The organism is Rossellomorea orangium, from assembly GCF_019334305.1.
Taxonomy (GTDB): domain Bacteria; phylum Bacillota; class Bacilli; order Bacillales; family Bacillaceae_B; genus Rossellomorea.
In genome coordinates this window covers 1-57,671 of sequence record NZ_JAHWGH010000018.1, presented here as the reverse complement: position 1 = coordinate 57,671, position 57,671 = coordinate 1, and the positions used below count along the sequence as shown (strand labels likewise).

Here is a 57,671-nt window from a genome sequence, read left to right as displayed (position 1 = left end):
ACGATACGTGGTGGAATCCCGCCGTAGAAGAACAGGCAGCGGATCGTGCACACCGGATGGGACAGAAAAATACGGTGCAGGTGATCAAGCTCATTGCCAAAGGAACAATCGAGGAGAAGATGAACGAGCTTCAGGATAAAAAACGCCATTTGATCCAGGAAGTCATGAGTCCGAATGAAAACGTCGTACAAACCTTAACCGAGGATGAATTAAAGGAAATATTATCTATAGATGAGCAAAGAGTGGAATAGTAGTAGAATTTATACATGCTTTAGGAGATACTATCAGGGGGAAGCTACTCCATCGGGTATCTCCCTATTGCGCACATTAAAGAGAAATCATCATAAGGAGTAAGCATATGACATTAGCCATTACGGAAAATGAAATCACTCTTGCCATTATCCAAAGCTTGAAAGATGGTAAGAAAGACGTTTTCTTAAATATCATTGAAGAGCTGCAGCCTTATGATATAGCTCATCAATATTTACATATTCCATCCAAGCATCGTAATAAATTTCTATTGTATTTACCACTGGAACAATTGACGGAATTCATCCAGGAGATTGGAAGGGAAGATCAGTTAATCGTATTGGAAAAATTGGGGATCGAAAAGTCTACTAAAGTCCTCGATTTGATGGAAAATGACAATCTGGCCACGTTACTGACAGACTTGGAACCTGAGAAGATAGAGGAACTCTTGTCTGAGATGAACCAGGCAGAATCACAGGTAGTCCAGAATCTCATGACCTATCAGCCGGAAACGGCCGGTCGTATCATGAACAACCGCTATGTCTGGATTCCTAAACATTACAGTGTTCGCGAAGCGGTGGATAAGCTCAAGCATTTTGCTGAATTGGCCGAATATCTAAACTATCTGTATGTCATTGACGAAGATAAAAAACTGATTGGGGTCATTTCCTATAAGGATTTATTACTTAGTGAGTTATTCGATAAAATAGAAGATATCATGTACAGCCGGGTTGTAAAAGTGGATGTGCACACCGACCAGGAAGAAGTGGCAAAATTGATCAGCCGTTACGACTTCATCACGCTGCCTGTCATTGAAGAAGATGGCAGACTCGTTGGAGTCATAACCGTGGATGATATCATTGATGTCGTCATTCAAGAAGCAAATGAAGATATCGAGAAACTGTCTGCGTCGGGGAAGTCCATCGACTTTACGACCAAACCATTCGTGGCTGCCTATCGCCGTCTCCCTTGGCTCATTTTGTTATTATTCATTGGTCTTGTTTCAGGAAGTATCATAGACAGATTCTCTGCAACGCTGGAACAAGTGGTGGCCCTCGCCTTTTTCATGCCCATGATTGCGGGTATGACAGGAAATACAGGCACTCAATCACTGGCTGTGGTCGTCAGGGGTCTTGTTTCCCACGACCTTGATGCAAAACAAGTCGTGAAGCTGATCTTCCGTGAATTATGGGTTGGTATCATCATCGGAGTCACTTGTGCGGTCATGATTGCTCTGATCGCATATATATGGTTGGGAAATATGGTCCTGGGATTTGTGGTGGGAAGTTCTTTACTGATCACATTGATCATCGGGACATTGGCAGGAACAATCATCCCGCTTATTCTGTATAAGTTCAACGTCGATCCTGCGGTAGCTTCTGGTCCCTTGATTACCACGATCAATGATATTCTTTCCCTCCTTATCTATTTTGGGATTGCCACAATGTTTATAACCAAATTAATGTAAGATAATTGGCGTGAAATACGCTAATTGCGCAACAAGTTTGCTTTTCTACTATAAAGTAGATGGCTTCTACTGATGCATTCGTATAGGCGGGAGTCTCTTTCATTAACAATAAGATCTTATGAGGTGGAAACATGGTTTACATATTCGTTGGGGCTGCCGGAATGGTGGGGGCTTTGTTACGATACTATATAGGAATATTTACCGGGGATTGGTGGAACCATACGTTCCCGTTGGGGACTTTTTTGGCAAATATGATCGGGAGCTTTACATTGGGGTTGTTGACCACCTATTTATTTCGGATAAAGAAGCTTCAACCGATGTTAGCAACTGCCATTGGAACGGGGTTGATCGGATCTTTCACTACGTTCTCCTCATTCAGTGTGGAAACCGTTAATCTTCTTTCCCATTCACACTTTTTTATGGCACTCCTTTATTTAGTCGGTAGTGCGTCCGGTGGCTTGATCATGTCATGGGCGGGCTATAAAATAGGAACGGATAAATTCACCCAGTACAAGCAGAAGGGGGCTTAAAGATGATCGTAAATGGAATGTTGGTGGCATTCGGTGCATTCTTTGGAGCCATTGCCCGCTTCTGGATCAGCCGTATATTTAAAAAGTACAGTATGTCTGATTTTCCATATGCCACATTAAGTGTAAATCTGCTTGGATCATTTCTACTGGGTTATGTAATGGGAGTCGGTATCAGCGAAAATGGTGTTTTGTTACTGGGAACAGGATTCCTAGGTTCTTTCACAACATTTTCGACTTTTAAACTGGAAAACATCCAACTTTTTGTTCAAAAAAGATGGAAACCTCTTATTTCTTATCTTGTAATGAGTTATACATTTGGCATTTTATTCGCTTTTTTCGGAATGATAGCAGGTAGATAATAATAATTCATAAGCATTAGTTGCAACCGCAATCAAATAGAACATACATAAAAGCTCAGGGCGAACCTGAGCTTTTATCATTCATCTATCTTCACTTGGATTATTGCGGTTTGTTTCATTAAGGAGAATGAATATGATGGAGTTTTGTTCAGCATAGTATCAAGAACCATTATAGAAAAATAATATTGACCATAGTGGTCAAAAAGAGTAGAATGAAGTTGACCATGTTGGTCAATGAAATCCTTATTATAGGAGAGTGTAAAAGTTTGTTTAAAATGTTAAACATTGATTCTGAGAAGGAAGATCGAATCATTAACGCAGCAACACGGGTATTTTCCGAGAACGGTTATGAGAAAGCTTCTACGAATGCCATCGTGAAGGAAGCAAAAATATCCAAGGGAATCCTTTTTCATTATTTTAAGAGTAAGAAGGAATTGTACATCTCTCTGTACGAATACCTTTCAGAATTATTCACAGACAAAATTTACGATAAGGTCGACTGGAATGAGCATGATATATTCGTTACGATCCGCTCAGTTACATTGATAAAATTTGAACTATTTTCTGTATATCCTGATTTGATCAATTTCCTTACCAGTGCCTTTTCAGAAGAAGCACCAGAGGTAAAAGACGATATTGAGAAATATAAAGAAAAGATGGTTCAGAGTAGTTTTGCGACATTATTTTCTAATATCGATACATCAAAATTCAAAGATGGAATCGATGTAAAAAAATCGATTCAAATCATTTATTGGACTTTTGAAGGCATCGCCAACCAACAACAGAAAAAAGCGAAGTCACTCTCGGTAGATAAAATCAATCAGCAGGAAGTTCTGGATGAGATCGACGCTTATATCCAATTGTTGAAGATCTCATTTTACAAATAGAAAAAGGGAGGATAAACGATGAATGTGATTGAAATTCATTCACTGACTAAAACGTATGGGAAATCGAGGGGGATTGCTGATATCAGTTTTCACGTCGAAAAAGGGGAGATCTTTGGTTTTATCGGACCCAATGGAGCCGGTAAGTCAACGACAATCCGCACACTTCTATCACTCATTCATCCGACAAGCGGGAGTGCGACCATTTTTGGAAAAGACTGTATCGAATATGCGCCTGAAATTGCGAAGGAAGTTGGATACCTGCCATCTGAAGTATTTTACTATGACAATATGAAAGTAATGGATCTCCTGAAGTATTCTGCAAGCTTCTATAAAAAGGATTGCTCGAAAAGGATCAACGAATTGGCTGAAGTGTTAAACCTGGATTTAACGAAGAGGATTGACGATCTCTCACTTGGTAATAAAAAGAAGGTGGGAATCATTCAAGGACTATTGCATGAGCCGAAACTGATTATTTTGGATGAACCTACATCAGGACTTGATCCCCTAATGCAGCAAAAATTCTTTGAACTACTTAAAGCTGAAAACGAAAAAGGAGCGACCATCCTATTTTCATCTCATATTCTGAGTGAAGTTCAGCGTCTATGTGATAGAGTCGCGATTATTAAAGAAGGAAAGATCGTTCAGGTTGAGAAGATCAGCACACTAAAAGAAAACAATCATAAAAAGTTCAAAATAGAAATCAACGTTGAAATAGATCCTTCTTATTTTGAACTTGAGGGTGTAAATAACCTGGAAATGAAAGACAATCACGTAAGCTTCCTCTTTAGGGGAGATATTAACACTGTCATGAAGAAGATTGCCAATATTGATATTACGAATCTCTGGATCGAGGAGCCTGACTTAGAAGAAATCTTTATGCATTATTATGAAAAGGAGGCTTGATTCTTTATGAATATCTTCCTTTATGAACTGAAGGCTTATCGGAAATCCACTTTGATATGGACCTTAGCACTCATCGCCTTGTTGATTTTATTCATGTCCATGTTCCCGTCCATATCTAAAGAAATAGACCAATTTAAAAAGCTTTTGGAAGGATTCCCGGAAGGTGTTCGAAAAGCATTGGGAATTCAAGTCGACACGATTGGGTCTCTTAACGGCTTTTATTCTTATATCTTTCTGTACATTACATTATGCGGTGCCATTCAGGCCATGAATCTTGGGATTTCGATCGGTTCGAAAGAAATCAGGGAAAAGACTGCTGATTTTCTTTTTACCAAGCCCGTCACACGCATGAGAATCCTTTCTTCTAAAGTGCTGGCAGCTCTGACTTCAATACTGCTCACGAATATCGTTTATATGACTTCGGCCATCACTATTGCCAATATTGTTAAGGTGGAGGAGTTCAGTCTGGATGTTTTCTTCTTGATTTCTCTTACACTCTTTTTCACTCAATTGATCATGTTTGCAATTGGCATGATCATTGCGGTCGTATTTTCAAAAGTGAAATCGGTCATTTCGGTTTCTTTAGGTGTGGTATTCACTTTCTTTTTAGTGGGGATGGTGGGAGCTTCGGAAGAAACCACTCGTTATTTCACCCCCTTTAAGTACTTCGATTACACGTATATTATGGATCACCAGAGTTATGAATGGACATTCCTAATCCTGGGACTGGTCTTAATTGTTGTTTCCTTGATTACGAGTCTCGTTATTTATAATAAGAAGGATATTCATACGGTGTAGGAGGGGAAAATATGAACGTATATGTGAGAGAATTAAAGGCACATCGAAAGTCCCTCATCATATGGTGCATAGGGATGATCGCTTTGATTGGATCAGGCATGGGGAAATATGCAGGCTATTCTTCTTCTGGTCAATCCATGAATGATTTGATGGCTGGAATGCCTAAATCTTTGCAAGCATTTCTAGGGTTCGGTACGCTGGACCTGTCAACGGCCAGCGGATATTATGGGGTGCTCTTTCTTTATATTTTGTTAATGGCAACCATACATGCAGCCATGATTGGTGCAACGATTATCTCCAAGGAAGAGAGGGATAAAACCGTTGAGTTTCTATTCGTCAAACCACTTAAGAGAAAGAATATAATAGGAATCAAGCTATTGGCTGCCCTGACTCAGGTCGGGATACTAACCCTGATTGCCGGGATATCCTCCCTGTTGATTGTGGGTCATTACAGTGAGACCCCTATAGTTGGGGATATAGGAATCACCATGGTAGGAATGTTCATTTTGCAAGTACTCTTCTTAGTGATCGGAACAGCTATAGCCGCTTACAGTAAACAACCAGCTAAAGCAGCGTCATTCTCGACGGGAGTTTTGTTATTCACCTTTATCCTTTCATTTGCCATCGACTTGAGTGAAAAAATCGAGGGCTTGAAATACTTCACTCCATTCAAATATTTTGAAGCAAAGAATGTAATGTATGGGGGAGGATTAGAGTTCTTGTTTCTAGGCATTTCACTTGTACTGATTGCAATTTTGGCATTTTCTACATTTGTTTTTTATGATAAACGTGATTTGAATATATAGAAGGATGCTCGTCCATTGTTATGTGGATGGGCTTTTTATTTAAGATTTCAATTTCATATTTGCGAATTTGTATAAATATTTTTATGGCAACATGAAAAATAACTAATTTGTTTTATAGTTGTTGCGGGATTACAATAGATTTCGTAAGGCACACAATACACATTCTTAAGGAGGAATAATTAATGAGTAAACATATATTAATGGTCGTGACCACGGCTGACAAAATGAATGAGGACCATAAAACAGGTCTTTGGTTATCAGAGTTTGGAGAAGCGTTTGTTGAGTTTTCCCGTTTAGGGTATAACATTACAGTTGCAAGTCCTCTCGGAGGTAAGGCGCCTGTCGATGATCGCAGTTTAGAAGGTGACACTCCTCAAGAAATCTTAGACACTGCGAAATATCTTGAAAACACTTTGAAGCTTGATGAAATTAAAGATGCTTCATCCTTTGATGCGATTTTCCTTCCTGGAGGGCACGGAACGATGTTTGACTTACCGGATAACGGTAAACTTCAAGAAATCGTCCGCGATGTATATGAAGCGGATAAAGTGGTAGCGGCAGTATGTCACGGTCCTGCAGGTCTGGTTGGTGTGAAGTTGACTGACGGATCTAATTTGGTAGCAGGTAAAGCTGTAACGGCCTTTACAGATGAAGAAGAAAGAGAAACAACATTAGATCAATACATGCCTTTCTTGTTGGAATCTCGCATGCGTGAGCTTGGAGCTGATTTCGTTGCTAAATCGAACTGGACGGATCATATTCAAGTGGCTGGAAACCTCATTACTGGCCAGAATCCTCAATCTACTGTTAGTGTGGCAAAGGAAGTTATAAAAAAATTAAGCTGAAGATCTAATAAGAAAAACATTGGAGGGTTTAAGGTGTCAAGCATCACAATTAATGCGATTCTGACAGCAAAGCCTGGTTGTGAAGAAAAGCTTTATGAAGAATTGCTTCATGTGATCGGACCATCACAAGCTGAAGAAGGATGTATCGTTTATACCCTTCATCGATCCTTAGAAAATAAAGCAGTCTTTGTTTTCTATGAAAGGTGGGAAAGTGAAGCTGCTCTATACGCTCATATCGAATCAGAGCATTACAAGCGATATCGCTCAAACACTGAATCCCTGATTGAAAAGCGAGAGGTTCATCGATTACAGAAAGTGTAAAGTTAATGCAAGCACCGTTCCTAAGTGAGCGGTGCTTTTAAATGATGCCCCATACAGATATACTGAAAAATAGTCATAGGTTCAGATAAAAAGTGAAAGGAAGTTTAATGTTACATGATCGATTTTGAATGGTATCGAAGCTTCGTCAGTATATACAGGCACCGATCCGTTTCGGCAGCGGCAAAAGCGAGAATCTTGACTCAGCCGGCCATGAGTCAGCATCTCTCGGCATTGGAATCTGAAGTAGGCGAACCATTATTCATTCGTGCACCCCGAAAAATGATTCCGACAGATAAAGGGAAGGAACTATATACAAAAATCGTTCCTTTAATTGAAAACCTGGAAAAGACGACCCTGGAAATTAGGCACGCTTCTTCGAGAGCCTCTCTTGCACCGATTGTCCGTCTGGGCAGCCCGGTAGAATACTTTACCCATAAAGCCATTGCGAATTTAAAAACATTGGATGTTCGGTTCGCGATTACCTTTGGAATCGCCGGTACATTACATGACAAATTGGAAAAGGATGAGCTGGAAGTGATCGTCACCACCCAGAAGCTCAATACGTCCTCAATTGAATTTATCAAGTTGGTGGAAGAAGAATTTGTCGTTGTCAGTCCGATGGGCTACCAGTCAGATGCAACTGAGCTTTCGGACATTGAAGAGTGGCTCAAGGAACAGAAGTGGTTAAGTTATGGAGTAGAGCTGCCTATTGTACGAAGATATTGGCGGGAACATTTTGGGAAAAGACCGGATGTACCCCCAACCCATATTGTCCCGGATCTCAGAACGATTTTGGAAGGGATCGAGCAGGGGATGGGGGTAAGTGTTCTCCCGACTTATTTAGTAAAGGAAAGTATAGATTCAAATAAAGCACAGGTTATGTTTTCACATCTTTCAGTCAAAAATACGATTTATGCTGCCTATAAAATTGAGAATCGAAGTAATCCCGTAATTGGAGAAATCATCACGAGATTAAAAGAAGGATCTTAAGGAAGGATCTGTTTCCATGGGAACAGATCCTTCCTTGAGTGATACTATAATTTTTTCTTCAAATCTTCAATTTGCTCTAGATGTCTTTTTTCATGATACCCGATAAATGGAATCCATTCATCTAACCGTATATGACCGAAGATGGGATGAGGATATGCTTTTCGTTGCAATTCTTCCTTGCTGGTTGTTTCCAGAAATGCAAGAAGATCATTACGTGAAGCTGCCAGTTTATCTTTCATTTCTTGCAGGGTCAGCTTCTCTTCTGTTGGAACGACAAACGGGGGAGCGTCTACTTTGGTAGACCGATCGACCGTAAAGTGAACCGGCTTTGATTCCACCTCTTGCTCTTCACCTTTTTCTAACGTCAATTGAATCGTTTTCGTAAGGGATCTTTCCATCAAATAAAGATGATCCAACACTTGCAAGATCGACCAACGACCGGCTTCCAATTCTTCATTTAATTGCTCATCGGTTAAATGGTTTACACTATTCAGTACTTCAGAACGAATATCTTCTATGGTTTTAATCTCTTTCTCCATTAAAAGTCCTCCTCTAATTTTCTCTAAAGACCATTCTACTCCTGGGAAAGAGGGACGTACAGCAATAGCCCTTTAGAGTCCGTTTTTTTTGTGAAAAAAAACGGAAAGCTCAAGTGTGCACTTAGCTTTCCGTTCAATAAATGTATTTGGTTAATTCTCCAGTTCGGTCTTTTCAAAATCCGGTGCAATCGCTTTACGAATGAATAATGAAATGAAGAATGCGATCGCCGCCAAGACAAGTGCAAACCAATAGGCATGATGAACCCCATAGGTCATGGCGTTATGAAAAATTCGTTCAGTTATCACACCTGACTGCCCTTCGATATACCCTGCCTGACTTTGAGTCATGATGCTGACAAAGATGGAGACACCGAGGGCACCTGCAACGGGCTGTAACGTATTGGCAATGGCGGTCCCGTGTGGGTAGAGGTGTTTCGGCAGCTCATTTAAACCGTTTGTCTGGGCAGGCATCATGATGGCTGAGATAGATAGCATGAGAATGATGTAGACGAGAACAAAAAGCCAAATAGGTGTTTCAGGATTGATGAAACTAAAGAATATCATGACTCCCACCAAAGTCAATGTTCCTGGGATGATCAGTTTTCTTGGTCCATATTTATCAAATAGTGAACCCATTGTTGGAGACATAAGGCCATTCAATAGTGCACCGGGGAGTAACAGCAGCCCAGCTGCTTTTGCTGAATATCCCAGAGGTCCCTGAAGATACATCGGCATCACGATTTCCGAAGCGAACATGGCCATGATGACGATGACGAAAATCGTCACACCTCTTGTATAGCTTTTATATTGGAATACGCGAACATCAAGGAGAGGTTCTTTAAGCTTTAATTGGCGCAGTACAAAGAGAACGACGCTTATGACAGAAACGGCAATGATCACAATGATCTTAACAGAAGTGAATCCTGCTTCTTCTTCACCTGCAGCACTGAATCCGTAAACGATTCCTCCAATTCCTATGGATGAAAGGATGATCGAATACACATCGACACCAGGTCGAGTCACTTCGCCAACGTTTTGTAGATATTTCAGTGCAAATAAAATAGAAAACACAGCAAATGGAAGGACGGTGATGAACAACCATCTCCACCCAAGGAAATCAACGATAACGCCAGATAGAGTGGGTCCGATAGCCGGAGCGAACATGATGACCAATCCGAATGTACCCATGATTTTACCGCGCACTTCCGGTCGGTAGAGAAGCAGCAGGGCATTCATGATAACTGGGATCAGTAATCCTGTACCTACTGCCTGTATCATTCTTCCAGTAAGGAGCATGGGGAAATTTATGGCGCATGCTGCGATGATGGTCCCAAGAAGAAATACGCTCATGACCCCGATGAACATTTGTCGTGTAGTGAACCACTGGATCAACAGGGCAGAGATGGGCATCAACACACCCATAACCAGCATGAATCCTGTCGCAAGCCATTGAACTGTAGGAGCATCTACGTTAAATACCTGCATTAATTCCGTCAGGGCGATATTTAACAGAGTCTCATTTAATATAGCGAAAAAAGCACCTATCATAAAGGTTATGAGGATCGCTTTTGAATTAATAGTAGTCATGAAGTCCCTCCAAAAATATAAAAAATCTAGCACGTATCTATCATGCTTGATGCAGGAAAATATCACAAGAACAAAATTCATCTGTCACTTGATACTTAGTGACAAAAGTAAGGATTCCTATAATTTTTCCATTATAGGATTTGTTTAATCATTAAAATAAGGGGAGACCATGTCTCCCCTCGGGCTAATTCGTTTTAAGCTTCAACATTTCTTCTTCTGAATCGGTTAAAGACAAGATACATCATCGGGACAATGATCAGCGTTAATATAGCTGAAAAAAGAATACCCGATATTATCGTTACGGCTAGCGGAGTAAATAAGGCATCACCGCTTACTGCAACTGGAATAAGTGCCACAATAGAGGTGAGGGCTGTGAGAAGAATAGGACGCAATCGTGTACGGCCAGATTCAATAACCGCTTCTTTCACACTCATGCCATTCTTAAGTCCTTGCTCAATAAATTCAATTAACACAACGGAATTCCTTACGACGATTCCAGTCAGAGAGACCATCCCCATCACGGCTAGGAAGCTGATAGGTGTCTGGGTTACAAACAATCCAAGGATTGCACCTGCTATCGCCAGATATACAGCAACAAGGACAAGGAATGGAAGAGATAAAGAATTGAATTGCAGGGCAATCAATAGATACACCAAGAATATGACAATGATAAACAATATGGTGATTTCTGCAAAGAAATCATTCTGCGCTTCGTTTTCCCCACCTAACGTGATGGAATAGTCTTGGTCATCAAGGTCATCCCGGACATCTTTTACAATTTCCTTTACATTTTCTTTATAATTCTCCTCATCCCCTGGGAAGGCACGAATCGTAATGGCCCGTTCTCCATCCTTGTGAGGGATAAGTTGAAGTTCTTCTTTCTTCTCAGGAGTCACCAACTCATCAAGGGAGATCAGTTTAGGCGGACCTGCAGGACTTGTTGTTTGTGCAGGAACTTCCAATGATTGAAGATCGACTTCTCCATCTTTACTTTCTAAAAGGAAAGTCATATCGCGCTTTGTTACTCCATTGTCAAATGCCTTCATTGGTATGCCTTCTGTAGCTAATCGGAGCTGTTGGCTAACATCATTAACGGTTATTCCATATTCTTCTAGTTTTTCGCGGTTTGGAACATATTCTATCGTTGGTTCCATATCTCCTACATTATCAACGACCAAATCAGTATCCAAAGCATCTATTTTAGTCGAAATGACATCTCTAAGCTGTATTAATTGAGTAATATCAGGACCTGACACAGTAACCGTTACAGGAGCTCCTGCAGGTGGGCCTTGCTGGATTGTTTCCATGAATATTTTTGCTTCAGGGTATTTTTTTCGTAATTTGTCCGTCCAATCATCTATCAACCCTTGGGCAGTCTGGTTCTTACGATCGACTCTTGCTACCAGTTGTCCTGTGTTCTGTCCGGAATTAGATAGAGAACTATTGAATAGATTCGGGAGTCCTGTACCTGCGAACGCTGAAGTTTCATAGACGCCATCATCCGTTTTTAAGAGCTCTTCTATTTCATGAAGAGTGGTGGATGTTTCTTCAATTGTTGTTCCAATTGGAAGGGTGACATCCACTGTTACTTCTTGCCGATCGGCTGATGGGAAGAATTCAAATGGTGTCAGGGCTATCAATCCAAATATGGCAGTCGTAAATACAAGGCCGATGGCGGATACGACAAAAGGCCTTTTTGAAAACTTCGTTAAAATAGTATCTGCATAAAAATCGGCCATTTTATTCAATGGTTTACCCAGTAATCCTGGAGCATCAGATACCTTTTTCTTCGTCTTACTATATAGTGAGTATCTCATAATCGGAACGAAGATCAGGGCAACGAGTGTAGAAGCAATGATCGTTGTAATCAAGACAGTCGGTAATGCTCTGATGAATGCACCGTTTCCACCTGACAAGAAAATGAGAGGCAGGAATGTAAACACAATGGCAAGAGAGGAAGTGACAATTGACACCCAGATCTCTTTCACTCCGGTTATGGCACCCATCAATGCTCCATCACCAAGTTTATATCGGCGTTGAATATTGTCGTTCACCACAATCGAGTCATCAACCAGGATACCGAGAGCAATGATGGCCCCTATAACGGAAATCTGATTTAAATCCACTCCTGCAAATGGTAGGGGAATCAATCCCATAAGCACGGAGATCGGAACAGCAAGTGCGACAACAAATGCACCAGAAACCGTCAGTCCAAGGGCTGTAGTCAAAATGACCGCAACAACGGAAATGGCAAGGGACTTAAATAATCCATCAAATATATTGGTTACGGTGGAAGCTTGGGAATAGTAGGGTACAAGCTTCACATCAGACGGAAGGGATTCTGACAGTTCCTCCACTTTATCACTCACTCTTTCATCAACCGATGGAATGTCTTCGCCCGGCTGGACGAATGCAGTGAATGAAACAGAAGGTTTGCCTTCAAAGGTTACAATGTCTTTAATTTCTTCGGGAGCTACCTTTATATTGGCAATGTCTTTAAGGAAAATCGATTCCCCCTGAAGGTTCTTTCCAACGAAGAGTTCGTTCATTTCATCTATAGTTGTAAAGTGGTCGACAGTTAGTTGCACCACTTCATTATCCATATCCTGCTTTCCAAGAGGTGTTGGATAATATTCATCATTAATGGCACTCATGATGGCTGAAGGATTGAGGCCAGAGGTTTTCAGTTCTTCCTGCTTAAGTTCGATTACGATTTCTTCTTCAGGAAGGCCTTTCACTGTAACGCTTGAGACCCCTGATAAATCCTCGACTTCTTCTTTCCATCTGGTAACTTCATCATCCATTTTGAGAAGTGATTCCTTATTATCACTGGTTAAGTTGTACGAAACGATAGGCATTTTGACGGTGGATTCATTTACTTCAGGATCAAACGCCTCTTCAGGGAAGGATGTTGAAGCATCTGAGACGGCTTGGCGCACATCGCCGAACACTTCCTTTTTGTCTTTGCCGTCTTCAACCTCTACAATGATGGTAGAGAAACCTGCTGCTGAAGAGGAGTTGATCTCCTTTATGCCGTCAATTGATTGTAGAGATGACTCAATGGGGTTGGTTATGCTCCTCTCAACTGAGTCAACCGTTGCACCAGGGTAGACGGTCGTTACTGTGCCGATGTTGACACTTGTTTCGGGAATCTCCCTTTGGGGTAATTGGATAAATGTGAATATCCCGATGATGACAAATAATATGACGAATATTAACACGATTTTCGAACGGTTTAGAATGGCTTTTAACATGGATGAATCCTCCTTAAAAAGATTTGACTTGTGGGTCATTCAATTTATTTGTAGAACAACAAAGTATTGATATGACAGTTATTTTAATAGTTGACTCAATAGTCATTTTACCTAAAATTTTTATGTAGTCAAGAATGAATGCTCTTCTATTTTTTGCTTTGTATGGTTAAAATGGGAGTGTGGATGTTTTTCTTCGGATATAGAGGTGTAGGAAATGGATAAAAGAAACGCAATACTCGAATCAGCGGTGGACCTTTTTGCTCAACATGGATACAATCAGACGTCCATGCAGCAGATTGCCGATAGTGTAGGTATATCAAAGGGATCCCTTTACACAATTTTTCAATCAAAAGAAGATCTAATCATATCGATATATGAACATTATCAGCAACTCGTATTTGAGCGGGCATTCGTTGTGGGGCTGGAAGGGAACTTGCCTCCATTGAAACGATTCGCCAAACAATTTCAAGTGCAATTTGAAGGAATATTGGAGTACAAATCCTATATGAAAATGCACATGAGAGGTGAGACTGCCAAGAATAGTGAAAAACTGGCGGCCATGGAGCACAGGATGAGAGGGAGGCTGTTCAGTTGGCTCGAAAGTAATCTGTTGGAAGTGTATGGTGAAGGCATCACGCCTTACAAATGGGACCTGATGTGGATGACTCAATCAATCTATTCTTCTTATATGATGTTGATGATTTCACAGGATGATTCCCTCGAGCCGGAAATCCTCGGTAGACATATCGTCAGACAGATTACCCTCCTCGCCGGTGATTTTCTAGATGGGGAAAGTGCTCCATTATTGGATGATGAGATGATGAAACCCTTTGCTGTCAGTATGGACAAAGAAGGAGCCTTCATCTCATTTGAAAAAAGGGAAGAGGCATGGAAATCACTTTATGACAAAATCAAGGGGTTGAGCGATGCTACCTCAACGTATTTTATGAACATAGCAAATCGGATTTCCGAGGAATGTCGAAAATCGAATCCCGACGAGTTGATCATAGCAGGGTTATTCCGGTTGTTAAGAGATGAAGATGATTTAAAAGTTGCAATTGAAGAGTTGGAGGAACAGCTCCTTCCCTTAAAATAGGGAAGGGGTTTTTTTTGTTTTAATATAAATCCTGTTAATAAATTTACTATATTAGAAGTTTACTAGACGTTTGGTAAGACAACATTCCTTTATTCTAAATATCATAATAAAGACAATATCATTTAAAGGAGGTTTTTTCTGTGGCATTTCCCAGTAATGCACAGTACACCCCGGTATTAGTAGGGGGGACACCCTTATTTGACGTCTTAGGCGATGAAAGTCCCGCATCAACGGATATTGTGGGGAATTCAACTTTCCCTGCAGGATTCTTCGCATACGATGGGACGAATATTTATTTTCGATTAAGATTGAATGGGGATCCTAGAAACAATCAATTAACAGGCTTTAGGAATTTTGCATGGGGGGTTTTAATTAACACAACAGGTGTTGCAGGAACGTATGATTGGTTATTCAACGTTGATGGGTTGAATAATCGAGTGAGTTTAATTCAAAATACGGTTAAATTGGTCAACTCCTGGAATGACCCTGCTGAAGGGACGGGAGGGGGAAACCCGAACTTTGCCCAGCCGATTACCAATTTTGACTTTGCCAGGGTAACACCTGCCGATTCCAGCATCGGAGGAGATCAGGATTTTTTCCTGGATTGGTTCCTCCCGGCGAGCACCGTTTTCTCTTTCTTGGGTATCAATGCATCATCAGCCATTCGTGCCATTTACTTTTCGTCTGCAAATGCAAACAATTACAACAAGGATTCATTAAGGACAAGTGAAGGGTTTTCTTTCGCTAACGCCTTTACTGATCCCGTCACTCCAGATCAAGCGGATATCAGGGCGAGGCTGGCAACGGACAAAGTCCGGAATTCAGGACCGTCAACAGTTGTCCTTGGACAGCAGTCAACTTGGACCGGTACGGTAACCGTAACAAATACCGGAAAATCACAAGCTACCTCAGTCTTTCTTGATGACATCATTGGTCCTGATCAAGTCAATTCATTTGTCGTCAACACAACTTCACAAGGTTTAACCTCGTATAATCCAGCCACTAAATTGTTGACATGGAACGTTGGAAACCTGAATCCTGGAAGTGCCGCAACCTTAACTTTCACTTTGAATGGTGCATTTACTACCAGTGGTTCACGTAATTTAGACAGAGTACAAGCTACAGGGTTTGATTCTTCCTCTGGTAACGCCATTCAGTCCAACACGTCCGTTGTCACCATCAACGTCCAACAAACCGCCGCTATCAATGGAACGATCACTGATCAATCCACCGGGCTGGTCCTTCCGAATACAACGGTATCACTCTTCCAGGGCATGAGCTTAATTGCAACCACCCAATCGAATGCAAGTGGATTTTATACGTTTACGAATGTAGTGCCAGGCAACTATACTGTACAGTCTGTCAGAACGAACTATGTGACAGGAACAGCTAATGTAACAGCTGTAGGGGGGACATCCACTACTTCGAATATTGCACTCGTTCCTCAGCCGAGTACCATTTCTGGAAATGTATCAAATGGAGGCGCCATAAACAATGCCACCGTACAACTTCTAAATAACTCCGGTACTTTAGTAGCTACTACAACCACAAATGTTGCCGGAAATTATTCTTTCGCTAATGTTACTCCTGGTCTTTACAATATCACTGTTATAGCATCCGGTTTTCAATCGCAAACCAAATCCGTCATGACAGAGCCGAATCAGGCATCTGTGGTCAATTTCACACTCGTCGCAAATCCCGGTTCGATTTCAGGTATGGTTCGGAATTCCACCAATAATGCGGCCATCCCACTTGCAACTGTTGAATTATTGGATTCGAATGGGGTACCCATTACGAGCACTTCTGCTAATGGAAGCGGGCAATACAGCTTCAATAATTTAGCCCCTGGAAATTATCAGGTGAGGTCATTTGCCACCAACTTTAGTACAACGGCCGTAGCTTCAACCGTCACTGCAGGAAATACAACCATCACGAACATCTTCCTTGAGCCGAACCCAGGTTCTATTCAAGGTACGGTAAGAGACAGTGAAACCATGCTGGTTATTTCAGGTGCTTCTGTTCAAGCTGTAAATAGCCAAAATATTGTTGTGGCGAGCACGACGACGAATGGAAGCGGTCAATACTCATTTAGCAGTCTACTGCCGGGATCGTATTCACTTATCTTTACAGCAAATGGCTATGGGAGTCAAACCCTCGGGGGTGTTGTGACATCCAATGCTATTACAACGGTAGATGCGTCGTTAAACAGACTAGCTGGTGCCCTGGCAGGTATCGTTCAGGATCCAAATGCTGTCGCCATTGCCGGAGCAACGGTGACGATTTTCCAGAATAATATTCAAATCGGATCAGTCATCACCGATTCAACTGGGAACTACATGGTGTCAGGACTGCCTCCAGGAAGCTATACAGTTGTGGTCAGTGCGCCAAACTATACAACGGAATCTGTCGCAGCAATGATCGTAAATGGTCAAACAACCACTGTTAACGTAACCCTAAATGAAGATCCGGGTACCCTGACCGGGTTTGTAAGGGACACGAATAATGTTCCGATACCTGGGGGAAGTGTAACGGTACAAATCAGTACTGGTACGGGAATCATTGTAGCTACAGCGGTCACGGCACCGGACGGATCCTATACGGTTCCTAATTTAGCTCCGGGAAATTATTCAGTAGTAGCAGCAGCTTCCAATTTTCAAGCTGCCACTCAAGGGGTTACGATTTCATCTAACTCGACATCAATACTGAACTTTAACCTGGCATCAGATCCCGGATCGGTTTCTGGAATTGTTACAAATTCGCAAACCGGAACGCCGGTCATCGGTGCAAATGTACAGGTGAGAATCTTGGATTCAAGTGGTACTGTGATAGCAACGGTTTTAACAGATGAGAATGGGCAATATGTTGTAAATGGATTAGCCCCTGCAGTCTACACCATTGTGGTTTCAGCACCTGATTTTCAGACGAATGCGGCAACCGTTCAGGTATCGTCCAATCAAACGGCAGATGGAAGCATATCCCTCCAGCCTGATCCAGGACAGATTACAGGGACAGTCGTCGACAGTATCGGAAGCAATCCTATTTCAGGTGCGGTCGTCAGTATTGTGAACAGTTCAGGAAATTTAATTATTTCCGTGCTTACAGATATGGATGGAGTCTTCATGGTGGATGGGCTTGCGCCTGATAATTATACTGTGAACGTGATGGCGAATAATTTTCAAAACGGGATGGTCGGCGCTCTCGTATCTTCCGGTCAAACGACACCTGTATCGGTTGTGTTAAATCCTGATCCAGGCTTCATCACAGGCACTGTCAGTCCCCTGGTTTCAAACACGATCGTCCAATTAAGGGATGTAAATAATGTACTGATTGATTCAGTCGTGACCAACCAGGATGGTACGTTCTCATTTAACAATTTGACACCTGGCACATACACAGTGTTGGCATCAGCCCCGAGCTATTCAACTGCTCAGGCAGGGGTGTCTGTCCTCGCAAACCAGACGTCAACAGTGGATTTGACTCTTGTTCCCAACCCTGGTTCTATATCCGGGATCGTAACCGATAATCTTGGAAACCCGATTGTGAACGCAATCGTACAGATTTTCGATCAAAATAATATTTTGATTGGTTCCGGATTCACAGATTCATCAGGTGAATATATTGTCGGTAATCTTCCAAGTGGATCTTTCAATGTGGTGGTCAACTCGCCGGGATTCGGACAGGTCATCACTGGGATAAACCTTGGTGTCGGAGAAGATTTAACCGGAGTAAATATTTCTTTAATCCCTAATCCCGGCATCATCAATGGACAGATTACAAACATTACGACAGGCGATGCGATTTCCGGGGCTACGGTAGTCATTATTGACGGCATTTCCCAAATCCCGGTAGCAACCACAACTACTTCAGTATTCGGAAACTATTCGGTCAGTGGCTTGGCACCAGGATCGTATATCGTCTCCGCTTCAAAGATGAATTTCACTACGGAGCAAATCGGCGCCATTGTCCTAAGCGATTCAGCTACACGAGCCGACCTGGCGTTAGGGGAAAACCCGGGAAGCATAACCGGGAATGTGGAAGATACCAACGGAAATCCGATTACGGGGAATGGGATTCAAGTCTCTGTATTCAATGAAAATAATGTACTGGTTGTAAGCTTCTTAGCAAACTCTGATGGAACGTATTCAATTTCTTCCCTTGCACCGGGCACATATTTCATAACCGCCACTGCTCCGAATTACTCATCGTCTACCATGTCTGCCATTGTGCAATCAAATCAAACCACTACTGTCACCAACGTTTTAGCAGCAAATCCCGTCACGCTGACGGTGCAAGTCGTCATTGAAAATACCGCAACCCCAATTGAAGGAGCCGCAGTCTCAATTCGTCACTCCAATAACATTGTGATTGCAACCGGAATTACAGATGTGAACGGGTATGTAACCTTTTTCTCGTTGCCGATAGGGACACTGAATATTACAGCAGATGCCTCATCGTTTGGGACAGATACCAAATCGGTCATCGGTGGACCTGGCGATATCCTGTTTGCCGGATTGAGCCTTGCTCCAAATCCTGGACAAATACAGGGTTTTATTTCAAATCTTGCTAATGGAGAAGCCATTCCTAACGCAGTCATCCAGCTCTATGATTTGACTAATGTACTTGTCCAAACTACTCTTTCTAATCAAAATGGAGAATATACTTTTTCTGGAGTAACACCTGGAGTATATACTGTCATTGCGAATGCAACTGACTTTGGTCCTGAGACGGCGGGAGCCATTGTCACTTCCAATCAAACGAGCTTCCTGAGCTTCGCGTTAACCCCGAATCCAGGGATTGTTCAAGGGTATGTAAGGGATTCGGTTACCTTGGATCCTATAGTCGGAGCCACGGTGGTAGTTAGGGAACTTTCCGGAACGGGTCCGGTTATCTTCACTACGATCACGGATTCGGATGGATTCTTTCAGACAACCACCCTGTCCCCAAGAGTATATGTGTTAGTAGGAAGTAGTCCAGATTTTGGATCCAACGCTGTGTCAGCAGAAGTAATGAGTGGCGGCGTAACCAATGTAGAGATTCTTCTTACCCCAAATCCAGGCTCTTTAACGGGCACAGTAAGGGATGCACAGACTTTGCAACCATTATCGGACACTTTAGTAAGGGTCATTAATAACCAGGGAACAGTGGTAGCTACTGTTCAAACTACTCTAGATGGAATGTATTTCATCACTGGTTTGACAGAAGGAAGCTATACCGTATCAGCTATCAATACTGGATATCAATCCTTGATTCAACAGGTGAATATACAGCCGAATAACACCACAGTGCTGGACTTTAACCTATTGGCGAATCCAGCCACACTCAGTGGAACGGTCATAGACGCAATCACAGGGTCTCCTCTGACAGGTGTCATCATTGAAGCTTATATCAGTGGAACAGATATTCTGGTAAGGCGAGTCCTCACAGATGAAAATGGAGATTATTTAATTGAGGGCCTTCCTCAAGGTACTTTTGATATAAAGGCTCAACTTCAAGACTATGCAATCAGTGTCAATACAGTGTTCTTATCTCCAGGTGAAAGTGAGGAGCTGAATATCGCACTTATCCCGTTCCCTGCAACGGTCGAGGGTACGGTAAGGGATTCTGCTACACAGGTTCCGATAAGCGGTGCTCTTGTAAAAGTAGTCATACCGAATACAGACATTGTTGTAGGAAGCATCATTACTTCGAGTGATGGTATGTATTCATTAGGAAATTTACCTGTGGGCAGTTACAATGTCGTGATTACTGCAGACGGCTATGCAAGCGAAGTCGTTCCTGTCATACTTGCTCCGAATGAGATAGAAACAGTAAATGTCGATTTGGATCCAAATCCGGCTGGAATTACAGGTTTCGTATTGAATACACAAACGACTACAGGCATCCAGGGAGCGTTAGTCAGAGTATTTAATTCTGACGGAGTGTTTATTATCAGTACTCTTACAGATGACAATGGTTTTTATACAATCTCAGGTTTAACTCAAGGTCAGTACACCGTCATTGCAAGTGCAGATGGTTTCGGAGATCAGATCGCTATTGTCACATTATCTCCTGGTGAAACGGAAAACCTGAATTTCAGCTTATCAAACCAAATCGCAACACTAAGGGGGACAGTACGGGATGAAGTCAATAATCAGCCTATACAATCCGCCCTGGTCCAAGTCTTCAGGATCGGAACATCGATTCCGGTTGCTTCTGTTCTCACAAATGGATCTGGAGAGTATGAGTTTACTGGACTAGACCCAAGGGAATATCGGGTGGTCTTCTCGGCAGATGGATATGCAAGTGAAGTATTCAGGATATTCCTGACCAATGGAGAAACCAGGACGTTAAATGTGGGCCTCGGCCGTCAGCCTGCTGCCATTAGAGGTCGTGTGACCGATTCGAATACAGGAGACCCTATCCAAAGCGCTGGTGTGATTACGGTCATCAGTGGAAGCGGCATTGTCGTTGCCTCTACATTGACAGATCAGGACGGGAATTATATTCTTACAGGTATTGCACCTGGAGATTATAATGTTATCTTCTCTGCGGACGGTTATGTCAGTCAGAACGTCATGATTACCCTAAGCCAGAATGAAACGGCGACACTCAATGTGGCACTGGAACCCAACCCGGCAACGATAAGTGGAAATGTGCGGGATGCGAATACACAAACGGCCATTGTAAATGCCCTCATCCAAGTTTTCACTCCTGATGGAAGACTGTTGGGTACAACACTTACAGATATTAATGGTAACTACTCGATATCAGGGTTGCCCGGAGGAACAGTCGTTGTCATCGTTAGAGCGTCAGGTTACCAAAGTCAATCACAAGTGGTCACACTCATCAGGGGAAATACAACCAACCTCGACTTCCAATTAGAAGACAATCCGGCAAGTGTCAGCGGGACAGTGACAGATATTCGAACGGGGCAACCTATTTCTCAAGTTCTCGTGCAAATCTTCCCAATTGGTTCACAAGTCCCGATCCGTTCCACGTTAACCGATCCGAATGGATTCTATATCTTGACTGGGTTACCACCTGGTACGTACGTTATCAGATTCACATCTTCAGGTTATCCGGTTAAAGAAGTAACCATCGTTATAGAAGAAGGAGAGGCCCTGCAGCTGAATGTCCAACTGGGAAATATCATCCCTCCACCGCCTTCAAATTTAAGGCCAGAATGTATAGCGGTAGAAAAAGTATATGATTGGGTCATTGCCACCCATCATTCAACTCTTGACCTCGGTTTATCTGGGGAATGCAGGGAACTGGTGGATGAATTACTTGCAAGAGGAGAGGGAATAAGCATTCAATGTCAGGTCAAGCCTGTAGATTGCTCTCTCATTTCATATGAAGTAGGGATACCCGGCTATGTCGAGATACGTGGAGAAGCTGTTTTACTTGTATCAATTGGATCTCCGAATAATGAAGACGATTCCTGTGTGATGGAAGTACCCATCTTCTTTGATAAGGAAGTTGCGGTTTGCTTACCTAAAGGTATGGTTGGAAGTAATATCCATTGTTCCATCTTTGATGTAAAATGCCGGGAAAAGGCAGGAATACTCACACGTGACCAACTCCAAATCCAATTCATTGCTTGCTTGGAAATTGAAGTACTGTATCCTGTTGTTCTTGAAGTGCTTGGAACATTCTGCGCACCAAGAACCGTGATAGAGCATGTTGAAGAAGAAGACGATATGTGTTAAGAGGAATAAGGTGTTCTCCGAGAGAGGGCACCTTATTTATTTTAGGCAACAGGCGTCGTAACTGGTTATGTGCAATGTCAGGTATGGGTAAATGCTTAGGCGATAGGGATGGCAGTCGAAGATTCCCAGCTTGCCCGGTCAAGGTACGAGAAAATGCATAATAGAGAGGGACGGACCTTGCATATGCAAGGTCCGTTCCTCATTTATTAACCCTCATGAAGATAGTCTTCGTTTTTCCAATCTGTAACGAACATACAGCCTGGGGAGTGGGTGATCATAAATGGGATGTTGGCGTGCTGCGCCACTGCCTGAGGGGTTACACCACAGGCCCAGAACATTGGCGTCTCCCCCTCTTTGATTCCCACGAAGTCCCCAAAATCGGGTTTGGTGATATCCTGGATGCCGATTTTTTCAGGGTCACCGATATGGACGGGTCCCCCATGCATTTTAGGGAATAATGAGGTGATCTCTGTTGCTTTCTGCACGAGTGAATCGGGGACCGGTCTCATAGAAACAACCATGGGTCCGTCAAAGACACCCGCTTTTTCTGTCTCGATATTCGTTGTATACATCGCCACATTTTGGTTTTCCTCAATATGGCGAAGTGGGATGCCCCCTCTGATCAGCTGGCTTTCAAAAGTGAAACTGCAACCGATGAGAAAGCTGACAAAATCATCTCTCCACACTTCTTTAATATTCAATTTCTTTCCGACAAGATCACCATGTTCATAGATGTGATACATAGGGATGTCTGTTCGGATGTCTGAATCCTTGGCATACTTGGATTGAAATTGTCCTGCTTCCATCACTTCGACGACAGGACATGATTTCTGATTACGCATGGTGAATAGTAAAAAGTCAAAAGCGTATTCTTTCGGAAGGATCACCAGATTTGCTTGTACATAATTTTGACAGAACCCTGAAGTGTGGGTTTGATGCTTTCCAGATCGAATGTTTGCTCTAAAATTGGTAGGTAACATAAAATCGGGCTCTCCTTTTTCTGTTATAATTTTCTGAAGAATATCATCTATTTTATCATATATTCCATACATGAATCTTTGACTATGTAGCGACCATCAAATTAGTCAAGAAAGGGGCGTCACACATGAATCAACATATACAAAAGCTGAATAAGGATCTATTATCAGCACTGCAATCAGGTCGGGAGGTTTTCTGGGGGAATCCTTCCTTGAACTTTCATAGTATGACAAAATCCGGTCATCAGGAGATTGTCGATGCTGAGGAGCGACTTGCCCGTTTTGCACCTTTACTGAAAACGTTATTCCCCGAAACGGTAAACGGGATCATCGAGTCACCGATAAAACGCTTGGTGAACATGCAAAGAACACTCGAGGACTATTACAGATCGCCTGTACAGGGTCAGGTAATCCTGAAATGTGATCATGAGCTTCCTATTGCAGGATCGATCAAAGCAAGGGGAGGCATTTATGAGGTATTAAAGATCGCTGAAACTATCGCCATCGAAAGAGGCTGGATAAACGAATCAGACGATTATTCAATACTTGGATCTGATCGATTTCAAGAGTGCTATTCCCGGTACACCATTACTGTCGGCTCTACAGGGAATCTCGGATTGAGTATCGGTATCATGGGGGCAACGCTTGGTTTTAAAGTAACCGTTCATATGTCCAGGGATGCAAAGCTTTGGAAAAAGGATCTCTTGCGGAAGAAGGGGGTCAAGGTTGTGGAGCATGAAAAAGATTTCTCGCACGCCGTCGCCGAGGGCAGGAGGTTGAGTAAATCAGATCCCAAAGGCTTCTTCATAGATGATGAAAACTCTAAAGATTTATTTACAGGCTATTCAGTCGCTGCGCTAAGACTTAAAGAACAGTTAGAAAGCGAGGGGATAAAAGTAGATGGGGAACATCCATTGATTGTTTACTTGCCGTGCGGGGTGGGTGGTGGTCCTGGAGGTGTTACTTATGGATTGAAGCAAGTATATGGTGAACATGTTCATTGTTATTTTGCCGAGCCTGTGCAATCTCCATGCATGCTACTGGGGCTTGCAACCGGGAAGCATGAAGGGATTTCCGTTCGGGATATTGGTTTAACGAATCGCACGGAAGCAGATGGACTGGCTGTAGCGAGCCCCTCAGCCCTGGCAGGGAGGATGATTGAAAAAAGGCTAAACGGTGTTTTCACAACGAGTGATGAGACGCTATTCAAGTTACTGGCCCAACTATATGTTTCAGAATCCATTTCATTGGAGCCGTCCGCATTGGCTGGAATGATCGGTCCGGTTCTTCCTAGTGTGCAGGAGCATCTTTCATCGCTTGGAGTCGGGTTATCGCATGCCACTCATTTAGTTTGGGCAACTGGAGGAAATCTTGTTCCCCCTCAGATTATGAAAGAGTATATTGAAACAGGGAAAAGCTATCTTGAATGATGACGGTAATTTATATCGTTCATTAGGCATGAGCACACCTATCCTTTCTAAGCATATGATATCTTGGTAAAAAACTGAAGGGATTGATCCAGTGTGTATAATGTACCGAACGGGTATTCTTATCATCCTCATACCTATCCATCATCCATGGCGGGAACAGAAGGAACTCCAGGACAATTGGTGAACAATCTGCTGAGTGGAATCCAAAAAAAGGCTACAACCGTTGATTTTTATCACCGACTAGCAAATATGGCTCCGAGTCAGGAAGAACGATATTACCTAATGCGTATGCTGGAAGATGAGCAAAGGCACTGGTGGGATTTAACGAATGTATACACCTCATTAACAGACTCTCACCCCGTTTATCAAGTTGAGAGTATTCCTTTTCATTCTTATCTTGATGGACTCGAAAGGGCCTATGAAGCAGAGCTTGCAGATTATGAGCAGTTTCGACTCTGCAGCATGCAGGCGCAGCACTCGGTCGTATATGAGGTTCTGGTGAATACTTGCAGGGATGAGTGGGAGCACGCACGAACGTTAAGTGAATTGGGAGCAGCTGAACAAAGTCGTATGATGGCAAAGGATTTCGGACCTTCACCATATGCATTGAATATCGATGAAGCTACTGTGAATAATGACACTTTCCGCACAGCATTATGGACGGGAGAACATTTACAAGTAACGTTGATGAGCATAAATCCAGGAGAAGATATTGGCCTTGAAATCCATCCGAATCTGGATCAATTCCTCCGTCTGGAACAAGGAGAAGGGATTGTCCGAATGGGTGACCGTCAAGATCATTTAACGTATGAGAAAAAAGTGAAACAAGACTTTGCTATCATGATTCCCGCAGGAACCTGGCATAATCTCGTCAATACCGGCGATACCCCTATCAAGTTATACTCCATCTATGCACCACCCCAACATCCACGTGGAACTGTACATGTCACAAAGGCGGATGCGATAGCCGCGGAAAAGGAATAGAGTAGCCTTTTATCTTATCAAACTTCTTGAAGATGCGAAATCAAAGTATTTCGCATCTTTTCACTTGAATACACTCATCTTTGAATCTGCCCATTCTATTGATATATTTTACAATGTGTAATGTCATATTCTATATCTTTTTTAGATATAACGAAAAATTAGGAATTTTATGCTAAAATAGATCGGTGGGGAGAGTGTTATACGGAAGGGTGACGTACATGGAGACAAATAAAAGAAAAATTTGGGGTTGGCTTCAGCCTATGATTATCGGAATACTGCTGGCATTTGTTATTCGTTCCTTTATCATTATCCCGATTGTGGTAGAGGGAGCTTCAATGAATACAACTTTACTTGACCAGGACCGTATGATCGTCAATAAAATGGATGAGCCGGAACGCTTTGATATTGTCGTGTTTCACGCAACCAAAACGGAAGACTATATTAAACGGGTAATTGGCCTGCCGGGAGATAAGGTTGAATATAAGAACGATATACTATACATAAACGGGAAAGCATATGCAGAACCTTACCTGGACAAACAAAAAACATCAGTGGTTGGATCCCTCACCCCTGACTTCACATTAATGGATACGCCGGTAAAGCAGCTCACTGTTCCGGAAGGTGAACTATTCGTCATGGGAGATAACAGAAGATACAGTAAGGACAGCCGTCAGATCGGTTCGATCCCGATTGATGAGGTAGTGGGGACGACAAATATTGTTTATTGGCCTGTTAAGGAAATAAAAATAATTAAAAAACAACATTAAAGACGATGGGTTTCTGAAAGATAGGGGGATTAAGAATGGACAGTATCATCTTTGACCTCGACGGGACTCTTTGGGACCCGATCGAGTCTGTGCTTGAAGCCTGGAATAAGGTAATCTTGAAGAATAGTAGTCGTATAGAGGGTATTACTCGGAAGCATCTCGAGGGGACCATGGGTCTTCAAATGAAAGAGATAGGTGAAATCTTATTTCCGGAATTGGATGAGGAAGAACGTGGGCAGTTATTGAAAGATCTTTCCCGTCATGAAATTCCCCATTTAAGTAAACATGGAGGGAATTTATATGAAAATGTCGATAAGGTATTAGGGGAACTATCCAAGAATTATAGGCTATTCATCGTCAGCAATTGTCAGGATGGGTATATCGAGGCTTTCTATGATTACCACGGATTGGATAAGTATTTTATCGATTTTGAAAATCCAGGCAGGACGGGGCTTTCAAAAGGAGAGAACATTCGTCTCATTATGGAACGTAACAACCTGAAAGATCCAGTCTATATCGGAGATACAGAAGGGGATCGAAAAGCAGCCAAAGAAGCGGGGATCCCATTTATATATGCATCCTATGGTTTTGGAACAGCCGTTGCATATGACCATTCGATACAGTCTTTCGATGAGTTGATGAACCTATTTTGAGTAGTGTAAAAGAGTCAAAGAAACGCGGTCGTTTCTTTGACTTTTTTGATTTATTTATTTCAAAAGAATGCAATGCTCCCTCTTGGCAATTGAAAGAGCATTGACTTTCGCAACCATTTGTAAGATAGTTACAATATCCTGACATTGAATGGGAGAATTGTAGATTACTACTAGGAGTTTAGACATGAAAGAATTCCATGAACGGCTGCATAAAAAGTATTATTACCTTATCATTTCGTTTATCATCCTATTAATGACAGCGGGTCTTATGATCGATAATCAGATTGATATGGGATTCGTGATCCATGGTACGATGGTCTTCATCATATCCACCTGCCTTCTATTGTATCCCCTCTATGAGAATGCTTATATAAGATATATGACGGTGATATCCTCCACAGGCTTTTTTTATACGTTGTTTTTTCTTTACCCGGAAACATGGTCGGATTTCGTTCTGCTTTGTTTCATTCCAGCTTTTTCAATTCTGTTTTTTGATAAATGGCTATTTTATTTCTCGTTAGTGCTGAATGTGCTTTTCATCGGAATTACATTCAGTTACATCGTTTGGATGGATAAAGGTGTGCTATACCCTTATATCTATAAAGACCTTACCGGAAACATTGTGAATTTCATTGCGAGTCAGATTCTCCTTTATTTCATTTTTCACTTAACAGATCTCAGGATGCAGAAGCAGCGTGTTTATTATGAACAAGTCCAACAGGCAGAACGCATGAAAACGACGGGGCAACTGGCTGCAGCCGTTGCCCATGAAATCAGGAATCCCCTTACTGTCGTGAAGGGGTTTCTACAATACTATGCAGAAGACGAGACACTCAAAACGAAACAAAATTTCCCTCTGATGATTAACGAGTTAGATACGGCAGAGCATGTTATCTCTCAATTCTTGTCCATATCCAAGCCTGATCGCGAAGGAAGGGTGCAAAATGTCGACGTAGAAATTGTCCTTAAGGATGTAACAGAGCTACTGAGTATGTACGGGTTGTTAAATGATAACAGTTTACAACTGCATGTAGAAAAGGAATGTCTTGTGTCTGCCAATTCAATTGAATTGAAGCAGCTGTTCATTAATCTCATCAAAAATGCAATCGAAGCATCTCCAGAAACCGGATCTGTATCTATAACGGCTGACCAAGAGAAAGGAAATGCCGTCATCCGAATTTCGGATAATGGGAGGGGCATGTCGGATGAAGAAATACGTAGCCTCGGCACCCCCTTTTATTCATTAAAAAGTAAAGGGACCGGACTAGGTCTTATGATCTGTTACAACATCGTTGAGAAATACAACGGGGAAATAAATTTCCAAAGTGAATCCGGCAAAGGAACAACCGTAACCCTCCTATTCCCACTCATACACGCTTAAAAAAGGTCTGTCCTTTTGAGGGACGGACCTTTGTTTTAAGTAAGGAAGAGACAGTAAGAGAAAATTACAGGGGGATTTTTTTATTTGTGTTTCATACAAGCTTCTTTTTCTGTTCTTTAAATGATAAGCTAATGATTTAGTAAAGGGCAAAATCCCAGGAGGCATAAAAATGAATATTGATAATAATGATATCCTAATTCGATTGCGATACGCTCTCGATATAAAAAATACAGAGATGGTGGAGATTTTCAATCTGGGCGGAGTTGAATTGTCAAAAGAAGAGGTACTGAAGGTCCTCACGAAGTCGATGGAAGATGACGAATTTGATTCAGATGTAGAAAACGATGAGCATATCCCATGTGACGATGAAATGCTCGAGTCTTTTTTAAATGGACTCATTACGTTCAAAAGAGGAAGGCAGGAACCGAAGCCTGGACAGCCGGAAAAACCCGCAATCACTTATGAACATGTAAATAATCTTCTTCTTAAAAAAGTGAAGATAGCACTATCGTTAACAAGTGAGGATATGATTGAAATTTTAGAATACGCTGACGTTCATATTACAAAAGGAGAATTAGGTGCGATTTTCCGAAGGGAAGGCCATAAGAATTATCGTGTGTGTGGAGATCGGTATGCGCGCAATTTCTTAAAGGGATTAGCAATCAAATTTAGGGGTTAAGAGATGAAGCATATACACTCAGGCGAAACGATTCATTTTGAATTAACTTATAAAAACCGGAAATCAATTGGCATACATCTGGACCGTTACGGCAATCTTGAAGTCCTGGCTCCCAAAGGCACAGATGAAGAATCTGTCATTCGTCTTCTGGAGGAAAATTGGGATAACATCCTTTTGAAATCCAATGAAATAAAGGAACGCTTAAATGGACCGCAGTTGAAGACTTATCAACCTGGAGAATCCTTCCTGTATCTCGGCAGGAGTTTTCCCATTGAAGTTCATCAAAATCCAGATATCGAGCATGACCATGTGACATTGAAGGGAAATATTCTTAACGTCCAAGTGAAAGAAGTAGAGGGTGAACAAATTAAGCAGGCGTTAAAGCGTTTTTACTACCAAAGGTGTAAGGCGATCGTTGAGAAGAGCATTTCTAATCATCAACCTTATTTTAAAACCAAGCCCCGGGCTGTTCGCATTTCGGACAGCCAGACGACATGGGGAACTTGTGATGGAAGAAGACAGCTTTCATTTAACTGGAAGCTGGCAATGGCTCCACGGGATGTCATCGATTATGTTGTAGTCCATGAAATGTGCCACATGGTACACCTTAATCATGACCGCTCTTTCTGGCGGCTGGTTGGGAAAATCGTGCCGGATTATAAAGAGAAAGAGCAGTGGCTTGCAAAGTCAAGCTGGAAGATGACGGTGTAGAGATTTATCTTTTATTGGAATTAATTCTTCGCACTGTAGGCGATATGGGGATTTTTTTTAATGCGAGCGAGCTTCTATGAAGCGAAATTGGCATGAGGGGGCAGGTATTTTGCCTGTAAGGGGACTTATGTCTCCTCCGTACTTCATATATAATGAGATTATACTAGTGGAAGGGTGATGGGATTGTCAGAAACTTTAGGAATAACTAAGAAGGAAACGGCTGTGTCGTTTTTGGAACGGGTTGCTTCGGGAGATATTCGGAAAGCATTCAATAATTATACAGCAAAGGAATTTCACCACCATAATCCCTATTTTCGCGGTGATGCAGAATCGCTCATGCTTGCCATGGAAGAAAATGCCGAGAAAAACCCCGGCAAAATTTTTGAAGTGAAACGGTCAATAGAAGAGGGAAATGAAGTGGTGGTTCATTCCCATGTAAGGCAATACCCTGAAGATTTAGGAGCGGTTGTCGTTCACATCTTTCGATTCGAGAATGAAAGAATCGTAGAATTATGGGACGTAGGTCAACCTGTTCCAGAAGATATGATAAATGAGAATGGTATATTTTAAGGGATTTCACATTAGGTTAAATCCCTTAAGTTTAAATTACACGCACTGGGCACCGTAAAGGGTTAAAGGATTATGAGATATTAGAAAAACCTGCACCACTTAGAAAAATAGTAGGTGCAGGTTTAATTTGTTATTGATAGTGTCTGGAAATTATGATAAATTTAAACAGAAACGTTTTAACAATAAATATATATATTCATATTCCCTCAATGATAATCATACCACGCAAGACTGTTGCGAGTCAACCCTTAATCTCATAATTGAAGGAGTGCTTTAATGAAACTTGAAATTAGTCGCGAGCAAAAACGAGTGGACGTTGTAATTGAGAGCATCAAGGACCAAATAGAAATGTTGGAAAGAGAAACTGGGAGACGCCAGAATGAAGTGGTGGAGATCCGCAAGCATTTCTGGGATGAAGTAAAGGTTAACACAGATACCTTCGACGATTTTCTAGAAACTGTTCTGGCATTAAGGCAGCAAGCTCAATCGTTGACCGTTTCCGAAAGCACTCACAAACAAGCGTTAAAGAAATTATCAGCTCTGCACAGAATGAAAGGGAAGCCATATTTTGGGCGGATCGATTTTAAGGAGACAGGGGCATCGACTGAAGAGGTTTATATAGGCATTTCAACATTGACAGATGAAAGTGGGGAGGATTTCCTCATTTACGATTGGCGTGCGCCTATTTCGAGTGTTTATTATGATTATCCACCGGGTGCCGCAGAATACATCACCCCTGGAGGTGTCGTTACAGGAGAAGTAGAGAAGAAATGGCAGTATCTTATCAGGGATGGTGCAATTGAGTCCATGTTCGATACAAGTCTCACGATAGGGGATGAAATTTTACAGGAAGTGCTCGGGAAAAGGACAGATAACTATATGCATAGCATTGTCGCCACCATTCAACAGAAGCAGAATCAGATCATCAGGCATGACCGGAGCAGACTCCTCATTGTCCAAGGAGCTGCAGGTAGCGGTAAAACATCGGCTGCGTTACAGAGGATCGCGTATTTGCTTTATAAATACAGGGATACATTGAAAGCCGATCAAATTGTACTGTTCTCCCCAAATTCGATGTTCAATAGTTACGTATCTCGTGTCCTCCCTGAGTTGGGAGAGGAGAACATGGAGCAGGTGACTTTCCAGGAATATTTGGATCATAGGTTAAGTAAGGAATTTCAGGTGGGAAATCCCTATGAACAATTGGAGTATGTCTTGGCCGGGGAACAAAATAGCCGCCCATATCGTGCGCGAATTGCCGGTATTCAGTTCAAGGCATCGACGGAATTCTTCGAAGCGATACAATCATATAGAAAATCCCTCGAGGATGCAGGAATGAAGTTCAAGGGGATCAAGTTTATGGGAAAGCAGATCGTCACTTCAGAAGAAATGACTGAACGTTTTTATACTAGTGACAGTTCCCTTCGCTTCCATAATAGGCTGGAGAAACTGACCGAATGGCTGATCGGTGAAATCCATCGGAGAGAGAAGCAAGAGAGAATGGAATCATGGGTGGAAGAAGAAATCGAGTTGATGAGCAATGATGAGTACCATAAGGCACGGAAATATTTTCGTAAAAACAATATTCCCGATGACTATGAATTGGAGTATGAAGCTCTTAGAAGATTAATTGTCCGAAAAAGGTTCAAGAAGCTGCGGGAACGGGTCAAATCCTTCCATTACGTAGATATAAAAGGGATGTATAAACAACTCTTTGATGAAACTTCAACCATCAGGCCGATATTGAATGGAGAACCACCTGAAAGATGGGAGGATATTTGCCGGTCTACAGTTAGCATGCTAGAAGACGGCATGCTTCATTACGAGGATGCAACTCCATTTTTACTTCTAAAAGAGCTGATTCTAGGCTTCCAGACCAATACATCTATCAAGCATGTACTGATCGACGAAGCACAAGATTATTCGCCTTTTCAATTCGAATTCATAAAGAGGTTGTTCCCCTCGGCCAGATTGACCGTTCTCGGGGATTTCAATCAGGCGATCTTTGCCCATGCGAATGAACATGTTGACTTTGGCAATTTGACAAATCTGTATGGTCGGGATGAAACAGAGCTGATCAACCTGACTAAGAGTTACCGTTCCACTAAGCCCATCGTCGAATTCACCCGACGGCTGATTCCGGGTGGTCAAGACATATCTGCTTTTGAGAGGGAAGGGGAGAAGCCAACCCTCACTATGGTGAATGACCGGACAGAACTTAAAGTGAAAGTGGCTGAAACGATAGAAACATGGCTGGTAAAGGGGTATCATTCCATTGCCGTCATTTGTAAAACCGCTGTAGAAAGTGAACAGGTATTCGATTCTTTAAGTGATGTAGAAAACATTAAACTCATGACAAGAGTAACACTCGAATACGAACAAGGTGTTGTTGTCATTCCTGCATATTTGGCCAAAGGAATTGAATTCGACGCCGTCATCATCTACAACGCCTCTGACAGAACATATGGAGACGAAAATCTCCGCAGACTATTCTACACCGCTTGCACAAGAGCCATGCACGAGCTTCAGCTATTCAGCATAGGGGAACCAAGCCCCTTCATAGAAAAAGCATTTTGAGGGACGGACCTCTGTTTTCGCCAATGAATCCTAGTCTGGAGGGATTTTGGCCTGAAATATGAGGTCCGTCCCTCCAACAAGGGAGTGGAAAATGTGAAGGATTTATTGAGGGAGATCGGTGGTCTGTTTGGAGAAGGGAGATTTGTTTTAGGGATAGACGGTTTGAGCCGTTCGGGGAAAACAACTTTTGTTGATGAGTTGAGCCGGTATTTGAATAAGGAGAGTCGCCAATATTATATTTTTCATCTCGACGATCTTATTGTTGAGCGGAAACGGAGATATGACACTGGTTTTGCGGAGTGGTATGAGTATTTCCATTTACAATGGGATGTTGAATGGCTAAGTGAGCATTTCTTTCGACGATTAAGAGGAAACGAACAGCTCACTCTCCCTATATATCAGAATCACTCGGATGCTCATGAGAACAGAACCATCCAGTTACCAAAGGAAGGTTTGATCATTATTGAAGGGGTCTTCCTTCAACGAAAGGAATGGAAGGGTTTCTTTGATAGAGTTCTCTATCTGGATTGTCCGAGAGCCACAAGGTTTGAACGGGAATCATTTGTAACAAAACAAAACGTACTAAAGTTCGAGAACAGATATTGGAAAGCGGAAGAATATTACGAGAATCGGTACAAACCGGCAGAGACGGCCGATATTGTCATTAATTCCAAAGGTGGACGTGTTTATACGCTATAACTGAACGAATAATAACGGTACCACAGAGTATATTAGGTGCGTGTAGAACAATACTAATAAAAAACTCTTAGGGGTCGAACGCTTTGTTCCACAACGTTTTCATAGAAATGATTGTCCGTTCAACTGCGAGTTTTATGGTTCTCCTCCTGCTCGCAAGACTACTCGGAAGAAAACAATTAAGCCAATTGACGTTTTTTAACTATATAACCGGCATTACCATCGGCTCCATCGCAGCAGACATTGCGGGGGAGTCAAAGACTCCTTTCTTTGAAGGTTTGACAAGCCTTATTTGGTGGAGTTTCTTAACTTTCCTATTAGGCTATCTCGGTCTGAAATCTTCAAAAGCCCGGATAGTGATTGACGGGCAGCCCGTCATTGTTATAAAGGATGGGAAAATACTTGAGGAGACACTGGGGAAACATCATCTAAATATGGATGACTTAAGTATGCTCTTACGGGAGAAAAATGTATTTTCATTAAGTGAAGTCTCTACTGCCATCTTTGAACCGGACGGAAAGTTAACGGTAACACTTAAACCAGGTCACCGACCGTTAACCAAAAGAGACCAAAATGTCTTTACAGGCAATCCTAAATATATACCAACAGAACTAATTGTCGGAGGTAACATACTAGATCAAAATTTGAAGGAAGCGGGGCTTTCTGAAGAATGGCTTCGTCATCAGCTTAATCACTTCCAGATCAATGTAAAAGATGCGTTCTATGTCGAGCTTCAGGAAAATGGTACACTGTACATCGATCGAAGAGCAGATGGGGTTACAGAATAAAGTAGGTGTCAAACCGTATAGGGTTTGGCACCTTTTTATATCGGAAAACCATTGTTTTCTATGAGATGATTTGGAATAATTGGAATATACAGTGATATATCCATTCATGGATTTGTGAAACGAAAATCCCGGATGGAAAAAGTGAAAGTGAGATCATTTATCATTTTACCTTTTTTCATGGCAATGCCTGGTGTGTATCCGGCTACGGTCGGTCTTTTGGAATTGAGGATAGGCGCCGACAGGAAGAAATATTCGACGTATATGTTCGCAGGTATAAAGATGGGCTGGTGATTTCGATTAGATCATTTTATCAATCAATCCTCACCACAGCGTTTGAATATTCACTAAAAGACCAAATTCAGAAAGGTGTCATAATGAAGCCCAATCAGAAAATAATTGAAATCATGAATCCCGAACAGCATACTCCCGACGCATTTGAAGACATCGCGATACTTGCGGTCAATTGTAAATTCACGAACTGCACCCACAATACCGAGCCGAGTTGTGCCGTGAAAGCAGCCATCAAAGATGGCGATCTTGATTCAGAGAGACATCTAGCTTATCAGAGGGATAAGAATGAAGCGGCGTATGTAGTCAAACAAAAAAACAAAACAAAGGCAATCGATTACATGAAACAGAGAAAATTGTTTCATAAGCCGGAAAAGGAGTGAAACATGAAGTTTTATTTGGCATCAGGATTTTCAAATGCACCTCTTGTACGGTATGTAAGTGAACAGTTAAAACGGAAAGGGTATATCCATACATATGATTGGACCCAAAATGATAGAGCATCGACAGTAGAAGATCTTCAGCACATTGGTCAATGTGAAAAAGATGCCATCATCGAATCAGATTTAGTCGTTCTCTTACTTCCCGGGGGAAAAGGCAGTCACGTGGAACTCGGCATCGCCATTGGTCTTCAAAAAAGGGTCATTTTGTATTCTCCAGGCGATGAAATAGACGACTTTGCCAGTACGACCACCTTCTACCATTTACCCGAAGTGGAAAAGTGCTCTGGGGATATCAAGGATTTACTAGGATATATTTTGAGTGTTTGATCAGGCAGACGAGATTAGCCCTTTAAAGTTAAAAACATACTAGTGAAAGGAGATCCCCATTTGAAAAAAATTAAAACATTACATTTACCCAGTCATGGGCGGATCATCGTGATTTCTGACATCCATGGAGAATTGGACTTGTTTACGGATCTTCTAAAAAAAGTTCATTTCAGTTGTGAGGATACTTTGATCATTAACGGTGATCTTTGTGAAAAGGGAAGGAACAGTAAAGGTGTCCTCAAATTTATCATGGACTTATCAAAGAGAAATGAAAATGTCCATATAACAGAAGGTAACTGTGACACTGTGGTGGAGGACCTTCTTGCAGAAAACCCAAAGTTAATGAATTACATACGCTCCAGAAAACATTCCATTTTAAAGGAATGGCTAGATGAAATCGGATTTGACATGAATGATGGTACCACGGTTAAAGAGGTGAAGGAAATCCTTACTCACCATTTCTCAGAAGAGATCAATTGGCTGATGGAATTGTCGACTGTGATTGATACAGAAGACTATATATTTGTCCATGCAGGTCTTGAGGACAAAGATGATTGGCGGGAAACAGATCGAATTGCAGCCATCACGATGCCTTCTTTCCTAAAGAAATCACATGGGTCAGGGAAGTATGTGATTGTCGGACACTGGCCGGTAGTCAACTATACCAGTGATATCCCTTCAAATAATCCAATTGTCGATAAAGAAAAGAAAATCATCTCCATCGATGGAGGAAATGTCATAAAATCTTCAGGACAGTTAAATGCATTTATCATACATAGAGCAGAAGGTGGAGACACTTTTTCCCATGTACATACAGATCATTTATCAACCTGTCAAGTTATGAAGGATTTTCATTCGGTGGCTATGAAGGGATCAATATCATATCCACACTATAAATTGATCCCTATACAGTCATCTGAGCACTTTACACTTTGTAAACAAGCGGATTCAGGGGATCAGTTATATGTTAAAAATGAATACCTTCATCAAAGTAAAGATGGGACATTCTGGGCAAAGACTGACCTATCTTGTGCACAGATATCGGTAAAGAAGGGGGAAGTCGTTTCTGTTGTTGACAACACTTGTGCAGGGTACAGCTTAATTAAGAAAAATGGGGAAGAGGGATGGATTCCTAAAGATGTCCTTTCTCAGATGAAAGAACGAACTTTGACCCATGCAGGGTAAATAAATACGACAGATGAGGTGCAGATGTCATTGGAATACAAAATCAAAACGCAAGTAGATTACAGTCCGCAAATCAGTTACCTGGTCTCCCAGATGGACTATGTCAGAAAAACCACATTGGATAGTGTCAAGGGATTAACTCCAGCTGAACTAGATTTTTTACCGTGTGAGGATGGTAACAGTATAGGAGCCTTATTATTGCATATGGCGGCTGTTGAGAGAGGGTTTCAGATTGAACTATTTGATAGAAGGAGACCTAATCAACACGAAATCGATGAATGGGGTGCAGCCTATGGTCTTGGGGGAAATGGAAGATCAACTATCAAAGGCAGTCCTTTAGAATTTTACCTGACAAAACTTCATGAGGTAAGGAGCAGAACATTTCAGGAACTCTCAAAACGCGATGATGAATGGCTATTTGAAGACATCTTATGGGAGGGTCATGCATCCAACCATTACTTTATTTGGTTTCATGTGTTTGAAGATGAGATCAATCATAGAGGTCAAATCTGGATGACCAGAAGGCTGCTTACCGCAAGTAACAGCCAAAGTCACATGTGATCATGAAAAGGGAACCAGTTATGAACAGTTTGCAATTCATCAATAATCACAAATTGGAAATACTCCAAAAAGGTCATTCCGGTCCATTAATCGTCATTCTCACAGGGATGGGCTGCTCATTTGAGGAGTGGTATGAAGTCACAGAAGAGTTAAGGAAGACAACTCAAGTCCTCATGTATCACCGCCCCGGTCTTGGTGATAGTGAACTGGGAGCGGAAGTCAGAAATACTTTTGCCACAGTCCAGGACCTGTATGAACTTCTTCACTTCTTGAAAGTAAAAGAGCCTATCTATTTAGTGGGACACTCTTATGGAGGTTTATGTGCACAGCATTTTGTAAAAGTGCATCCTGAAATGGTGGCTGGAATGGTTCTTGTGGATTCTACCTCGGTGAATGTAAGAGAGTTGGATGAACTGGACCTTCCCGTTTTAAATGAAGAGTCTGATGAAAAATGGGTGCTCAAATGCCTGGAATATGCTTCAAAGGAAAAGGAGCAATTAACGAGTATCATTCAACCTTCCCTGGTGGAAAAACACAAACAATTTCCTGTAGACATTCAAGAAAGGTTAATTTCGTTTCAATGCAACCCCTCACTTTACAAAGCTATGGCGTCCGAAATTCAAAACTGGAAGAAGGATGCTGAAATCATAAAGAAATTGAATGAGCTTACAAACACCCCTCTTGTTGTGATCGGACGGGATAAAGAACATAGCATTCTATCAGACTCAGAGGCGGACATACCTGAATGGGAATTAAGAACATTTGAAGAGAAATGGGAAGAGTTAATCATCCAACAAGGGAGTCTGTCGGAAAACAGCGACGTGATCTTCGCAGAGGGGGCCGGCCATTCCATCTTCCTTGATCGTCCTGATGTCGTGGTCGAGTCTGTTCTTAAATTAATAGGGAAGTGATACAGATTGAATAGCATTGAGATTCATCGACCTCGAATCGAGGATGAAGCTGAATTGAATCACTTTTTTTGTACGGTCATTCAAGACACTTTTGCAAAAGAAGGATTAACTTCACTTCATGAGGACATTAAGAATGAAATAATAACCAAGACATACTATTTGCGCTCTGACTTTGAAAGCGGTGGGGCGAACCGATATTTTCTAATAGCGAAAGAAAATCAAAAGATCGTGGGGACGATAGAATATGGACCGTCCAGTGACCTGATCAATACTGTAACAGACGGTACTTTAAAGGGATTGTTTGAAATAGGGACGGTATTTGTACATCCCGGCTTTCAAAGGAGAGGTATTGGCTCGCTCCTTCTAAATGCCATGCTCCTGACGTTCCTGAATAGAGGCATTGAAGAGTTTTGCTTGGATAGTGGATATGCGGGGTCTCAAAAGGTATGGTCCCATATATTGGGAACGCCTGATTATTGGTTGAAGGATTACTGGGGGGAAGGTTCAGATCATATGATATGGACAAGGAAAGTAAGGGATGTCCCCATAAGATTCAGCTTTAGAAAATCCTGATGTCAAAACAAGCATAGGAGGCAAAGGTGGAACCACTACCTATTAACATTAAAAGGAAGATGGAAGAATATCAAATAGCGGGAGTCAGTATGGTTTTAATTGAAGGTGCTGAAATAAGCAGAACAGACTGCTTTGGTTCCCTCGAAATAGGTTCGACTAGAAGAGTGGAACAGGCATCCATCTTCAATGCTTGTTCCATCAGTAAGTTTTTCACTTCTATGTTGGTAATGACCTTATCGGAACAGGGTATTTTACATATCGATGAAGATGTAAGCAAACATCTGTCAACAAGGATTGTCCCTGCGAAATTTTCGAACGAATTTATTACGCTCAGACACCTACTCTGTCATCAGTCGGGAATTGAAGATCCCAGCAACGGGTTCGGGGAATTAAATCCTCTGTGGGGGGAGCCTGCAATGAAAGAACTGTTGGAAGGGGTGACACCCTATTGCAGTAGTCTGGTTGAAGCGAAAGTGGAGCCTGGAAGAGAGTTTTGTTATTCAGATGCCGGTTATTGCATGATTCAGCTTGTAATTGAAAATGTATTGGGGAAATCCTTTCAAGAGGTGATCCGGGAATATTTATTTCAGCCATTGCGCTTGAATGATAGTACATATGATCTCCCTTCTATCAGGACTCAGTTTTCTTGTGGTCACATGAAGGCTAATAAATTAGTAGAGGGGAAATACCCGATTTATCCATATCCTGCTGCTTCGGGATTATGGACCACCCCGACAGACGTGGCTCAACTGGTTATGGAATTAATGTTTGCTTTGAAGGGAAAGGGAAACCTTCTCTCCTCCTTTGCCGCCCAAGAAATGATAAAGCCTCAGGGAGGAAAGGAATGGGCAGGTTTGGGGGTCTTTCTTGATCCGGGCTGTGAGAAGATTGAGATTTCTTCACTTGGTTGGGGTGTCGGCTTTCAATGCATGATGGTCGCGAATCCTTATGAAGAAACAGGACTTGTGATCATGACAAATACGGACACGGGTGTTCATCAGATGAAAGGGCTGATAGGGGAAGTGTATAGAGCTATTTTCCAAAATAGCAGGTAAGGGATTGGGGTGAATGAATTGATTATTTGGATTAATGGTGCGTTTGGTTCCGGTAAGACACAAACGGCATATGAGTTACATAGGCGAATGAAGGATTCATTTGTATATGACCCGGAAAAAGTGGGATTCCTTTTGAGGGAGATGATCCCTATACAGGCGTCGAAAGGGGATTTTCAAGATTACGCACCTTGGCGGGAATGCAATTATTCAATCCTGAAATATATTGATGAACATTATGATGGTGTCGTCATTGTGCCCATGACGATCGTCGATGCAGATTATTTCAATGAAATTATTGACGAATTAAGGAAAGAGGGCGTAGAAGTCAAGCACGCCATTCTTTGGGCGGACAAAGAAATAATTGAAAAAAGGTTAAGAAGAAGGGGAGAAAGGAAGAATTCATGGGCGGCAAAACAGATCGACAGATGCATGGAAGGCTTGTCAAACAAAACCTTTGAAAATCGTATCCTTACAAACAACCTGGCTGTGGAAAAGGTTGCGGAATCAATTGCAGATCTATTTGAAATTACATTACTGCCCGATGATCGGAGTGAAGTTAGGAAAAGATTCAGCAGAATCAAAACACAAATGAAGCAATTGAGAATATTTTCTTGATTTAAATAGGAGGTGGAGTCAATTTGTATCAGTATTTCAATGGATTGATCATCAGGGAAGGGACAGAAGGGGTTCCTGCTCATTCAGTGGAAGCGCTGTTTAAAGATGCAGGTTGGTCAAGGAATACTCCAGCATGGCAGAAAGAAAAGTTTTCTTTGATCTTTTCGAATTCGACATGGGCCTTCACTGTTTGGGATCAGAACGAGATGATTGGGATGGTAAGGGTGATTTCAGACAAGATCATGGCAGCCAATATAATGGATTTAGTGGTTCTATCTAATTATCGGGGGAGGGGGATAGGAAAGAAACTTGTTCAGCTCTGTGTCGGTAAATTGCCTCATGGAGATTGGTTCGCTCATACCTCTGCGAACAATTTCAAATTCTATGAAATGTGTGGATTCGAGGTGAAAGACTTAAAGGAAAATGGAACATGTGCGTATTATGGTTACATTAAGGCACGTAAACAGGGACATCGGTAGATAATAATTCAGCGAAGTGAAATAAGAACCTCCTTATGATACAGAAAAATGAATGTATTCTAAAATACTTCAGAAAAGGAGCGATCGATATATCAAATTAAGAAATATAAGTAAATATTAAGAAAGGCTCAGAACAAATACTGAGCCTTGTTTGTATGTCGGTTTTTAAAAATTTCTATTTTTTCTCGCTTTTTTTCTAAAGTAACCAATTGTTATTCCGATAATGCCTGCAATAATGATTAGTGGAATGAAAATATAAAATACAACTCCGGATGCTCCAATCATTGAAGTTCCTCCTCTCTAATCGTTCACAATAATATTCCCCACATGTTATTAGTAGAAACGTTTGGATGTGTTTGATGCATGTGATTAAAATACACTACGAATGATAGAGAATCTGTTGAAGATTGTTATGTGTTGAGCACATTTTCATAGACTTGATTGCTATGCCCATACTTTCCTACTTAACATTTCATATACTAGTGTATCCTTCGATTAGAAAGGAGGGAAAGTGTGAATAGAAAATATAGTGACAATAATTGCAACAAATGTAATCCGTACAAGCATGATGATCATAGTGACCATCTACAAGTAGATACATGCAATTGTTGTGTTATTGGTTTAGAGAAGACTATTATGGATCAATTTCGTTGTGGGGACACCATTGGGATTACTATATTTGGAGAGGCATCAGCAGGTATTTTCGTTGGGAGATTTAGAAGTTTGAAAAATAGTGTAGTTGAAATTGATGACCTTCTTGTTCCAGGTACAACAAGTTTTGTACCACTTTGTGATATTGCTAGTATCGAGAAAGGGCTTCAGTTTCAGAATGAACCCATGAAGATTAATAAATAGTATAGTTTCTAAAAGGGATGTTAATCTATTCATTCTCTCAATATAATATAATCATAGATTTTACTATTGAAAGCTCAGAGTTATTCTGAGCTTTCTTCTATTTTTCCTTGATGAATTGCAGGAATCTTGATTTTTACTGTAAACTCTTCTTCCTTATACGTGAAGTCGAGAGAACCCATGTAGTCATGGACAGTATCGTGGATGATTTTTGTCCCAAGGCCTTCGTGCTTATTTTTTGTCGTATGACCGAAACTTTGATATAGCCGGTCAAGGATTGGTGTTGGAATTGGTAAGGAAGGATTCTGGCAAATAATCATATACAGCCCACTTCTCTTATAGAACTGCAGGCTAACGTTTGCCTGCTTACTGGAATGTATTTTCCACTCGGTGGAAGCTTCAATGCTATTTGATAACAGATTCCCAAGCAGTGTGACGATATGTTTATCTTTCATTGGAAGGGTAGAAAATGGCATGTCTGCATCGTAGATCATCGTCACCCCCGAAGCCTTCCCACGATTGTACATTTCCTGGAGGATGCCTGCTACACTGCCCCGTTCTCCTTTAATGGATAGGTTGGTTTCTTCATAACCATCCACCAGGTCATCCAGATAGGCGGCTGCTTCTTCGTGGTGATGGTTTTCCAGCATGTAGTGAATGGAAGCCACATGCTTAAGGAAATCATGGCGTTCACTACGGACTATCCGGAGCGTTTCTGTCAGGTGAGAGCGCTCCTCTTCATATTGCTTTTGGTCATTTATTAGCAGATTCATTTTCATTGCTACATCCCATCTGGCAATTTCGATTCCTATAAAGATCAAGAATATTGCTACCATCAGCCACGATGGTTTCATGGGAATATAGGTAAGTAACAATAATAGTTGGGTTAATGAGAGCAGGATGTGCCATTTTTGTGTGATATCGATCGTATGGATCATCATTTTTTTAAAGAGAAGATAAGAAATGATGAGAATGACCGGGTAAGTGAGATAGTACGGCAATTGCCACGATAAATTCATAAGTATTTGTTCAATATGTATAAATCCGATTAACGATAGTACGAACCAATAGATCATCATTTGTTTCAATGGGGCTCCACCTTTTAGAAATAATGTTGTTGCAGGTACTCTACTTTTTCCTTTGTGATCATGGCCTGAGCATCGAGACCTTCAAACGTGATGATATATGAATTTTTCGCATAAAGGGAGAAATTCTTCACATAGTGTATGTTGATGATGAAGGAGCGATGGGAACGGATAAAATCTCTTTCACGCAGTTCTCCTTCTAATTCATTCAACGTTAAATAGGTTTTGATGCTTTCTTCTTTCGTATAAATCGTCGTGGACCGGCCGGATCTTTCAATGAAGACGATATCTTTCTTTTGTACGATATGTATATCATTTTTTTGTTTTAAATAGAGGCGTCCTTTCAGTTCAGCCGCCTTCGACTTTTCCATTAGACGCTCGATGGATTTCATCAGGCGGTCATTTGTATACGGCTTCATGATGTAGTCATGGACGTTCAACTCGAAGGCGTGAACAGCATATCCACTGTTTGCTGTTACGAAAATGACCGCAATATTGAGAGCATGAGAGTGGATGATATCTGCCAGTTCATATCCAGATAGGTGGGGCATCTCAATATCCGCGATCAGAACGTCGATGGTTTCTTTCTTGATTTGGTCATAGGCTTCCTCGGCTGAGGTGGTGGAAAAGACAATTTCCACACCCTGTACTCGGGAAACGATGCCGTTTAACTTATCTAAATCGATCATTCGATCGTCTACGAGACCAATCTTCATTTCCATTCCCCTCACATTTCTATCATTCTACTTCATTTTACCATTTTTAAAGAAGAATTTGGCATTTTCACGACAAGAAATGGACTTTTCACGACATAAGTAAAGATTCTCCCCCAATTCATTTGTATGATAAAAACATATTAAACATTATTGAGGTGATTGTATTGATTCATATTCATGAAGTGACTAAGACGTTTAAGGATAAAAAGAACTATATAACCGCATTAAAACATGTCTCTCTTTCCGTTCAGAAAGGGGAAGTGGTCGGGCTGCTTGGTGAAAATGGTGCAGGAAAGACCACGCTTCTAAGGGCAATTGCAACTTTACTGACACCTACTGAGGGCACGATAGAAGTTGCAGGTTACGATACCATCGAAGATCCCAACAAAATCAAAACGAAGATCGGTGTGTTATTTGGAGGGGAAACGGGTTTATATGACCGTTTATCTGCAAGGGAAAACCTGCAATACTTCGCTCGCCTATACGGCTTGAGCAAGCATGAAACGAAAGTGAGGATCGATGATCTGTCGAGGATGTTCGGAATGAGGGATTATCTTGACAGGCGGGTAGGAGGATTTTCCAAAGGAATGCGTCAGAAGGTCGCCATTGCAAGGACATTGATCCATAATCCAGATATTATTTTGTTTGATGAACCGACGACAGGTCTAGACATCACATCTTCAAATGTCTTTCGCCAGCTTGTCCATCAGCTGAAGCGTGAAGGGAAGACCATCCTCTTCTCCAGCCACATCATGGAAGAAGTATCCATGCTATGTGACAAAGTCGCCATGATGCATAAAGGGGAATTGGTGTACCAAGGCGATATTGAAGAATTATACAAGACTGAAAAGAGCAGGGATCTTAATTATATCTTTATGAGTAAATTGGTGAGAGGGGATGAGCACTATGCTTCTTAATATCTATCTGAAAGAACTGAAAGACAGTTTCAGAGACCGCAGAACTCTTCTGCTCACCGTCTTCCTTCCGTTATTTATGATGAGTGGACTTGTATTCTTCTATGAGAATATGGTTTCAGGAGGAGAAGGGGAATCCTATGCCCTTGCAGTGGACACCTCTATCAGTCGTGAGCTCTCGGAAATATTCTCAGGATCTGACAATATTGAACTTGTTAAATCAGACAACCCGAGAAAAGCTGTTGAAGAGAGAGAAGCACTTGCCGCCATGATTGTAAGCACGGATTTTATTCAAAGTATCGAGGAAGGAACGGAAGCCGAGATTACTTTAATCGGGGATTCCTTCAGCCAGAATTCAAGCAATCTAATGAATGCGGCTACAAACGCCCTAACCGTCTATGAAAAAGAGGTTACTTCAGAGAGATTAAGAGCAGAAGGGACGGACCTTTCCATCATTCAGCCGTTCACTATCAAACAGCAGGAAGTCTCGGATGATGAGGGAAGCATGTTCCTGCTATCCTTCCTTGTACCTCTTATCCTGGCAATATCCATAGGAGTGGGAACCGCTCCATCAGCTGCAGACTTATTCGCAGGGGAAAAAGAGAAAAAAACGATGGAAGCATTGCTCATGACACCTGTCAAACGTTCCACATTAATGCTTTCTAAGTGGTTGACCATTGCTTCTGTCGGGGTCATCACAGGACTTGTCACCCTCATTGTTCTCGCAGTTGAAATCAGTCTGTTTACAGAAAATCTGAAAAAAGCAGTGTCCTTCGGTGAGAATGTTTATGAAATAGTCGGGATTTCCCTCCTACTGACCGTTGTGTATGCCGTATTTATTGCTTCCCTGCAGATGATCACAAGCATTCTAGGAAAGACCGTCAAGGAAGCAGGCAGCTACAGTGCACCGATCATGATGCTTGCTGCGTTCCCAGGCATGTTCATCACTAATGTCGGACTGAACGAGCTGACATTTAAACATTTCGCCATTCCGATTCTGAACCTCTTCAGTCAATTTAAAGAGTTGTTGATGGGTGTTGTGGATTATCAGCACATCGCCATTACGATTGGAAGCAATCTGGTGATTATGCTTATCATCTTTATGATTGGAAGAGTGATGTTCTTGAAGGATAAATGGGTGATGAACTAAAGCATTTAGAAGCAATCACGTTTATTATTGTGGTTGCTTCTTCAATCGATTATTTAGAATGATAGATTTCTAAAAATTGCTCAACAATTATATTCATATTGAGGAGTTGAGGAGGATCTGGTTTGAAAGAAAATCTGACATTCGCATGGATCGCTTCGTGGTTTGCCCTTTTGGGTCAATTGTTGTTTTTTATTTGTGTAGCACTGTACACCGGTGAGTGGATGTACGTCATGTGGAGTTTTATGGTGAGCATGTCCGCCGGTGTGCCAAGTATGATCCGTACGTGGCAGGCTCACAAAAGAAGACAGCATGAACAACTATGAAAGGAAGTTGAGATGAACGATGAGCAATATCGATAAACGGAACCGCCTGGGTGAAATTCCTTTTCACTACCGGGTCAATAAAGATCTAAGTGTATTTATTGGTTATGAGGGTAAGCAGGTGAAAATTTTGAAGGGGAAAGACGCGGAAAAATTCTTGAAAAGAATACAAGATTCTCGATATGAAAAAAACAAACAGTTAATCATGGCAAAAGTGACAGGGAATTTCAAGAGGGAAAATGAACGGAAGAATTAGATTCCCTTACAAGTCATACCCTATTTTTATGATTATGCAAATTGAATAATATAGTAAGATGAAAAGTGGAAAATCTAAATATTTTTCACTTTTATTGTCGTGACCGTATAATTTTGCAGTGGTTAAACGTTTTACATATGAATTAGAAAAAAATAGAGGGGGATGAATATGCGGGAAACGATAGAAGAATCGTTCACGGAAAAAAACAGGGAATTGGCGAGTGAGTTTCAATCCATGATGGAAGAATTCAAAGAAGGATTATGGAGATATTGCCGATATTTAACGGGGTCACCATGGGATGGGGAGGATTTATTTCAGGATACGATGTTAAAAGCGTTCGGAGGCTACTACCAGCGTTGGCATCCCACAAACCCAAAAGCCTACTTATACCGTATGGCCACTACCACATGGATTGACCGGTGCAGAAAAGAAAAAAGGCATCTGGGTCTCCTTGAAGAAGATGAATTCCTTCAAGATACCCCGAAAGATGAACTGGAAGCAGAAGAAGCTTTACACATCCTATTTGACCACTTTTATCCCCGGCAGGTCGCGGTCTTCCTGTTGAGGGAGGTATTCAGGTTCGATGCCAGGGAAGTGGCTGGCATGGTGAGGACAACACCAGGAGGGGTCTACGCTGCTGTCCGTCGTATGAAGGAAAAACTGAAAACGATTGATGTTCATGAAGGCAGACATCAACAGGCACAACCTGAAACTCACCCGATCATCAAGGCATACCTGAAAGCTATGAATGATGGAGATATTGACGCTGTGATGGCATTGATCAGTGAAGAAGCACAAAATGATGCCGCCCTCGGTTTCCAGGAATTTAACAAAGAAGAGATGCGCTCAGGTTCCATGAAATATGGACTTCCAGTTATGAGGGCTGTGGAATACAGTTTATGGGGACGTAAAGTTATCGTCAAGCTGGCAGATGGCGAGCAAGGTCCTGAAATTCATGACATACAATACCAGGAAGTGGAGAACGGGAAAATCGTGCATCATATCAGTTACTATTTCAGAAAGGAATTGATTTTTGCCGCTGCAGAAGAATTGGGGATCAGGGTTCAGACTGATAAGCCTGTCGTTGATTGGAATTAACTTATATAGTACTGTTCAGGAAGCTAATCCAAAGGTTAGCTTCTTTTTCGTCAAAAAGGATTATCGGTATTGGATAATTATGTTAAAGTGAAAGAGTACTGGAGATTTCTCTATTAATGAATAAAGGATTACATTCAGGAGATCGTTTCGGAGTCGAGTCGATCATCCTGTTCACAGAATGAAAAGTTAAGGAGTATTCAATGAAAGGGTTAATAATCAGAGCACCATGGATCGATTATATTCTTAAAGGGGAAAAGACCTGGGAGATACGCGGTTCTAACACGGCTGTCAGGGGGCGCGTCGGATTAATAAAGAGCGGCACCGGGACAGTCATAGGAACAGTTGAAATCAAAGACAGTATAGAATTGACGTTGGATGATTACCGTGAGAACTCCATTAAGCATGGCGGAGATGGACAGGAAGCGCTTTCACTTTCTTATAAAAGGACATATGCATGGGTGTTGGATCAGCCTTCGATGTTTGATGAACCTTTTCCTTACAAGCATCCAATAGGTGCAGTCATATGGGTGAATCTTTCCAAAGCGATGAATGGCAGACTTACGGAATTATTAGTAGCGGAATGGGAGGAATGTCGAAATGGAAATAAGCGTGAAAGATAATGTTGTCATCGCAATACGAGAATATAGAGTGGAAGACTTTAACTATATTCATCATTTAAACTCAGACGAACAGTGGAATAACCTGGTGGAGAAGAAAGATAGTACAAAAAGTGCCTGGAACAACTCTAGTATCGCCTATGTGGCATTACATGAGGGAGAAATCATCGCCTATATCAGGGGATTGACCGACCAATCCATCACCCTTTTTATCTGTGAATTACTGATCCATCGGGAGTTCCGTGGGAAGGGTATTGGTGACGCACTGCTGCAGTACGTACATGGGTTATATCCGGATACGAGAATAGAGATGCTCGCTAGCAGCACCTCCCATACGTATTATGAACAAAAAGGATACAGACCGTTTTATGGATTCAGGAAAACCTTTCAGGAGCATTAAGGATGGCTGTGGAAGAGGAGAATCAGGGGGATGACAATGGAAAAAATATATATGCTTCACGGTTTTATGGGCACGGCACGTACGCACTTCTCAAATCAGATTGCATACTTTGAAGATCGCTACGAGCTTGTACTACTTGATTTGCCGGGACATGGGGATTCAACAACAGAGCCTTCCGATAACTACATTGAAGATACCCTTCATTATCTATATTCAATTATAGAGGAAAAAGGTGAAGGTTATATTTTGGGGTTGTCACTGGGAGCATCGCTGGCCATACATATCGCTTTACGTAAGCCGGAACTTGTGAAGGGGGTCATTCTGACTGGTTACTCTCCTCATATTCCTGAAGAGTTGAAAGAGATTATGGAGAAACAGAATGATTACTTCCTGCATATTGAAGAGAATGACGAAGAAATTGCACTGCATTTTCTGCAACTGCATGGGGGTAAATGGAAGGAAACGATTCAAAGAGTACTTCACACAATGACCTATCATTATCCCGCCGTTACAAATGAGGACTTCCAAAGCCTCACAAGGCCAGTACTGGTTCTGAACGGAAGTCATGATGTGCATGAAGTGGAATCCGTTGCTTATATCAAAAAATCAAATCCGGAAATTGAGGTTGGCTTACTCCCGAATGCAGGGCATACAGCAAATATTGATGAACCGGATGAATTCAATTCAACAGTACAAAAGTTTTTAGATCGAATAAATTAGTCAGATAAGTAGGATTGCATTTCATTCCCATCTTCATCATATGATCTATGAGGGGGAGATAGTAATGACGTGGTTCGTTGTTTTAATTGTTGGGATCTTGTTATTTGCATTAGTTATAGATATCAGACGTAAAAGAGGAGGAAACGACCGGCACACCCCGGGGATAGATCCTGGTGCGAAACCAGGGGAAGACAGAAACTACACCATGGGTGGCGGTCGTGACTCTGGTGGCGGGACGGGGCAGTAATGAGACACTGACAATAATTCTAAAATCCCTGTGACCTTATCCATTTCGCCTCTATTAAAGTATTGAAAAGTCCAGTATCTAGAGACTGGGCTTTTTGTTATTCCATGACCTGCATTAACCAAATTATTCCAAAATCCCAATCATTCTACTAGAGCAAGCATATAACTAATAGAGTAATACGATTATACTAAAGAAAGGGGGGAATGATTTGGCTCTGCAACTAATGAAAATCCAGGCTACTGCTACTTCCACCATTTCCGTCTCACCAGATACTGCAAGGTTCTTCAATGTTACCACTGCTGAAACGGCTGCAGGTGCAACGTTGACTATTGATGCAGGAGATTTCTTTGAAGACACTGGAGCTGCTGCGACGGATCTTCCTGCGTTGGCTGCCAGTAACAGTTATGTGAATTTGTACATCAATGGTGCACTTCAGATGGAGGGGATTTATACGTACACACCTGGTGCAACTGGGGTCGGTTCTTTAGCCATCGATGTCCCGGCAGGTGGAGGTTCCATCATCCAGGATTCTTCGATTGTGCTTGAGGTGATCAACTACGTACCAACCGCTTCTACAACTATTGAAACTTAGTGATTGAAGAGCGATGATTTGTCATCGCTCTTATCTATTCTCTATGAATTAAAATATATTGTAAGATGACCGGTACTCCTGCAGCAGGGAGGTCCGCTGAATTCAGTGTGAGCAATCCCTCTCTTACCTTATATAAAGATGGCGGCTGAAGCATGGCATTTACAAAGAGATTCATATACGAGACTTGTTGTGGGCAAAGAATCCCGGACGTACTATATTCCTCGGAACGATCCTGATTAGTGAAATTCCTTTTGGCTCCATCAGAATATGCGACATACTGAAAGGTCGTGGTCTTAAGGATGCCGGGAGTTTGTGGTATCGGAACTGGTGGATAAATTGTATGACAGCTCTTTGGAGGGAATTCTGGTATGCATCGGATGCCCTGATTGACATAGCGTTGAGCCCTACTTTTTTTTCTCAATTTCCTTCCTCCAATTTCAGATTTTCTTTTTGATATAGTTAATGTATGTCATAAATAGAGTATAGTGATTTAATGCTTGCCCTTTTTCCTAATTTCCTGTAAGAAAATGATTGTCTTCAAAAAGGTAATTTGAAATAATTGGTAGTATTCAAGTGGTAGAGGAGGTTTTTGTTTTGAATTTAACACATACCCGGTTACTGGTGAAGGATTATAGAAAATGCTTCCTTTTTTATAAGGATGTTTTGGGATTTGAGGTATCCTGGGGAGATGAAGACTCTAAGTATGGACAATTTAGAGTAGGACAGTCACATTTAGGTATTTTCGAACGGAAACAGATGACGGATGCACTAGGTACTGAAAACAATCAAGATGCATCTCTTGTCGACCATGTTGCATTGATTTTTGAAGTAGAAAGTGTAGAGGAATCGTATGAAAAACTGAAAGAAAAAGTGGAATTTATCACAATGCCCATGGAAAAAGTTGAGTGGGGCATGAGGGTCGCTCATTTCCGCGATCCCGAGGGTGCTTTACTAGAAATCTATGAAAATATTTAAGGTGAAGATATGTTGATCAAGAGAATTTCCTGCAGAGTGAGAGAGTATCAGAAAGAATCATTCTTTGAATCTCAAAAGCAATGGAGCCGTCTACATTCGATGAAGGGGTTCATTGGACAATTAGGTGGCTGGCGCTATGATCCAAACCTCACTGCTTGTGTGTTTGCATTTTGGGAAACCCGAAAGGATTACAACTTATTTATGGAAAAAACGCATGATGAGATTTTTTTCGATTCTGCTCAAGGAAGCACTTATTCCTCTATAGAGGTTCAATTGTATGAGGGAATCAACTCTGTTTTGAACTCGGCAGGGGAGATGAGTGATCTCATACGTCTAAGTCAATTCATTCACGTGACAGTAGGTCAGGTAGAAGATAAAAAGGAGCACTCTGTCAACATTCAGGAAGCAATCTGGAATTCAGGAAGGGATGCTGAACAAGGATTGATTGGTGGTACATATGCTTTTTCTCAACAAGAAGTGAATCAATTCCTGGTCTTAACCGGGTGGAAAGATGAAATTTCATATCGGAAAAATCTTGAAAGCGATTTTTCTTTGACTTCAGCTGAGGAACCGTTAAAGGACTTCGTGGAGATCAAAACTGAAGGAATGCATGTGGAAAATGCCTGGCGTGTACTTAAGAAATCAGAACTTTAAGCTGGATATGTATCAACGCCAATCTCTAAATGCCAGTTGACCTCTCCTTTCAGAAATAGGAGGAAACTAAAATGACCAATTTAACAGGTAAAATAGCCATCGTTACGGGAACAAGCCGTTCAAAGGGAATCGGAGCAGCAATTTGCCGATCACTTGCCATTGCAGGAGCCGATATTTTCTTTACCCATTTTAGTTCATTTGATGAAATGACTGGGAATGGTGCAGATCCTGGCTTTCCTCATCAATTAAGTAAGGAACTGCAAAAAAATGGCGTGCGGGCTGCCCATATGGAGCTGGATCTGGGTGAAGGAACGGCTCCCGCTCGTTTAATGGATCAGGTAGAAGAAATTCTAGGTACACCTTCGATATTAGTGAATAACGCGACGTACGAAGCTCCGGCAAGTTATTCCACGTTGGATAAAGATATTCTGGATAAACATTATCAAGTGAACAACAGCGGGACACTTTTGTTGACAACGGAGTTTGCCAAACGATTTGAAAAAGCTGTCCCCCAAATGGGACACGGCCGGATCATCAATATGGTTTCAAAAGGACCAGACCCCAATAACCTAGCCTATATCGCTACAAAAGGAATGTTGATATCCATTACAGAACCATTATCAGTTGGACTTGCACCTATCGGGATCACAGTGAACTCGGTAGATCCGGGACCGACAGATTCAGGTTGGATCTCTGATGAAATAAGGGAACATCTGCTACCTCTATTTCCAACCGGCCGTATCGGCCAACCGGAAGACGCTGCAAAACTGATCAGCTTCCTGGCCAGCGAAGAATCCGCCTGGATTACAGGACAACTCATAAAATCCGAAGGCGGCTTTTTAGGAAAATAATTGCTGGAGGGACGGACCTCTAAAGTGAAAATAGAGGTCCGTCCCTCTATTTACAAATTTATCTAATAATGAAAATGTTGCGGGGAGGGATAGTAAGTTTATGGAACCAACTAATTGCTGATTAATTTGATTTTTTAAATTAATAAGGATTTTGTAATGAGCTTAAATTGCCTGTGTATTATAGGTTTATTTGTTATGCTCTTTATGGAATCAGGCAATTAGAAGGAAGCTTACTGTCCTGATATCAAGATGAAATGTTCATGAAGGTTAAGCACCGCCAGCACTATATTGACGGTGGTGGACCCTTTATGGGTTATATGTTGATCATGATTCATGACTGTGAGAAGGAATACCCTTCTTGTGGTCTTTTTTTATTGTAAAAAATGAATAGGAGTAAATCTTTTATTTGGCCTGTCCATAAATAGCGTAACTTCATTTCGAACGAAAGAAGGAACGCATATGTTGGAGTTAAAAGTAAATAGAATCAAAAAATATATGGAAGCGACACTCGTCGTAGAAGATGTTTCTCTTGAAGTATATCAAGGAGACAAAGTAGGAATCGTCGGGGAGAACGGATGCGGGAAGAGTACGATCATGAAACTGATCGCCGGTATTGAGCCGATGAATTATTATCCTGGATACCCACAAACCTCAAGCTACGGTTATGACGAAGGTCTCATTCACATGTCAAAGGGGGCAACCAGTGCGTATTTGGAACAATCCCCTGTCTACCCAGAAGGAATGAAGGCTAGGGATGTACTGTATTCAGCATTCGAAGAAGTAGATCGAATAGAAGTAAAAATGCGTAAATTGGAAAATGACCTGAGCGTGTTGGAAGGGAATGAACTTGATAAAGCTTTGAGTCGATATAGTGAACTCATTCAATTATTTGAAGTAAAGGGAGGTTATGAGAAGGAAGAGAAAATAAGCAAGGTCTGTACAGGGCTTCAGCTTACAGAAAGCTTGTTGGAGCGTGACTTTGACCTGTTAAGTGGCGGGGAGAAAACCACTGTCGGGCTTGGGAAGCTTTTAATTCATCAGCCCGACATCCTGCTCTTGGATGAACCGACGAATCACCTTGATATGTTATCGGTTGAATGGCTGGAAGGCTTTCTGAAGAGTTATAAAGGCATGGTACTCATTGTCTCCCATGATCGCTATTTCTTAGATAACGTAGTGACAAATATTGTAGAGATCGAGAATAAAAAATCGATTTCATATAAAGGGAATTACACATCTTATGTTCTTCAAAAAGAAGAGAATTTGAGAGTCCAATATGAGCATTTCAAGGAACAGCAAAAGAAAATCAAACGCATGGAACATACAGTGATGAGCTTACGTGATTGGGCATTGAGGGCTGATAACACGAAGTTCTTTAAAAGGGCAGCAAGCGTCCAAAAGAAACTGTCCAAGTTGGAGCTTATCGATAAACCCATTTTCGACAGTAGGAACATGCATCTGGATTTGAAAGCTTCAGGCAGATCAGGGAAAGAAGCCATTAAAGGAGTTGGTTTATCTAAACAGATTGACGATAAGTTGATTTTTGCTAAAACCGATGTGATGGTCCGTTATGGAGAAAGAGTTGCCATGCTGGGTCCAAATGGGAGTGGCAAATCCACATTCCTGAAAATGCTTATAGGTGAAGATCATCCTGATGGAGGCACACTCCAGTTCGGTGCAAATGTCAATGCGGCCTATTTACCTCAGACTATACTATTTAATAATGAGGAAGCAAGCGTCCTTGATACTTTCAGGGAGGATATTTCCATAGTAGAAGGGAAGGCGCGGGAATATCTTTCAAGGTTCATGTTTTATAAAGGAAGTGTATTCAAGAAAGTGAAACATCTTTCGGGAGGGGAGCGAGTCAGATTAAAACTTGCGATGTTATTGTTTCAGGATATCAATCTATTGATTTTGGATGAGCCGACGAATCATCTTGATATTGATACGATTGAAACGATTGAGGAGGCCCTGGACGAATTCAGCGGTACCATTTTCTTCATCTCCCACGACCGTTATTTTATCAACAGAATGGCTGAGAGAATCATCGCGGTTGAAGAGCATACATTAAAAAGTTACAGTGGCAATTATGATGAATATAAACGGGAAATAGAAAAGCGGGGCAAAGAAAGGGATTGTATTTGAATTTAGTAATAGGGAGGGACGGACCTCGAAAAGAAGGTCCGTCCCTCGCATTTCAAAGTAATATTTTCTTGACAATGTTTACCAGTAATGGTTATGCTTTAATTAAACACTGGTCAATTAAAGGAAGTTGAATTCTATGTCACCAAGAAAAGCTGTTGAACAAGAACTTACGAAGGAAATGATCATGTCGGCTGCTCGAGAGTTATTCCGCAAAAAAGGCTACCAGCAGGTTTCCATAAGGCAGATTGCCACCGTACTTGGATACAGTCATGGATCGATATATTATCACTTTAAGAACAAAGCTGATTTGTTTTATGCGATAATTGAAACTGATTTCAAGCTGTTAGATCGATGGCTAGACGACGTGATTAACCTAAATCTGGATAACAAAGGGAAGCTAAAACAAGTACTCCTTGCTTATATCAGATTTGGACTGACACATAAGAGTCAATATGAAATGATGTTTTTACTGTCTGATGCCGAAGTGAAAAGCTATGTTAACAAGGGACCGAACGAATCTTACGAGAAATTTGCCCGTACTCTCATCCAATTAAGCAATAGAAAAGTCACAATCCAGCAGGCATGGTCCATTTTCTTATCGTTGCACGGATTTGTCAGTCATTACTGTCGTTGTGAAGAAACGTATGTCGAAGTAGAGAATCTTGCAGAGTCACATGTGAATTTTATCCTGAAATCCTTAGGGTAAAATTTTTTATACTTATTTGACCATCGGTTAATTAATGGAGGGGGATTGGAAAATGAAAAAGGCAATGGTAGTTGGTGCTTCCGGAGGAATGGGCTATTCACTTGTGTTGGAATTGGTAAGCAGGGGAATAGAAGTAGTGGCTTTTGCAAGAGGGAAATCCAAGTTATCCCATTTATATTCAAGCATTAGAAGTGTATCTATACAGACGGGGGACGCTATGAATAGAGAGCAGCTGATTCATGCTTCAAATGGGTGTGACGCAATCTTTCACGCATTGAATCTTCCTTATGAAGATTGGAAAGATAAGTTAATTAGTGTTACAGAAAATATTATTTTTGCCGCAGAAAGAAACAATGCCAGGTTGGCTGTGGTGGATAATATTTATGCATATGGAAGAAGTGGAGGGAAAAAGCTTACAGAGGATTGGGAAAAGGATCCTCAAACCCGAAAAGGTAAACTTCGCTTAAAAATGGATGAACGATTAAAGCAGGCTACTATTCCAACCTTGAACTGCCATTTCCCGGACTTTTATGGACCTAATGCTACCAATACCTATATTCACTTCACCTTACAACAGCTTTTAAAGAAGAAAAAAGCGGGGTTTGTTGGTCCTAAACATATTCTCAGGGAATTCATTTACACTAAAGATGGAGCTAGGATGATGGTGGACTTGGCTATCCGCAATGAGGCATACGGTCAAAATTGGAATATACCGGGTGGTACCGCGTTTACCGGAAAAGATATTGAACATGAGTTGAAGAATATTCTCGGCGAAGAAAAGGAACTCTACTTTATATCGAAACCTTTGTTTACAATTTTTGCTCTGTTCGCAGGGAAAGGAATGAGAGAAGCATTGGAAATGCAGTATATCAATTCTGAACCTACTATACTATCAGGTCAAAAATTAGAGAGTTTTCTCGGCAATGTAATCACCACTCCATTCGAGCAGGGAATAAGAGAAACGATAGCGTTCATGGATGTATAATTCTAAATAAAAGAAAATACTTTTTTCAGAGGCTAAACGTACTATACGTAGAAATGAAAGCTGGGAGGGACGGACCTCGAAAAGAAGGTCCGTCCCTCTTCCCGTAAAAGTGATATAATGGGTGTCTGAAAAAATATGTGTAAAGGCGTAGGTGTAAATGAAATACATATGGAAGCAATATATGAAAGTCCCATTTGTTTTGAAGATGTCTGTTGGGTTCCTGTTAGGGATCATCATAGGACTCGTCTTTAAGTCAGATGCTGAAATTCTGAAGCCATTCGGAACGGTGCTCATTCACCTTCTGAGCTTGATAGCCATCCCGGTGATTTTCCTCACTGTAGTGCAGGCGGTGAACAAGATGAGTGTGACCCAGCTTGGTCGGATGGGGTGGAAGCTGATTCTATATTATGCAGCTACCACGGCAGCAGCGGTCTTCATCGGTCTTGGATTAGCGTTTTTGTTCAACCCAGGGACGAACTTAGAGCTTCCTAATGCCCAGGTGGAGGAACCAAAAGCTCCACAGTTCGGAGATGTACTGCTCCAGATCATCCCTGATAATCTATTCCAGGCTTTTGCAGGTGGCGATACTCTGGCGATCATGTTCCTTGCGATCATTATGGGGATAGCCATATCGTGGATGAAGTTCTCTCAAGAAAGTAAGCTGAGGGAATACGGTGAATTACTGGATAATGTTTTCGCTGCCTTCAATGAAATGTTTTATATTCTCCTGAAAGGGGTTCTGGCATACGCGCCGCTTGGTGTGCTTGCTATCAGTGCTGCGACATTTGGTCAGCAGGGGTGGGATACGATTCAATCCCTCTTAAAGTTTGTAGGAGTCTTTTACCTGGGAATTCTTATACTCTGGATTATAGTATATGCTGGCTTCTTAAAGCTGACGGGTAATCCGGTTATCACATTTTTCAAGAAGACGAAAGAAGCATACAGTACTGCCTTTTTCACTTCAAGCAGTATTGCATCTCTACCGGTAGCCATTCAATCAGCCAAGAAAGCCGGTATATCTGATAAAACGGCGAATTTCGCATTACCGTTGGGGGCCATCTTTAATTCAGACGGGGGAGCTCTTAGGATGGGCGTATCGATTGTATTCGCGGCAAACGTCACGAATTTACACCTTTCTGTTACAGACCTCTTGATGATCGTTTTGGTTGGAACTTTACTATCAATTGGAACGTCAGGAGTCCCCTCTGCAGGATTGATTACATTATCGGCCGTGTTAACGATGTTCGGATTACCACTCGAAATCGTTGCTCTCATTGCAGGAGTCGATGCCATCATCGGAATGGGTGGAACGGCATCTAACGTAACCGGCGACATTGTAGGAGCCGCGGTGGTTGATCGATCTGAAGCGAACGGGTAAATAAGAAAGAGGGACGGACCTCCATTAGGAGGTCCGTCCC

General features: G+C 41.7%; 59 protein-coding genes (1 of these 59 running past the window's edge). 52 read left to right on the top strand and 7 right to left on the bottom strand.

What is annotated here, in order from left to right:
* The 11 genes from KYJ26_RS17560 to KYJ26_RS17510 all read left to right on the top strand — a co-directional run.
* Positions 1-251, top strand: the 3' end of a protein-coding gene (locus KYJ26_RS17560) for a DEAD/DEAH box helicase (RefSeq protein WP_219168687.1). Its footprint begins 2,914 nt before the window's first position; 251 of the gene's 3,165 nt are visible here — the last part of the coding sequence; its start codon lies off the left edge, out of view; its stop codon occupies positions 249-251.
* Between the two features lie 107 nt (positions 252-358).
* Positions 359-1,717, top strand: a complete 1,359-nt coding sequence (gene mgtE, locus KYJ26_RS17555; RefSeq protein ID WP_219168686.1) for a magnesium transporter — start codon at positions 359-361, stop codon at positions 1,715-1,717.
* Between the two features lie 131 nt (positions 1,718-1,848).
* On the top strand, positions 1,849-2,247 hold the full coding sequence (crcB, locus tag KYJ26_RS17550; RefSeq protein WP_219168685.1) for a fluoride efflux transporter CrcB: 399 nt from the start codon (positions 1,849-1,851) through the stop codon (positions 2,245-2,247).
* A 5-nt stretch (positions 2,248-2,252) separates the two neighbouring features.
* Positions 2,253-2,606 carry a fluoride efflux transporter CrcB gene (gene crcB, locus KYJ26_RS17545; protein WP_219169333.1) on the top strand — a complete coding sequence of 118 codons (354 nt, stop codon included), beginning with the start codon at positions 2,253-2,255 and terminating at the stop codon, positions 2,604-2,606.
* Positions 2,607-2,881: 275 nt separating this feature from the next.
* Positions 2,882-3,493, top strand: coding sequence for a TetR/AcrR family transcriptional regulator (locus KYJ26_RS17540; RefSeq protein WP_219169332.1), 612 nt, complete (start codon positions 2,882-2,884; stop codon positions 3,491-3,493).
* 18 nt (positions 3,494-3,511) lie between these two features.
* Positions 3,512-4,396, top strand: a complete 885-nt coding sequence (locus KYJ26_RS17535) for an ABC transporter ATP-binding protein (protein WP_219168684.1) — start codon at positions 3,512-3,514, stop codon at positions 4,394-4,396.
* 6 nt (positions 4,397-4,402) lie between these two features.
* Positions 4,403-5,194 (top strand): ABC transporter permease subunit, encoded by a 792-nt coding sequence (locus tag KYJ26_RS17530; RefSeq protein WP_219168683.1) that lies wholly within the window; start codon positions 4,403-4,405, stop codon positions 5,192-5,194.
* A gap of 11 nt (positions 5,195-5,205) precedes the next feature.
* Positions 5,206-6,000, top strand: coding sequence for an ABC transporter permease subunit (locus KYJ26_RS17525; protein WP_219168682.1), 795 nt, complete (start codon positions 5,206-5,208; stop codon positions 5,998-6,000).
* A 182-nt stretch (positions 6,001-6,182) separates the two neighbouring features.
* Positions 6,183-6,845 carry a type 1 glutamine amidotransferase domain-containing protein gene (locus tag KYJ26_RS17520; protein WP_219168681.1) on the top strand — a complete coding sequence of 221 codons (663 nt, stop codon included), beginning with the start codon at positions 6,183-6,185 and terminating at the stop codon, positions 6,843-6,845.
* A 33-nt stretch (positions 6,846-6,878) separates the two neighbouring features.
* Entirely contained in the window at positions 6,879-7,166 is a 288-nt protein-coding gene (locus KYJ26_RS17515; protein ID WP_219168680.1) for a putative quinol monooxygenase, read from the top strand.
* Between the two features lie 114 nt (positions 7,167-7,280).
* Positions 7,281-8,156: a LysR family transcriptional regulator gene (locus KYJ26_RS17510; protein ID WP_219168679.1), complete on the top strand. Its 876-nt coding sequence runs from the start codon at positions 7,281-7,283 to the stop codon at positions 8,154-8,156.
* Between the two features lie 44 nt (positions 8,157-8,200).
* Here the strand turns inward: KYJ26_RS17510 and KYJ26_RS17505 are convergent, their stop codons facing one another.
* From KYJ26_RS17505 to KYJ26_RS17495, 3 genes are all read right to left on the bottom strand, one after another.
* On the bottom strand, positions 8,201-8,695 hold the full coding sequence (locus tag KYJ26_RS17505) for a DinB family protein (protein WP_219168678.1): 495 nt from the start codon (positions 8,693-8,695) through the stop codon (positions 8,201-8,203).
* Positions 8,696-8,845: 150 nt separating this feature from the next.
* Positions 8,846-10,282 carry an MDR family MFS transporter gene (locus tag KYJ26_RS17500; RefSeq protein WP_219168677.1) on the bottom strand — a complete coding sequence of 479 codons (1,437 nt, stop codon included), beginning with the start codon at positions 10,280-10,282 and terminating at the stop codon, positions 8,846-8,848.
* 194 nt (positions 10,283-10,476) lie between these two features.
* The gene (locus KYJ26_RS17495; protein ID WP_219168676.1) at positions 10,477-13,536 is read right to left on the bottom strand and encodes an efflux RND transporter permease subunit; all 3,060 of its coding nucleotides are present in this window, start codon (positions 13,534-13,536) and stop codon (positions 10,477-10,479) included.
* A gap of 214 nt (positions 13,537-13,750) precedes the next feature.
* Here KYJ26_RS17495 and KYJ26_RS17490 point away from each other — a divergent pair, with 214 nt between their 5' ends.
* Both KYJ26_RS17490 and KYJ26_RS17485 read left to right on the top strand, forming a co-directional pair.
* The gene (locus KYJ26_RS17490; protein ID WP_219168675.1) at positions 13,751-14,632 is read left to right on the top strand and encodes a TetR/AcrR family transcriptional regulator; all 882 of its coding nucleotides are present in this window, start codon (positions 13,751-13,753) and stop codon (positions 14,630-14,632) included.
* A gap of 140 nt (positions 14,633-14,772) precedes the next feature.
* Positions 14,773-22,320, top strand: a complete 7,548-nt coding sequence (locus KYJ26_RS17485; protein WP_219168674.1) for a carboxypeptidase regulatory-like domain-containing protein — start codon at positions 14,773-14,775, stop codon at positions 22,318-22,320.
* A 206-nt stretch (positions 22,321-22,526) separates the two neighbouring features.
* Here KYJ26_RS17485 and KYJ26_RS17480 read toward each other — a convergent pair whose 3' ends face one another.
* On the bottom strand, positions 22,527-23,300 hold the full coding sequence (locus KYJ26_RS17480) for a putative hydro-lyase (protein ID WP_219168673.1): 774 nt from the start codon (positions 23,298-23,300) through the stop codon (positions 22,527-22,529).
* A gap of 125 nt (positions 23,301-23,425) precedes the next feature.
* On the opposite strand from KYJ26_RS17480, the gene KYJ26_RS17475 reads away from it, so the two are divergent.
* The 22 genes from KYJ26_RS17475 (at position 23,426) to KYJ26_RS17370 (ending at position 41,825) form a co-directional block, all read left to right on the top strand.
* Positions 23,426-24,727 carry a D-serine ammonia-lyase gene (locus KYJ26_RS17475; protein WP_219168672.1) on the top strand — a complete coding sequence of 434 codons (1,302 nt, stop codon included), beginning with the start codon at positions 23,426-23,428 and terminating at the stop codon, positions 24,725-24,727.
* 93 nt (positions 24,728-24,820) lie between these two features.
* Complete coding sequence (locus tag KYJ26_RS24250) at positions 24,821-25,711, top strand: cupin domain-containing protein (RefSeq protein WP_219168671.1); 891 nt, start codon at positions 24,821-24,823, stop codon at positions 25,709-25,711.
* Positions 25,712-25,929: 218 nt separating this feature from the next.
* On the top strand, positions 25,930-26,478 hold the full coding sequence (gene lepB / locus KYJ26_RS17465) for a signal peptidase I (RefSeq protein ID WP_219168670.1): 549 nt from the start codon (positions 25,930-25,932) through the stop codon (positions 26,476-26,478).
* 35 nt (positions 26,479-26,513) lie between these two features.
* Positions 26,514-27,131 (top strand): HAD family hydrolase, encoded by a 618-nt coding sequence (locus KYJ26_RS17460; protein ID WP_219168669.1) that lies wholly within the window; start codon positions 26,514-26,516, stop codon positions 27,129-27,131.
* A gap of 184 nt (positions 27,132-27,315) precedes the next feature.
* Positions 27,316-28,512, top strand: coding sequence for an ATP-binding protein (locus KYJ26_RS17455; RefSeq protein ID WP_219168668.1), 1,197 nt, complete (start codon positions 27,316-27,318; stop codon positions 28,510-28,512).
* A 169-nt stretch (positions 28,513-28,681) separates the two neighbouring features.
* On the top strand, positions 28,682-29,191 hold the full coding sequence (locus tag KYJ26_RS17450) for a YehS family protein (protein ID WP_219168667.1): 510 nt from the start codon (positions 28,682-28,684) through the stop codon (positions 29,189-29,191).
* A gap of 3 nt (positions 29,192-29,194) precedes the next feature.
* Complete coding sequence (locus KYJ26_RS17445; protein ID WP_219168666.1) at positions 29,195-29,902, top strand: M48 family metallopeptidase; 708 nt, start codon at positions 29,195-29,197, stop codon at positions 29,900-29,902.
* Positions 29,903-30,085: 183 nt separating this feature from the next.
* The gene (locus KYJ26_RS17440; RefSeq protein ID WP_257475111.1) at positions 30,086-30,472 is read left to right on the top strand and encodes a nuclear transport factor 2 family protein; all 387 of its coding nucleotides are present in this window, start codon (positions 30,086-30,088) and stop codon (positions 30,470-30,472) included.
* Positions 30,473-30,748: 276 nt separating this feature from the next.
* Positions 30,749-33,049, top strand: a complete 2,301-nt coding sequence (gene helD, locus KYJ26_RS17435; protein WP_219168664.1) for an RNA polymerase recycling motor HelD — start codon at positions 30,749-30,751, stop codon at positions 33,047-33,049.
* A 93-nt stretch (positions 33,050-33,142) separates the two neighbouring features.
* A complete protein-coding gene (locus tag KYJ26_RS17430; RefSeq protein ID WP_219168663.1) occupies positions 33,143-33,748 on the top strand; it encodes a kinase in 606 nt (201 codons plus the stop codon).
* A gap of 83 nt (positions 33,749-33,831) precedes the next feature.
* Positions 33,832-34,533: a DUF421 domain-containing protein gene (locus KYJ26_RS17425; protein WP_257475110.1), complete on the top strand. Its 702-nt coding sequence runs from the start codon at positions 33,832-33,834 to the stop codon at positions 34,531-34,533.
* Between the two features lie 141 nt (positions 34,534-34,674).
* A complete protein-coding gene (locus KYJ26_RS17420; RefSeq protein ID WP_219168662.1) occupies positions 34,675-34,824 on the top strand; it encodes a hypothetical protein in 150 nt (49 codons plus the stop codon).
* Between the two features lie 83 nt (positions 34,825-34,907).
* Positions 34,908-35,204, top strand: a complete 297-nt coding sequence (locus tag KYJ26_RS17415) for a hypothetical protein (protein ID WP_219168661.1) — start codon at positions 34,908-34,910, stop codon at positions 35,202-35,204.
* A gap of 3 nt (positions 35,205-35,207) precedes the next feature.
* A complete protein-coding gene (locus KYJ26_RS17410; protein ID WP_219168660.1) occupies positions 35,208-35,591 on the top strand; it encodes a nucleoside 2-deoxyribosyltransferase in 384 nt (127 codons plus the stop codon).
* A gap of 60 nt (positions 35,592-35,651) precedes the next feature.
* Entirely contained in the window at positions 35,652-36,776 is a 1,125-nt protein-coding gene (locus KYJ26_RS17405) for a metallophosphoesterase (RefSeq protein WP_219168659.1), read from the top strand.
* 24 nt (positions 36,777-36,800) lie between these two features.
* The gene (locus KYJ26_RS17400; RefSeq protein WP_219168658.1) at positions 36,801-37,337 is read left to right on the top strand and encodes a DinB family protein; all 537 of its coding nucleotides are present in this window, start codon (positions 36,801-36,803) and stop codon (positions 37,335-37,337) included.
* Between the two features lie 20 nt (positions 37,338-37,357).
* Positions 37,358-38,248, top strand: coding sequence for an alpha/beta fold hydrolase (locus KYJ26_RS17395; RefSeq protein WP_219168657.1), 891 nt, complete (start codon positions 37,358-37,360; stop codon positions 38,246-38,248).
* A 6-nt stretch (positions 38,249-38,254) separates the two neighbouring features.
* The gene (locus KYJ26_RS17390) at positions 38,255-38,821 is read left to right on the top strand and encodes a GNAT family N-acetyltransferase (protein ID WP_219168656.1); all 567 of its coding nucleotides are present in this window, start codon (positions 38,255-38,257) and stop codon (positions 38,819-38,821) included.
* Between the two features lie 59 nt (positions 38,822-38,880).
* Positions 38,881-39,876 carry a serine hydrolase domain-containing protein gene (locus KYJ26_RS17385; protein ID WP_219169330.1) on the top strand — a complete coding sequence of 332 codons (996 nt, stop codon included), beginning with the start codon at positions 38,881-38,883 and terminating at the stop codon, positions 39,874-39,876.
* Between the two features lie 18 nt (positions 39,877-39,894).
* Positions 39,895-40,491 carry an AAA family ATPase gene (locus tag KYJ26_RS17380; RefSeq protein ID WP_219168655.1) on the top strand — a complete coding sequence of 199 codons (597 nt, stop codon included), beginning with the start codon at positions 39,895-39,897 and terminating at the stop codon, positions 40,489-40,491.
* Positions 40,492-40,514: 23 nt separating this feature from the next.
* Positions 40,515-40,970, top strand: coding sequence for a GNAT family N-acetyltransferase (locus tag KYJ26_RS17375; RefSeq protein ID WP_219168654.1), 456 nt, complete (start codon positions 40,515-40,517; stop codon positions 40,968-40,970).
* A gap of 513 nt (positions 40,971-41,483) precedes the next feature.
* Positions 41,484-41,825, top strand: coding sequence for a hypothetical protein (locus tag KYJ26_RS17370; protein WP_219168653.1), 342 nt, complete (start codon positions 41,484-41,486; stop codon positions 41,823-41,825).
* Positions 41,826-41,905: 80 nt separating this feature from the next.
* Here the strand turns inward: KYJ26_RS17370 and KYJ26_RS17365 are convergent, their stop codons facing one another.
* Together KYJ26_RS17365 and KYJ26_RS17360 are read right to left on the bottom strand one after the other, a co-directional pair.
* Complete coding sequence (locus KYJ26_RS17365) at positions 41,906-42,901, bottom strand: sensor histidine kinase (protein WP_257475135.1); 996 nt, start codon at positions 42,899-42,901, stop codon at positions 41,906-41,908.
* Positions 42,902-42,924: 23 nt separating this feature from the next.
* Positions 42,925-43,623 carry a LytR/AlgR family response regulator transcription factor gene (locus KYJ26_RS17360; protein ID WP_219168652.1) on the bottom strand — a complete coding sequence of 233 codons (699 nt, stop codon included), beginning with the start codon at positions 43,621-43,623 and terminating at the stop codon, positions 42,925-42,927.
* A gap of 164 nt (positions 43,624-43,787) precedes the next feature.
* Here KYJ26_RS17360 and KYJ26_RS17355 point away from each other — a divergent pair, with 164 nt between their 5' ends.
* The 10 genes from KYJ26_RS17355 (at position 43,788) to KYJ26_RS17310 (ending at position 49,937) form a co-directional block, all read left to right on the top strand.
* On the top strand, positions 43,788-44,540 hold the full coding sequence (locus KYJ26_RS17355; RefSeq protein ID WP_219168651.1) for an ABC transporter ATP-binding protein: 753 nt from the start codon (positions 43,788-43,790) through the stop codon (positions 44,538-44,540).
* On the top strand, positions 44,530-45,687 hold the full coding sequence (locus KYJ26_RS17350) for an ABC transporter permease (RefSeq protein WP_219168650.1): 1,158 nt from the start codon (positions 44,530-44,532) through the stop codon (positions 45,685-45,687). The genes KYJ26_RS17355 and KYJ26_RS17350 overlap by 11 nt, the downstream gene beginning before the upstream one ends.
* Positions 45,688-45,809: 122 nt before the next feature.
* A complete protein-coding gene (locus KYJ26_RS17345) occupies positions 45,810-46,010 on the top strand; it encodes a hypothetical protein (protein ID WP_219168649.1) in 201 nt (66 codons plus the stop codon).
* A gap of 19 nt (positions 46,011-46,029) precedes the next feature.
* Positions 46,030-46,263, top strand: coding sequence for a hypothetical protein (locus KYJ26_RS17340; protein WP_219168648.1), 234 nt, complete (start codon positions 46,030-46,032; stop codon positions 46,261-46,263).
* 168 nt (positions 46,264-46,431) lie between these two features.
* Positions 46,432-47,361, top strand: a complete 930-nt coding sequence (locus tag KYJ26_RS17335) for a sigma-70 family RNA polymerase sigma factor (RefSeq protein WP_257475109.1) — start codon at positions 46,432-46,434, stop codon at positions 47,359-47,361.
* A gap of 200 nt (positions 47,362-47,561) precedes the next feature.
* Entirely contained in the window at positions 47,562-47,981 is a 420-nt protein-coding gene (locus KYJ26_RS17330; protein ID WP_219168646.1) for an ASCH domain-containing protein, read from the top strand.
* A complete protein-coding gene (locus KYJ26_RS17325) occupies positions 47,959-48,378 on the top strand; it encodes a GNAT family N-acetyltransferase (protein ID WP_219168645.1) in 420 nt (139 codons plus the stop codon). The genes KYJ26_RS17330 and KYJ26_RS17325 overlap by 23 nt, the downstream gene beginning before the upstream one ends.
* A gap of 36 nt (positions 48,379-48,414) precedes the next feature.
* Positions 48,415-49,098, top strand: coding sequence for an alpha/beta fold hydrolase (locus KYJ26_RS17320; RefSeq protein WP_219168644.1), 684 nt, complete (start codon positions 48,415-48,417; stop codon positions 49,096-49,098).
* Positions 49,099-49,162: 64 nt separating this feature from the next.
* Positions 49,163-49,345, top strand: coding sequence for a hypothetical protein (locus tag KYJ26_RS17315; protein ID WP_219168643.1), 183 nt, complete (start codon positions 49,163-49,165; stop codon positions 49,343-49,345).
* Between the two features lie 208 nt (positions 49,346-49,553).
* Entirely contained in the window at positions 49,554-49,937 is a 384-nt protein-coding gene (locus KYJ26_RS17310) for a DUF4183 domain-containing protein (RefSeq protein WP_219168642.1), read from the top strand.
* Positions 49,938-49,971: 34 nt separating this feature from the next.
* Here the strand turns inward: KYJ26_RS17310 and KYJ26_RS17305 are convergent, their stop codons facing one another.
* On the bottom strand, positions 49,972-50,358 hold the full coding sequence (locus tag KYJ26_RS17305; RefSeq protein ID WP_219168641.1) for a DUF4183 domain-containing protein: 387 nt from the start codon (positions 50,356-50,358) through the stop codon (positions 49,972-49,974).
* A 173-nt stretch (positions 50,359-50,531) separates the two neighbouring features.
* Here KYJ26_RS17305 and KYJ26_RS17300 point away from each other — a divergent pair, with 173 nt between their 5' ends.
* The 7 genes from KYJ26_RS17300 (at position 50,532) to KYJ26_RS17270 (ending at position 57,631) form a co-directional block, all read left to right on the top strand.
* Positions 50,532-50,912, top strand: coding sequence for a VOC family protein (locus KYJ26_RS17300; protein ID WP_219168640.1), 381 nt, complete (start codon positions 50,532-50,534; stop codon positions 50,910-50,912).
* 9 nt (positions 50,913-50,921) lie between these two features.
* Positions 50,922-51,566: a DUF4937 domain-containing protein gene (locus KYJ26_RS17295; protein WP_219168639.1), complete on the top strand. Its 645-nt coding sequence runs from the start codon at positions 50,922-50,924 to the stop codon at positions 51,564-51,566.
* 71 nt (positions 51,567-51,637) lie between these two features.
* The gene (locus KYJ26_RS17290) at positions 51,638-52,417 is read left to right on the top strand and encodes an SDR family oxidoreductase (RefSeq protein ID WP_219168638.1); all 780 of its coding nucleotides are present in this window, start codon (positions 51,638-51,640) and stop codon (positions 52,415-52,417) included.
* A 459-nt stretch (positions 52,418-52,876) separates the two neighbouring features.
* A complete protein-coding gene (gene abc-f, locus KYJ26_RS17285; RefSeq protein ID WP_219168637.1) occupies positions 52,877-54,562 on the top strand; it encodes a ribosomal protection-like ABC-F family protein in 1,686 nt (561 codons plus the stop codon).
* 136 nt (positions 54,563-54,698) lie between these two features.
* Positions 54,699-55,268: a TetR/AcrR family transcriptional regulator gene (locus tag KYJ26_RS17280; protein ID WP_219168636.1), complete on the top strand. Its 570-nt coding sequence runs from the start codon at positions 54,699-54,701 to the stop codon at positions 55,266-55,268.
* A gap of 52 nt (positions 55,269-55,320) precedes the next feature.
* A complete protein-coding gene (locus tag KYJ26_RS17275; protein ID WP_219168635.1) occupies positions 55,321-56,253 on the top strand; it encodes an SDR family NAD(P)-dependent oxidoreductase in 933 nt (310 codons plus the stop codon).
* Between the two features lie 157 nt (positions 56,254-56,410).
* The gene (locus tag KYJ26_RS17270; protein WP_219168634.1) at positions 56,411-57,631 is read left to right on the top strand and encodes a dicarboxylate/amino acid:cation symporter; all 1,221 of its coding nucleotides are present in this window, start codon (positions 56,411-56,413) and stop codon (positions 57,629-57,631) included.
* The last annotated feature ends 40 nt before the right edge of the window (positions 57,632-57,671 follow it).

Excerpts from the sequence above, each read along its gene's own strand:
- mgtE (WP_219168686.1), top strand. The coding sequence starts at position 359 with ATGACATTAGCCATTACGGAAAATGAAATCACTCTTGCCATTATCCAA.
- crcB (WP_219168685.1), top strand. The coding sequence starts at position 1,849 with ATGGTTTACATATTCGTTGGGGCTGCCGGAATGGTGGGGGCTTTGTTA.
- KYJ26_RS17540 (WP_219169332.1), top strand. The coding sequence starts at position 2,882 with ATGTTAAACATTGATTCTGAGAAGGAAGATCGAATCATTAACGCAGCA.
- KYJ26_RS17535 (WP_219168684.1), top strand. The coding sequence starts at position 3,512 with ATGAATGTGATTGAAATTCATTCACTGACTAAAACGTATGGGAAATCG.
- KYJ26_RS17530 (WP_219168683.1), top strand. The coding sequence starts at position 4,403 with ATGAATATCTTCCTTTATGAACTGAAGGCTTATCGGAAATCCACTTTG.
- KYJ26_RS17525 (WP_219168682.1), top strand. The coding sequence starts at position 5,206 with ATGAACGTATATGTGAGAGAATTAAAGGCACATCGAAAGTCCCTCATC.
- KYJ26_RS17520 (WP_219168681.1), top strand. The coding sequence starts at position 6,183 with ATGAGTAAACATATATTAATGGTCGTGACCACGGCTGACAAAATGAAT.
- KYJ26_RS17510 (WP_219168679.1), top strand. The coding sequence starts at position 7,281 with ATGATCGATTTTGAATGGTATCGAAGCTTCGTCAGTATATACAGGCAC.
- KYJ26_RS17505 (WP_219168678.1), bottom strand. The coding sequence starts at position 8,695 with ATGGAGAAAGAGATTAAAACCATAGAAGATATTCGTTCTGAAGTACTG.
- KYJ26_RS17500 (WP_219168677.1), bottom strand. The coding sequence starts at position 10,282 with ATGACTACTATTAATTCAAAAGCGATCCTCATAACCTTTATGATAGGT.
- KYJ26_RS17495 (WP_219168676.1), bottom strand. The coding sequence starts at position 13,536 with ATGTTAAAAGCCATTCTAAACCGTTCGAAAATCGTGTTAATATTCGTC.
- KYJ26_RS17490 (WP_219168675.1), top strand. The coding sequence starts at position 13,751 with ATGGATAAAAGAAACGCAATACTCGAATCAGCGGTGGACCTTTTTGCT.
- KYJ26_RS17480 (WP_219168673.1), bottom strand. The coding sequence starts at position 23,300 with ATGTTACCTACCAATTTTAGAGCAAACATTCGATCTGGAAAGCATCAA.
- KYJ26_RS17475 (WP_219168672.1), top strand. The coding sequence starts at position 23,426 with ATGAATCAACATATACAAAAGCTGAATAAGGATCTATTATCAGCACTG.
- lepB (WP_219168670.1), top strand. The coding sequence starts at position 25,930 with ATGGAGACAAATAAAAGAAAAATTTGGGGTTGGCTTCAGCCTATGATT.
- KYJ26_RS17460 (WP_219168669.1), top strand. The coding sequence starts at position 26,514 with ATGGACAGTATCATCTTTGACCTCGACGGGACTCTTTGGGACCCGATC.
- KYJ26_RS17455 (WP_219168668.1), top strand. The coding sequence starts at position 27,316 with ATGAAAGAATTCCATGAACGGCTGCATAAAAAGTATTATTACCTTATC.
- KYJ26_RS17450 (WP_219168667.1), top strand. The coding sequence starts at position 28,682 with ATGAATATTGATAATAATGATATCCTAATTCGATTGCGATACGCTCTC.
- KYJ26_RS17445 (WP_219168666.1), top strand. The coding sequence starts at position 29,195 with ATGAAGCATATACACTCAGGCGAAACGATTCATTTTGAATTAACTTAT.
- helD (WP_219168664.1), top strand. The coding sequence starts at position 30,749 with ATGAAACTTGAAATTAGTCGCGAGCAAAAACGAGTGGACGTTGTAATT.
- KYJ26_RS17415 (WP_219168661.1), top strand. The coding sequence starts at position 34,908 with ATGAAGCCCAATCAGAAAATAATTGAAATCATGAATCCCGAACAGCAT.
- KYJ26_RS17410 (WP_219168660.1), top strand. The coding sequence starts at position 35,208 with ATGAAGTTTTATTTGGCATCAGGATTTTCAAATGCACCTCTTGTACGG.
- KYJ26_RS17400 (WP_219168658.1), top strand. The coding sequence starts at position 36,801 with ATGTCATTGGAATACAAAATCAAAACGCAAGTAGATTACAGTCCGCAA.
- KYJ26_RS17395 (WP_219168657.1), top strand. The coding sequence starts at position 37,358 with ATGAACAGTTTGCAATTCATCAATAATCACAAATTGGAAATACTCCAA.
- KYJ26_RS17385 (WP_219169330.1), top strand. The coding sequence starts at position 38,881 with ATGGAAGAATATCAAATAGCGGGAGTCAGTATGGTTTTAATTGAAGGT.
- KYJ26_RS17365 (WP_257475135.1), bottom strand. The coding sequence starts at position 42,901 with ATGATGATCTATTGGTTCGTACTATCGTTAATCGGATTTATACATATT.
- KYJ26_RS17360 (WP_219168652.1), bottom strand. The coding sequence starts at position 43,623 with ATGAAGATTGGTCTCGTAGACGATCGAATGATCGATTTAGATAAGTTA.
- KYJ26_RS17350 (WP_219168650.1), top strand. The coding sequence starts at position 44,530 with ATGCTTCTTAATATCTATCTGAAAGAACTGAAAGACAGTTTCAGAGAC.
- KYJ26_RS17340 (WP_219168648.1), top strand. The coding sequence starts at position 46,030 with ATGAGCAATATCGATAAACGGAACCGCCTGGGTGAAATTCCTTTTCAC.
- KYJ26_RS17335 (WP_257475109.1), top strand. The coding sequence starts at position 46,432 with ATGCGGGAAACGATAGAAGAATCGTTCACGGAAAAAAACAGGGAATTG.
- KYJ26_RS17330 (WP_219168646.1), top strand. The coding sequence starts at position 47,562 with ATGAAAGGGTTAATAATCAGAGCACCATGGATCGATTATATTCTTAAA.
- KYJ26_RS17325 (WP_219168645.1), top strand. The coding sequence starts at position 47,959 with ATGGAAATAAGCGTGAAAGATAATGTTGTCATCGCAATACGAGAATAT.
- KYJ26_RS17320 (WP_219168644.1), top strand. The coding sequence starts at position 48,415 with ATGGAAAAAATATATATGCTTCACGGTTTTATGGGCACGGCACGTACG.
- KYJ26_RS17315 (WP_219168643.1), top strand. The coding sequence starts at position 49,163 with ATGACGTGGTTCGTTGTTTTAATTGTTGGGATCTTGTTATTTGCATTA.
- KYJ26_RS17295 (WP_219168639.1), top strand. The coding sequence starts at position 50,922 with ATGTTGATCAAGAGAATTTCCTGCAGAGTGAGAGAGTATCAGAAAGAA.
- KYJ26_RS17290 (WP_219168638.1), top strand. The coding sequence starts at position 51,638 with ATGACCAATTTAACAGGTAAAATAGCCATCGTTACGGGAACAAGCCGT.
- abc-f (WP_219168637.1), top strand. The coding sequence starts at position 52,877 with ATGTTGGAGTTAAAAGTAAATAGAATCAAAAAATATATGGAAGCGACA.
- KYJ26_RS17280 (WP_219168636.1), top strand. The coding sequence starts at position 54,699 with ATGTCACCAAGAAAAGCTGTTGAACAAGAACTTACGAAGGAAATGATC.
- KYJ26_RS17275 (WP_219168635.1), top strand. The coding sequence starts at position 55,321 with ATGAAAAAGGCAATGGTAGTTGGTGCTTCCGGAGGAATGGGCTATTCA.
- KYJ26_RS17270 (WP_219168634.1), top strand. The coding sequence starts at position 56,411 with ATGAAATACATATGGAAGCAATATATGAAAGTCCCATTTGTTTTGAAG.